The organism is Arthrobacter sp. TS-15 (assembly GCF_006964045.1).
Lineage (GTDB): Bacteria > Actinomycetota > Actinomycetes > Actinomycetales > Micrococcaceae > Arthrobacter.
Genome location: NZ_SDXQ01000012.1, coordinates 1 through 56,401, shown reverse-complemented (window position 1 = coordinate 56,401; position 56,401 = coordinate 1). Strand labels below are relative to the sequence as shown.

Genomic DNA, 56,401 nt, shown 5'->3' with positions numbered 1-56,401 from the left:
GTTCGCCAAGTTCAGCAACTTCCGGTCGGCTCAGGAAGAGCAGGTCGGCAGCGATCTTGCCGAAGGAATCGATGACGGCAGCGAGGCCGTCGCCCAGGGCCGTGATGGCCAGGCGGTTGGTGTGCCAAGGGGCCGGAACAGGTGCGAGGCCCAGTTCGGCAGCCAAGGAATCCGCAAGGGTGAACGGCGTAGAGGCCGAGCCAGCGGTGAGCTTCGTGCCGGAGGCCAACGTCCCACCGGCCCCGCCGAACTGAACCGGCAATTCCAGGGATTCAAAGCGGGCAGCGGCAGCCGCTACGCCCTGGAACCACTGCGCAGCCTTGAGCCCGAGCGTATACGGAAGCGCGTGTTGCGTCAGGCTCCTGCCCACGCACAGCGTGTCCGCATGCTGCTCCGCCAAGGTGGCGAGCGCCGTCGTCGTGCCCTTGACGTCAGCCAGCAACGCTGAAATGGTGCGGCTGGCCAGCAGCATGAGGGCTGAGTCCAGGACGTCCTGGCTGGTCAGCGAGGTGTGGACGGCTTTGCCGGCACCGATCCCGCCCGAGTCCAACTCCCGGACGCGGGCGCGCAAGTCTCCTAGCAAGGGAATGACCGGGTTGCCGCCACCCTGGGCGCGTTCGGCAATTGAGGCAGCGTCGTAATGCTCGATCGAGGCGGCTTCGGCCACCACAGCGGCGGATCCGGCGGGGACCAGCCCCGCATCCTCGAGGACGGAAGCCCAAGAGGCTTCGACGTCGAGGATTGCCGCCATCACGGCACGGTCGCCCGTCAGCGCCGTCACAGCGGGCGACGCCGAAACGGGGCTCAGGAGGCCGAAGTCGCCGTCGGTCATCGGGTTGCCTGATCCTCGGAAGCCAGATCCAGCGATCCGTCCTGCTGGAAATCCAGGAACACGGTCTCGTCGCCGCCCTGCAGGCGGATGTCCCAGGTGAGGCCACCGTCGGGATCGCGGCGTGCGATCAGGGTCTTGCGGCGTTCGGGATCCAGGGAGCTCAGCAAAGGATCGTTGGCCAGCGCTTCCTCGTTTTCCGGCAGGTACACACGGGTGAAGAGGCGGTTCATGAGGCCGCGGGCAAACACAGCCACGGAGATGAACGCTGCAGCGCCGGGAGCCGTGGGGCCGGGGTTGACCGTGGTGAACGTGTACACGCCCGAGTTGCCCACGGAGCCGCGGCCCCAGCCGGTGAACGTGTAGCCGTCGCGGACCAGGGAGCCGGTGCGCTGGACGATCTTGCCCTCGGAGTCCGGCTGCCAGATTTCCAGGATGGCGTCCGGAATGGCATTGCCCGCGCCGTCATACACGGTGCCCTGGAGGCGGATGCTGCCGGGGCTGCCCGGCGCCAGGAGTTCGTTGTCCTTGTTGAAGGGGAGGGCGTAGCCGTAGAAAGGGCCTACGGTCTGACCCGGTGTGGGTGCCAGCTTGCTCATGCGCTTTACTCCTCGTCCCCGGCGTCGCCGTATGCTTCGTTTTCGGTCCAGGTCCGCTTGGAACCTGTCAGGATGATGTCCCATTTGTAGCCGAGGGCCCATTCCGGACTGGTCAGCTCGTGGTCGTACTGTGCCACCAGGCGGTCGCGGGCATCCTGGTCCACGATCGACTGGTAGATGGGGTCCAGCGGGAAGAGCTGGTCGCCCGGGAAGTACATCTGGGTGACGATTCGCTGGGTGAACTCCGAGCCGAACATGGAGAAGTGGATGTGGGCCGGGCGCCAGGCGTTCAGGTGGTTCTTCCACGGGTACGCGCCGGGCTTGATGGTGGTGAAGCTGTACGAGCCGTCGTCGCCGGTGATGCAACGCCCGACGCCGGTGAAGTTCGGGTCCAGCGGTGCGGGGTGCTGGTCGCGCTTGTGGATGTAGCGGCCGGAGGCGTTGGCCTGCCAGATCTCCACGAGCTGACCGGCAACCGGCCTGCCGTCGCCATCAAGGACGCGGCCGGCCACGATGATGCGTTCGCCCTGGGGCTCGCCGTTGTGCTGGATGGTCAGGTCCGATTCCAAGGCGTGGACATCCTGGTGTCCGAACGCGGGCGAGTAGAGCTCGATTGTCTCCGGGTCCGCGTGGTGCAGGCTCTTGGTGGGGTGGCGGAGGATACTGCTGCGGTAAGGAGCGTAGTCCAGGCGCGGCATGGTTTCCGGGCCTTTGCCATTCTTCAGGGCCTCGGCGTAGCGGTCCCCGATGCCCTTGATCTCAGCACTGAGATCGGCCTGGGTTTCCACTTTCTTGGAATCGTGCGCAGCGTGTGGCTCAGCGGCGGGCACGAGCTCCTCGGATTCGAGCGCTGGTGCTGTCTGTTCTTGCGGCACGGCCGGCTCCTTTCGGTTGATGGATTCTCTTTGGTTTCGGGTCTAAGCCCGGTGGAGCGAGTCGTATTGGACGGCGTGGCGCACCGGGGCGTTGGGCGCCCCGTAGCCGTCGTAGTTGCCGCGGCGCTCCACCATTTCGAAGAACACACTGCCCACAGTGGCCGTGTAGAAGTGGAGGAACTCGCCGTTGGCGTCCCGGTCATAGAGGAGGTTGAGCTCCTTGAGGGTGGCCAGGAATCCGGGTTCAAGATCGAACCGGGCGTCCAGGTCCTCGTAGTAGTTGGCCGGAATCTGGAGGAACTCAAGGCCACGATCGCGGGCGGACCGGGCCGTAGCCACGAGGTCTTCCACGGCGAACGCGATGTGTTCCTGGTACGTTTTGCGGGCTTTTTCTTGTGCCTGCTGGGCCGGAGCCAGGTTGAGCACCAGCCTGACGGCGCCGTTGCTGGTCTGCATCACCTGCGAGCGCACCAGTCCGCTGGGGCTGGGGACCTCCGCGAAGGGTTGCGGTTCCAAGGCGAGGGCGCTGGTGTAGAAGAGGACGGCTTCGTCGAAGTGCTGCCACGGCTGGGCGAGGTTGACGTGGTCAATGACGGCGTTCTGTGCGCTGGAGGCGTGTTCCAGACCCTCGCCGAACTCGTGCGTCCACGCCGCCGTCCCGTCCGGGCTGCCCTGGCACAGGAAGATCTCGGTGGAGTCAGGGGCAGAAATGCCTTGGAAGACTTCCTCGTCGGCCTGGACCTTGCGGGCCACCACGGGCGCCTTGAGCTGCTGGGCGCGAGCGGAGGCAATCACTGGAGAGTCGACGTCGAACCCCAACGCGGCGATAGCCGGTTCGGTGTGCGAGGCCGCTTGCTCGTTGATGATGACGCGCGCCTGGCCCATGGTCCAGAGCTGGACATCCTTGGTGCGGTGGCGGCCTTCGAACCCGAAGCCGAGCTGGCCCAGGAGCTTCTCAAGCTGAGCGGTGTCGTCAGCCTTGACCTCGGCAAAGTTGAAGCCGGCGGGTTCGCTCACCTTGGGCAGCGTGGCCAGTTCCATGGGATAACGACGGCGGGACGCGGCTTTGTCTTCCGGTGCATCTGCCACGGAGGTGCTTGCGAGCCACTTGGCGCTCTGTTCCTCCAGCCAGATGAGGGAGCGCATGGCATCCACGGCGGTGCGCTCGGTGTCCGACTGGCGGAAGACATCATTGAAGACCTCGAGGGAGACCGGGCCCGTGTATCCGGCACGGACAACGTGGCCCATGAACTTGGCAAGCTCGAACTGGCCCTCACCCGGGAAAACCCGGTAATGGCGGCTCCAGGACAGCACGTCCATGGAGAGCTTGGGGGCGTCGGCAACCTGAACGAAGAAGATTTTCTCCGCGTTGATCTGCTCGATCGGCGCGGTGTCCCAGTCACGGGAAAGAATGTGGAAGGAGTCAAGGCAGGTGCCGAGGTTGGGGTGGTCCACCATCTCAACCAGGCGGTAGGCGTGCTCGTAGTCGTTGACGTATTTGCCCCACGCCAGGGCTTCGTAGGCAACCTTGACGCCGTGCGCCCCGGCCAACTCTGCCAATTCCGCGAGCTGCTCGGCTCTGAGATCGTCGTCGTCAATGGTTGCCGTGGCCACGTTGGAGCAGACCAGGATGGTGTCCATGCCCAAACGTGACATGAGCTTGAACTTGGCCTCGGCCCGCTTGAGGTTGGCCTTCAGCAGGTCCGGAGTGACGCCGTCGAAATCCCGGAACGGCTGGTAGAGATCCAGGCCCAAGCCGAGGTCGGCGGCCATTGTCCGGACCTCTTCCGGGCTGTGGGGGGACGTGACGAGGTCCTGTTCGAAGATCTCGATGCCATCGAAGCCCGCAATCGCGCAGGCCTGCATCTTCTCCTTCAGCGTGCCGGACAGGCAAACCGTGGCGATTCCGGTGCGCATCAGTTGGCCGCCTTTGCCAAGAGCGCCTCTTCTTCGGCGGCGATCAGCTCCAGGAAGTGCGCCCGCATGCGATCGCGGTCCGCCTCGCGTCCAGTGATGAGCTGGAAGGCGTCGGCTGCCTGACCGACTGCCATGCGACCGCCGTCGAGGACGTCGCATCCCTTGGCCCGCGCCTCGCGGACCAGTTGCGTTTCGATGGGGCGGTAGACGATGTCCGCCACCCAATGCCGCGGCTCCACCAGGCCCATGTCCAAGGGGAGCCCGGGGTGGGCCGCCATGCCGATGGGAGTGCAGTGCACCAAGCCGTCAGCGAGGGGCATGATCTCGGGCAGCTCGTTGATGCTCCGCGGCGTAACGGTGGCTTCAGGGAAAAGCCCCCCGAGCTCGGCGGCACGTTCCGCGGCGCGGGCGGGATCCATGTCCACCAGGTCCAGGGTGCCGACGCCGGCTTTGAGGAGTGCGTAGGCGACGGCGGAACCGGCACCGCCTGCACCTAACTGAACTACGCGGTCTAGTCGCGCCTCGGGGAGGCCGTCCGCGAGCGCCGAGCCGAAGCCGGAGAAGTCAGTGTTGTGGCCAATCAGCCGGCCGTCCTGAATCAGGACGGTATTGACGGCACCCAGGCGCGCGGCGTCGTCGGAAATTTCATCAAGGTGCCCCAGCACCAACTGCTTGCACGGATGCGTGATGTTCAGTCCGTTGAAGCCCATGCGCTGCGCCGCCGTCAGGAGATCCCCGACGGCGGTGGCCGGCAACTGCAGTTCCAGCAAGTCGATGGGGCGGTACAGCAAGCGAAGGCCCTGCACATCGGCTTCGCGTTCGTGCATGGGCGGCGTGAGTGAGGGCATGACGCCTTCGCCTACGAGGCCCACCAGAACGGACTCGGCTCGGTTGCTCATCCTAAAGCTCCTTTGACTTCAGCACCGCCGAGCTTTTGGCGCTTTCTGGGGCGCTTCCAGCCGGGGTGTTATTTAGATTACTACAAGTGTTCATATTCCGCACGCTTGTTCTTATCGCGAACATTTCCACAGTGCGCACCCAACCAAGTAGCAGTTAAGCGCGCTTAGAGCCGTCTAAACGCGCACTATTGCGACCTGGTTGGGTGAGGGTCACCGCTGGGGCAGGCGGGCCGCGAGTTCAGCCGCGGCCTCCTGCAGGGTAGGGACGTGGGCAATCAATTCCTCCATGCTCATGCGGAACACCGGGACGGCCGTGGCGAGGGAGGCGAACGCATGGCCCTGTGAGTTGAGAACCGGAACAGCGACGGCGCGCATGCCAATCTCGTTTTCTTCATCCATCACCGCGTAACCCTGGCGTCGCACCTGCTCGATCTCCTCGCGGAACTTGTCGCGGTCGGTAATGGTGTGCTCGGTGAGCGGATCCAGGGGGAGCTCCTCCAGCAGCCTCTTCCGCTCGATCTCATCCTCAAACGCCACGATCGCCTTACCCACGGAGGTAGTGTGCAAGGCGCCCAGGTGACCGGGGTCGCTGGTGACCCGAAAGGTCTTGGGTCCGTCCACCTTGTTTACAGTGAGGTGATGATTGCCGTCGCGCACGGACAAGATGGTGGCCTCATGCGTAATTTCAGTGACACGCTGAAGGACGGGCAGCGCCGTTGCCGCGAAGCCGTGGTGATTGGAAACGCGCTGGCCGAGCTGGAAGACGCGTAGTCCCAAGTGGTACCGACGCCCATCGGGCTCGTAGTCAACAAATCCATCGCGGGTCAGTGAACCCAGCAGTCTGTACGTGGTGCTGAACGGGAGATTCGCACTCCTTGCCAGATCCGCCGCACTCGCCCCGCGCGGTTCATTTCCCAATAGAACCAACAGGCTCAAGGCCTTGCCGACCATGTCGGTCTTTGTGTCCTCTTTCACACTCATGTTTTGATGCTCTCACATAGTGAGAGCTATTTCTAGATGGTGGTGACATCTCTTGACAAGTGACCCCACTCACAGCCACTATTGCTGTATTGCACAAGTAGCTCTCACCATGTGGTTACTAATGCAGGGATCGACCGGCCGCACCATGCTTGGGTCTCCCCACAGAAGCCAGATCCGCGACATCGTCGTCACAGAAGGAACACCCCATGAGCCAAACAATGCCGTCAGCGACGCCAGGCACTGAAACCACTTCCGGAACCCCCAAGAAAGCCGCGCTTGCCAGCTTCCTGGGCAGCGCCGTCGAGTATTACGACTTCTTCATCTTCGGCTCTGCCGCGGCCCTGATCTTCCCCCACGTCTTCTTTCCCTCCGCCGACGCGAACGCGGCCATCATGTCCTTCGCAACTTTCGGCTTCGCCTACGTTGCCCGCCCCGTGGGTGCGGTGATTCTGGGTCACTTCGGTGACCGCATTGGCAGGCAGAAGGTCCTGATGTTCACGCTGGTCCTCATGGGGGCAGCCACATTTGTTATCGGCTGCCTCCCCGACTTCAAGACCATTGGCTGGTGGGCTCCGGCCCTGCTGGTCCTCGCCCGGCTCTGCCAGGGCCTCTCCGCTGCAGGCGAGCAGGCCGGCGCTTCCTCCATGACCCTTGAGCACGCCCCGGACAACCGCCGCTCCTTCTTCACCTCCTGGACCCTCACCGGTACACAGGGTGGCCAAATCCTTGCAGCCCTCGTCTTCATCCCCGTGGTGGCCCTGCCGGATGACATCAAGTACGGCATCGGTTGGCGCATCCCGTTCTGGCTCAGCGCTGTGGTAGTACTGGTGGCCTTCTTCATCCGCCGCACCCTGCACGAACCGCCCGCATTCGCCGAAGCCAAGAAGAACAACCAGATCTCCAAGCTCCCCGTTGCCGACCTCCTCAGGCTGCACTGGCGCGATGTTCTCCGCGTGGTCTGCTGCGCCTTCATCGCCGCCGTCAGCACTGTCTTTGGTACGCTCGCCATCAAATACGCCCAGGACGTTGCCGGCGTCAACAGCACCATCACGCTCTGGCTGGTGGTCGCGGCAAACGTTGTTGCCCTGGGAACCCAGCCACTGTTCGGCATGCTCTCGGACAAGATCGGCCGCAAACCCGTATTCATCTACGGAGCTTTGTCCAGCGCCATCATGACGCCGGTGTTCCTGCTGACCCTGGAGGGCGGCAATGTGCCGCTGATGTTCCTGGTCTCCGTTGTCTACTTCTCCTTCGGATACGCCGCAGCCAACGCAGTATGGCCGTCCTTCTACGGTGAAATGTTCAGCACCAAGGTCCGCTTCTCCGGCTTGGCCATCGGTACGCAGCTCGGCTTCCTAATGGCAGGCTTCGCTCCCGCAATCGTCACCGCCCTGGGTGGCACCAAGCCCGGCGGTTGGGTCCAGATCTCCATCTTTACCGCGGTCATCTGCGTCATCGCAGCTGTCTCGGCCATGACAGCCCGCGAATCAGCCAAGACGCCCACTGCGGAACTTGGCATCCACAAGCCACACCAGCACGTCTAACCCCGACGCTCCTGCCCGGTTACTCGGCCTGGAGCAACGGAAATGCCCGGCACGTCCTGTGACGTGCCGGGCATTTTGCTGCTCGCGGGCCGGGTCTGGCACTGGGCGGGAGCGCAACTGGGCAGGAGCGCACAACGGGAGGGGCGCAACTGGGCAGGAGCGAGGCGCTAATCCCCTACCGCGGGTCCACCACCACCTTCTGGAAGGCCCCCTGGCCGGTGCCGACGTAAAGGAACAATGTTCCATCACCGGCGATTCCAACAACTGAAGGATTCCCCAATCCCGTAAAGCCATTCCCCAAAGCGGCGAAGGTAGAGAACATGTTCCAGCCTGCCCCCAGGGAAGCCCGTGTCAGGAAGCCCCCGTTGCCGTTGCCCGGGTAGAGCCACAGTGAGCCATCGCTTCCGCGGGCCATGATGTCTTCCCGGCCATCGCCGTTGAAGTCACCGCCCTGCATGACTGAATCGAAAATGTTCCAGCCGGTTCCGATCTGCCGCCATGACTGGAAACCACCGGCTCCGTTGCCCGGGTAGAGCCAAAGATTTCCGTCGGCGGCCCGCGCCACGAGATCGGCTTTGCCGTCGCCCGAAAAGTCGCCCGGTGCCAGCATCTGCGTGAAGCCTTGCCACCCTGTGCCAATCTGTTTGCGGGCCAGGAACTGGCCGCGCCCATCCGTCGGATACAGCCACAACACACCGTCAGAGGTCCGCGCCACAAGGTCCGGGTGGCCATCGCCGTCGAAATCTCCCGCACTGAGAACGGAGGTGAACGCGGCCCACCCAGAACCCACTTGGACCCTTGGCAGGAATCCGCCGGAACCGTTGCCGGGGTAGAGCCACAACACACCATTGGTGCCGCGGGCAAGGATGTCCGCGACACCATCGCCGTCGAAATCTCCTGCCTCCCACACCTGGCTGAACTGGTTCCACCCGGCCCCAATGGCCAGCCGATCGGCAAATCCCGAACCGCTGCCCGGGTAGAGGCGCATGGTTCCTGACGAGGTCGCGGTCAGCACGTCCGACTTCGCATCACCCGTGAAGTCCTGCCCACTCACGATGTCGCCCACCGAATTCCAACCACCCCCGAGGTTGATGCGGGGCACGAAGCCACCCCAGCCGTTTCCGGGGTACAGGTAGAGAGTGCCGTCGCTTGTCCGCGCCAGCAGTCCGGCACCGGCACCGCTAAAGGAGTCGTCGGAAGTGATGCTGGTGAAGCCGTTCCAGCCGGAGCCGATCTGCGACCATGCCCGGAATCCACCTTGGCCGTCGCTTGGGTAGAGCCACAGACTGCCATCGGGCTTGGTGGCCATGAGATCGGGGCGGGCATCGCCGTCGAAATCCCCCACGCCAATGAGGTTTGAGAAGCCCTGCCAACCTGATCCGATCTGCCGCTTGGCCAGGAAACCGCCGCGACCATCGCCCGGATACAGCCACAAGGCACCGTCGCTGGTGCGTGCCAAAATGTCCCCGCGGCCGTCGCCGTCAAAGTCCGAGATACCGGTGATGGCATCAAAGATGTTCCATCCCGAGCCAATCTCACGGGGATTGTTGAGCCTGTTACCGGGCAGTCCTGTGTACAGCATCAGGGAGCCGTCCGCCTCACGGGAGAGGACGTCGGCGAGCTTATCGCCGTCGAAGTCGCCGGCCGAGAACCGAATCTTCGCCGTGAGCTTGGGGTCGGCAAAAATAGTGACCGACGCCGTTGTGGTGGACACCGAATTGATGGTCACCTGAGTGCCGGTATAGGTGGTGAAAGTGCTGCCGGCCTGCCATGCGTGGTTGGTGGCGTACCAAGGTTCCGGGAATGGCTTGGTGGACGGCATGAGGATCAGGGACGAAGCGACCGTGGCTCCGCCGCGTTGGACGATCTTGACGCCCCTGTTTCCTGCTGGCTTGCCGGAGTCGTCCAGGTAGCTGTCATATCCGGCGGCCTGCCGCAGCTCAAGGTAGTAGACCTCTTTGCTGATGGGATCCGTGAACTTGATGGCACGCTGGGCATCCGTTCCACCCCATGGTTTGAGCGTGTAGGTCTTAGCGCCGGTGGCAATCCCCACGTCCCGGATTTCGTCGCCACGACCCAGCCCCGCGTAGTCCCAGAGCGAGCTGCTCACCACGGGCGATTCGAATTGGGCGGCACCCATGATGTCCGTCGTGTCACCGTACTCCCGGATGTAGCACGAAGGATCCGTGAACCGACCGTAACCGTCAACGCCGACGTCGGACGCACCACTGCCGCACTGCAACGCGTCCGCATGCATCAGGCCGATGACATGCCCGAACTCATGGCTCATCACGTTGTTCGTGAACCCGCTGATTTGCGGCAGGAGGACCCGGCCGCTGTAGCTTCCGCTGCTGTATCCGGCGCCCAGGGCGTTTCCGGACAAAGTGGACGTGGGAATGAAAATCACCAGTGCCGTGTACGGGCTGGCCGACCAACCCAGCTCGCTGGTGATGGTGGACATGATGGTGCTGTAGCTATCGGTGGACTTCGCCTTGGACTGGTGACCGGCAACCTTGGTATTCACCGTCATGGACAGTTTGTTGGCCGTCATGGCTTTCCAGTAATTGCTGGACGCAGTGACAGCTTGCTCGGCACTGGTCATGGAGACCGTGTTGCCGTTGTCCGCCAATTTGGCCGTGACCAGCCGTACCCGGATGTCGCCGCTGGGCCCGGCAGCCGCCGCGCCGGAGTCTGGACCTGCGCCCGAGTCAGGGCCGGTATTGAACGGCGTGGCACGCTCGGGGGGATTCTCGAACTCATGCTCCGAGTGCGGCGTACCCTCCACGAACTGGACGTTCGGATTGTCCGGCCCGGGCAACGGCACCGCCGTCGCGGGGGTCTGTACGAAGAACAGGCCGGTAGCAAACACCACCAAGCCTGTAGATAACGCGATTGATCGCCGTAGCGCACCCATTCGATCTCCCTGAGCCGGAGCCTGTGGTTCCTGTGAGTCTCAGCAACCGAGATCAGGCTACAACCGGGTAGTCACCGAGCCCGGCAGGCGGGGCTGTTCACCTGGAAACCCAACCATCCCGGAATGCTAACGGGACCCTAACCGGGCCGAAATACCGTGGCAACATTGCCGCGCCACACTGGAAGAGCCGGCAAGTGCAGGCACAAGCTCCAGCCCAGGAGGCCACCATGTTGAAGGAAGTCACAACACACACAACACGTATACGCGCGATCAGCCAGCTCCATCGGGGAGACGAGATCGAAGCCCGCCTGTCCGTGGGACCCGCCTATGATGACGTGGTTATCCGCCGCGGACGCGTCCAGGAAACTGCGCCGGGCATCGGCGTGGTGTGGATCATGGACCACGCCTCAGGAATGCGGAAAGCCATCAACACCGACGAATGCAGTGTTTGGCGTGTCGCCTGATCCGGCTCGACCCCAAACCCCTCTCAGCCGCCAGCCACGGATTGGATGATCACAACCTCCTGGCCGGCCGCAACTTCAGTATCAAGACCTTTCACACGCCGGATCTCGTCACCGTTAACGTAAATATTCACGAAACGGCGGAGAGCCCCGGTTTCATCACGCAAACGCCTGGCCAGCACCGGATAATCTCCGGTCACCGAGTCCAGCAACTGTCCAACGGTCACAGCCCCGTCGGCGGACGCAGTCAGATAGGACTGTCCGCCGACGAGTGGCTGCAGGACACCAGGCAACACGACCGTATAGTCAGCCATGATGGGCCTAACCAGGCACCGGGGCTTGGTTTTCGGTACCAGGATCCCGCGTCTGCGCTGCTGCCTCCACGAATTGTTCAGTTTCCGCCACCAACGTGGCTTCCGCGGCTGCCAGCGGGATTTCTGCCCCTGCCGGGTTTCCCACCACGACGGCGGCTCGCACGCACAGCACGTCCGGCAAGTGCGATGCCACTTCGGTAAACGTCTCACCCTCGTCCGCGCTGGCATACACGGCGCCTCCGCGGGTTCCGAAGTACACGCCGGTGGGTTCGGCGGTGTCCACGGACGCTGCGTCCCTCAGCACGGCGTTGTATTCGTGGTCCGGGAGACCGGTATGCAGCTCTTTCCACGTCCGGCCGGCGTCGTCTGTGCGATGGACGCTGAGCTTGCTGTCCGGCGGGATGCGTTCGCCATCAGCTTTCAACGGAACCACCCACGCCGTGCCCTCGCGCCGAGGATGAGTCAGCATCACGAACCCGAAGTCCGCCGGAAGTCCGTCCGCGATTGAGTCCCAGTTCTCGCCTCCATCGTCCGTGCGATACACGCCGTGATGGTTCTGCGCGTACAAACGGTCCTCGACGGCGGCATCCGCCGCGATCTTGTGAACGCACTGGCCGAACTCCGGGTTGGGATCGGGCATGAAGTAGGCCGAGATTCCCTTGTTGCGCGGCTCCCAGGAGGCGCCGCCGTCGAGCGATCTGTAAACGCCGCCCGTACTCATGGCGATGTGAACCTTCTCCCCGGAAGGATCAACCACTATGGAGTGCGCCGCCGCCCCGCCGTAGCCGGCACCCCACTCACTACGGTGGGGGTGGTCCCAGAGTCCGCGGTTCAGCTCGAAGTGCTCGCCGCCGTCGGTTGACTTCCAAACGGAAATCGGCTCGCACCCGGCCCAGACAACTCCCGGGCGTGATGCGGCGTCGGGGTATATCTGCCAGATGCGCTCCAATGCGGCGTCGGTGCCCTCCGGGAACTTGATGGCGCCGTGCTCGGGCTCGGTCCATGTAGCGCCGAGGTTGTCCGAGTGGGCAACGGTGGGACCCCAATGCTCGGACCGCACACCCACCATGATTCGTGTTTTGCCGTCCCGTGTATCTATCCCGATGCTGGGTATTTCACTCATCAGGAAGTGCGGGCCGGAGAGGGACCATACTTTGCGGTCCGGGCTGCTTGCGAGCCACAGGCCTTTCTTGGTTCCGATCGCGATGACGTAACTCTCTGCGGTAGCCATGAACCCCATCGAACCATCAGGGCGTGCGGGTAGCAACGGTTTTTTGGGCGTATGTGGATAGTCCGAACTTCGGGCAAGAGGGACCCTTACGGTTAAGGTGCACCCAAACCCCTGATCGTGACGCGAAAATCAGAAAAACTTTTTCGCCGCTTGTGGCGACCGTTGGATGCTGAAGCAGGAAAACGTGCTTGACTGTGGTTTTGCGGCCAATCGGCCGCCACAACTTACTGGGGGATCAGATGTTTTGCGAGGTCAAAGAGCCATGAGGTCAACAAACAGGATGTTCGCGGTGGTTGGCCGGTAGCAGGACCGAGCCATGATTACAGCCTCTTTGCATGAAGGAGCGATAGTCCTGGACCCGTTCTCCGTAAGGATGGTCCTGGGGATAGTCACGTTGACCCTGATAGTGCTGTCCGCCGCCTCCTCCCGGCGAATCCGGTCCACCTCCACCACGTGGTGGCGGGTTGCCCTCCTTCTCTTCTTCGCCGGAAATTTCGCTTTCCTGCTGAACGGAACCTCCTTTCTGGCTTGGGCCAATCCGCCGGGCAAAGCGCTGATCGTGGCCGGTGCGTTCAGCATTTGGGCCGGCGCTCGAGCTCTTCGCGAGCGAAAAGTCAGCGCGTGGCAGATATCGCCGGCACCGCTGATCACCTTCCTTGCATCAGCGATGGACGGTGTCGAATCCAGCCTGTGGTCCGGAGGCTTGATGTATCTGGGAATGACGGCAGCAGGCCTTGGCATGGCCGCAGGAGAGTTGTGGTTGGCGAAGTCCGCCCAGTCCCGGATGACGAAGTTTCTGGCCCTCATCGCCGGACTTACGTCCCTGTACTACTTGGGCCGGGGCGTCACGTTTGTACTGGAAGGGCCGGACGGGAGTTCCTTCCGGACACTTTTCGGCTATGCACCGGCGGCGTTGATGCACCTGATTCTGCTGGTCTCGCTGTCTTTCACCATCAACTCGCTCGGCAACAGCCACCTGATCAAGAGGCTCCGGGAACGTGCCGAACGGGACCATCTGACCGGGCTGCTTAACAGGGGCGCCTTCCTGGGCCTGGCCGAAAAGGAACTGGCAGGCCCGGCTGCCCACCAGAACGCTGCACTGATCCTGGCGGACCTGGACTATTTCAAGGCCGTCAATGATGAACACGGACATGCCGCAGGAGATGCTGCTTTGCGTGCCTTTGCCGAGGCCTGCACCGCGTCAGTAAGGTCAACGGATCTTGTGGGGCGATACGGCGGTGAGGAGTTCATTCTTCTCTTGCCGGGCGCGACGCAACAACGGGCAGAGGCCATCGCCTCGGAAATCAGCCGGCGCCTGTCCGCCATGGCAGATCCGGCTGGTTTGCCCTACCCCACGGTCAGCTATGGGGTGACATCCACAGGTGCCAAAGCCGCAGACCTGAATTTCATGATCAGTGTGGCAGACGCGGCGTTATACAGCGCCAAAGCCCAGGGCCGCGACCAGGTGGTGGGTGCGGAATCGGTGGAGCCGCTACCCACGATTCAGCAAAGGCCGTAGCACACGGACATACGAGGACATGGTGTCAGGCCTTACCCGCAACCTGTGTGACGTTATGCCTAGGCTGTGGGTGGTAGCTACACCCGTGAATGACGGACAACGATGACGGAGAACAACGATGACTGAAGCAAATACCGCTGCACGTGCACTACAGCTCAAGTCCCTGCATGAGGCACCGGAAATCCTGAGCGTGGTCAATGTGTGGGATGCCATCAGTGCCCGCACTGTGGCAGACCTGCCTGAAACCAAGGCCATCGCAACCGCCGGGCATTCCATTGCTGCGGCCTTTGGCTATGCCGACGGAACCATGCCGTTGGACGTCGCGCTGGAAGGGGTCAAGCGAATTGTCGACGCCGTGGATCACCCGGTCACTGCTGACCTGGACGATGGCTACGAGAACCCTGCCGAGACCATTCGCAGGGCTATCGCGATCGGCGTGGTTGGCGCGAATGTAGAAGACCGTCTGCGGCCCTTCGACGAGGCCGTGGCCCGTGTTCAGGCGATCATTTCGGCCGCCGAGGACGAAGGCATTGCGTTCCAGCTGAACGCCCGCACTGATGCCATTGCCCGTGGCGGCGACCGGCCCATTAAGGACAGCATCGAGGACGCCATCGTCAGGGGACGGGCGTTCCTCGACGCCGGCGCGTCGCTGGTTTTCGTGCCCGGAGCCATGACTCGTGAGGTCATCGAGCCGCTGGTTGAGGGCCTCGGGCACGGGAAGCTCTCCGTCATCGGTGCACCTGGCGCCCTTCCGGCAACTGAGCTTCAGGCGCTTGGTGTGGCCCGCGTGTCCTATGGGCCGTTCACCCAGCGGGTGGCCCTGCGTGCCCTCCGGGATCTTGCCTCTGATCTTTACGGCTCGGGCGTGGTCCCTACTGACACCCCGGCGCTGAACTAGTTGATCCTGCCGGTCCCGTCAGCGAAGGCGGGACCGGTCAGCTGCCCGATCGGGTATCGAACGCAGCCGCCGATTCCCGGAGCAGGCGGGCCACTGTGTCCACCGGCAGGCTCGCTGCCTTTCGCCGGTCGAAACGGCGCAGTGCGATGTGCCGGGTCCCTAAACCTGGAACATCCAGGATGTCCACGTGATCGTGGACCACGCCCGTCAGAGCCAGGGTAGGCACAATGGCCACCCCCTCACCGGCCGCTACAAGTGCCAGCGCGGTGAGTGTGTCGTGGTACTGGTGAACAGTGTCAATCCGGCTGCCCGTTGAGTGGCGGAGGCGTCCGAGCACTGCTGTGTTTGCTGCCGACGGTTCCACTCCCAGCCACGGCAAGGGCAGGCGACTGAGGTCTATGTTGTCCGTGCCAAGCAGGCTTCCTGCCGGCACCACGAGCTTCCAGGGCTCGTCCAGCAGGGGATCTTCGACCATCCCGGCGGCCATCGGACGCTGCTCTGCCGCCGTCGAATCCTGTTCAATCACTACGGCGTCGAGCTGCCGTTGACGTAGCAGCCGCATCAGCGCGGGGAAACTGTCTTCAACAATCTGGATCTGTAGCTGGGGGTACTGGTTGCGCCATTCCGGAAGTCGCGGGATCACCACTGTGCGCATGAAGCTGGTGAAGCCGCCCACGCGCACCACTCCCGCAATGTTGACTTCGCTTTGCATGCGGGCGCGGGCAACGTTGAGGGCCCGTTCTATCTCTTCCCCTGCCTCCGCCATGGCCAGTCCCGCGGGGGTGAGCACTGAACCTTTGGGGGTCCGCAGGAGTAAGGCCTGACCCGCCTCGTGTTCGAGTTTGCTGAGCTGCTGCGACACTGCGGACGGTGTGATCCGCAGTTCATCGGCGGCAGCAAGAACGCCTCCGGTGCGGGCAACTGCGAGAAGTACCAGCAGCCTGCGGGGGTCCATTTCCATGTTAAGCACTCCTAAACATGGGATTCAGAATAATGCAATTGAACTAAAGGGGTAAGTCCCTCAATATTGACTCACAAGCACGATTCAGTCACGCAGCATCGACCCCCGAATCAAGCCCCCATCCCGGACCTTACGCCGCCTGCCGGCTCTATCCGGATGCCCAAATCTGAAAGGACTCCCATGGAACTGCTGTTCGAAATTGCCGGTTGGGCCGGCGCTGTGGCAATGCTCGGCGGCTACATGGCGGTCTCCATGGGATGGCTGCAGGCGGGCAGCACTTTCCAAACCGTAAATCTCTTTGGTTCCTGCGCCTTCATCATCAACGGCACACTTCACGGAGCTTGGCCCTCAGTGGTGACCAACGTGGCGTGGTTCCTGATTTCAGCTATTGCACTGCTGCGCATGAAGGCCCAGCACCGGGCCTCGGGTGTCACCGCTGACGCTCAGGAAAGTCACCCACTTGCCCCGGACACTGCCGCTCAGGTCATTGTCACGGCTGCTCGCCCGGCAGCCAGCTGCGCCTAGCGGGTTCACCAGGAGTAGCGGGTTCACCAGGGCCAGTTAGTCCACAAACTCCGACTGTGTCTCGATGAAGTCCCAATCCGCAGTGGTCAGGACACCACTGACCTTGTCCGGATGGGGCCCTCCGGCTTCTGCAATGTGCTGCAGCACCTGGAGCGGAAGTTCATCGGCCCGCAGGTTTTCGCGCAGCCACTCTTTACTGTCCAGGTGCAGATCGAGCCACCACATGAAGATTTCCATCACGGACCGCCTTTCTTCGGATTAACCGTAGGCCGGGGCGGGTGTCTCTACAAGGGCTCAATGCTGACGTCTTTATCGCAGCCGGATCCGCCAAACACGCTGTTCAAGCACACGCCGCAGAGCAACAATAGGGGTATGGCTGCGGAAGGATTCAGCGGACGGATTCCCTTAGTTGTGGGCGTACTGCCGGACCAGCATGTGGAAGTACTACAAACTGCCAGGACCTTGGCCGAGCAACTGGGCGTGCCGCTGGTTTGCGCTTATGTGGATGAGGCCAGCTACCTCGTGGAGTGGGATCCTTCGCGTGAGACTCACCGGATGTCCCTTCACCCCGAAAAGGATGACGAGGACGTGGCGGTTATCCGGGATGATCTGGGTAAGGCCATCGCGGAAGCCATGGACGGCGGCACGGCAGATTGGACGTTGCGCTTGCTTGCCGGCGATCCTGCCCGGGCGCTGGGACGCCTGGCCTCTGACATAGATGCCTCAATGATCATTGTTGGCTCTCCTGAGCCTGGCTTGGGACACCGTATTTCCGAGGCTTTGAATGGCTCGGTGGCTGCTTGGCTGAGCCATCACCAGCGGCGTCCGGTGCTGATTGTGCCCCAAAAGAGGAGGCACGAAGCTGCTCATAAAAACTAAAGCGAAAGTACTTATTCGAGGTGGTGGCAAAGGCGTCGCGCGGCACGTAGAGTAATTAGTGCAGGACGGCGAAAGCCCCTGCTCAAAGACCGCTCCGGAGTGCGTATCCCCCAATAACGCACTCCGGAGCTCTTTTGTTTAAGCGGCGCCATCTTTAGGCGGCGCCGCGTACCGCCACTACCCACTTTGAATCCGAAACCCCCGCGACACGCCCGTAGCGACGGCGAGTCGCCGGCGAGAAGCCACCAAAAAGGGTCAGGAAGACACGCGACGGGTGACCACCGACGCCGGGACGGCCGGGACGCGCTGCCGCTTGGCATATACCCGGGCCCGTTGGCTGGACAACGCCAGGAGCACCAGGATGTCAGTGGCCACACCGAAAAGTCCGGCTTCGAGGGTGATGTTGGTGCTTCCGGTGAAGTAGTCAACGGCTTGGACCACCACGGAGACAGAACTGAGGCCCATCGCGATCACCCTTGCCCCGTTGCTGCCAAGGAAAATCCGCCAGGCAAGGAAAACTTCCCCCAGCCCGAAGATCAGCACCACCAAGGCAACAAAGGTGACAACCGTCGTCGTGGTTTGCGGGTCAAGGGGGTCGCCGTCGGTGGTGATGTCCGAGAACACATCGGAAGAGGTCACCAGTGTCAGCGCCAGGACAAAGGCCGCGATGGACCTGGCCACCACCAACGCGGCACCCACCATGGTGGGCGCCGGCCGTCTGTCGCGGCTGTCCGTGGGGCGGGATGGTTGGTGGGCCGGGACCTGCACGCGTCGCGCGTCCACGATGGGAAGGTCGCCGTCGGTGGAAATCGAATCCCCGCCTCCGTTCCTGGAGTGGTAGCCGGTGGAGAAGTCCTCAATCACCTGCACCGTGACGCGTGGATCAGCGGCGGTAACGCTGGTAATGATGTGGTCCCGCTCAACGTCGGTGTTCTGCTCGATCTTGTGCGTAATTTGCAGGGTGAAGAGTGAGAACCCGACGCTGCGGTCGTAGGTGCCGGCGGCCAGCCAGTCCACTTTGTGCCCGCCGGGCAGCAGCCAGCCTTCGGGGCATCGCCAGAAACGGACGTGGTGGCGTTTGCCTGGGTTGTTGTCCACTTCCTGCTGATAGGCGAAGTCCTGCTGCCGGTCGAAGAGGTAGAGCGGGCTGACCGGGGCTTCGGAGTAACTCCGGCGGAAGATGGTGGAGCTGATGATGCGGCGGCTGCTTTTGAGCGTCACTTCGTCCGCTTGAGTCCAGCCGGCCGCGCGCATGACGGCATGGAGTTGCGGCTCGTCGCCCAGCAACGCGACGTTTACGGGATCTCCCAGTAATCCGTCGCTGGTCCGGGCGCGGCCGATGAAGTAGCCGGGAACGTAGATGGTGGTGAGGATGCGGTGCAGGCGAGGGAGGAGGAGATACGCGAGGAACGCCCAAAAGAAGAAGTAGAACCACACCTGGCCCCACCCCAAATGGAAGCTCTCCCCCACCAGCAGGAACGCCAACCACACCGCAGCGGCGCCACCAAGGATGAAGAAGGCGTGATCCAGCCGGGAATCGGTCACATCCTTGGCCGCTGCCTTGTACATATAGCTCCCCCTTGTGGCCCCTTAAGCTTCGGGCTTCGAATGCAGCTTGTACAGGCTTACGTGAGCAACTTCGGCACGTGGAGTTGTCCGTTGCTGATGAGCCATTGCAGGGACTCGCGAATGGCCTGCTCGGGCTCGTATCCGGGCGCGTACCCGATGAGGGAGGCGGCTTTGTGGATACTCATGCAGTGGTTGCGGGAAAGGTGGGCCCAGCTGGAATCGGCAAATTCGGGAGTGGTGATTCGTCGGAATTCTTCCCAGCTCACGGTCTCCATGTGCGGATCCTGCCCGAACCAGGACGCGGCGATGCGCACGTAGCCACGAACCGTCAGGGCTGTGGGAGCAACAATGGTGAAGTCTTCCCCGGCTGCAGCGTCGCGGTTGAGGATGGCTTTCTCAAAGGCCTGCGCCACGTCGTCGGCGTGCACGTGATGCATCAGCTCGGTACCGCTTCCGGGGACCTTGAGTGTCTGCCCGGAAGCAATCACGGGCCACACGCCTGGATCCAGGTTGCCCAGTGGCCCGATCGGGAACCAGCCGGGTCCCACGATGTGGCCGGGGTGGATGGATGTTGTGGCCAGACCCCCTGAAGCGGTCTCCTCTTTGAGCATTCGGGCGATGTCGCGTTTCCGGATTCCGTAATCGTCAGTTGGTTCTGCGGCCGAGGGTTCGCCAGCCGAATCCGATCCTTCGGTGATGGGCAATTTCAAGCTGACACCGTGGCGCCAGATCGACCCGCAGTGCAGCAGATGCGCTGTCTCGCCGCGCAGCCGGTTCACCAGCGCAGTGGCTGACTCCAGCGTGAAGCAAATGAGGTCAACCACGACGTCGGCACCCAGTCCCGCTATCCGGTCACCAAAGACGCCCTCAAGTTCCTCGTGCTCGCGGTCCGCTGTAACCTGGCGGACCTGCTGCCATTCGGGGACGTCGGCATAGGGTGGTCGGCTTCCGCGGCTGATGTTGATGACCTCGTACCCGGCGCGCACAAGCCTGGGCACCAGGAAGGACCCGATATGGCCGCTGCCGCCGATCACGACGATTTTCATGGGTGCTCCGATCTCCACGAGTCACGCTACTGGCTTGCGGGGGTAACCGATAGGCCCGCGCGCCCAAGGTCAACTCGGCACATAATAACGAGACTTACTTGTTCCTTGGTTAGACAAACGGCAGGCTCCCGCGACTAGCATGAATAGTCCGGGCAAGCCCGGGTACGTGACCTCTTGAACGACCCCCTCGGAAGGTCGGCGTTGACGCGGCGACCACGTAAAGGAGACAACTGTGCGGGAGCCTGCCGTCAGCGAGAGCGTGTCAGAAATCAGCGAAACTCCGGAAGAAAATGCGGAGGAGACGCCACAGGAAACGCCCGATGAAACCGCAAGCGAACCGGCGGAAATCACGTTTGACGAGCAGTTCTACCCTGCCCGTCCCAAAGCGCTGCGCCCCATTGCCCGGCGTCGGCAGTTCTTTGCCGCCCGGCCCTCCTTGGAATTCGACGGCTTGAACTCCACGTACGTGGATTGGCTCCGGAACCAGTCCATGCTGGGTGACGCCAACACCATGGCCCGGCAGTTGTCCGGGCAGGCCAGCATGTGGCAGAACTCGTATGCCAGGCCCAACCCACGCGCAGCTGTTGAGCGTGCACCTGTGTGGTTCACCGCCTATCCCCTGTCTTTCATTACTAAGGACGGCCAGTCCTTCCTTTCGGCCCTGGGTGACCCAGCGCTTTGGGACGCGTTCAGCCAGATCGGCATCAGGGGCCTGCACACGGGACCGGTGAAGCTGGCCGGCGGCATCCGCGGATGGTCGCAAACACCCAGCGTGGACGGCCACTTCGACCGGATCAGCATGGCGATCGATCCCGCCTTCGGCACGGAGGAAGAGTTCCGGCAGATGTGCGAGGTAGCCAACCAGCACGGCGGCACCGTCATTGACGACATCGTCCCGGGGCACACCGGCAAGGGAGCGGACTTCCGCCTCGCCGAAATGAACTTCCGGGATTACCCCGGCATCTATCACATGGTGGACATCCCGGAGGAGGACTGGCACTTGCTGCCGGACGTCCCCGAGGGCGAAGATTCGGTGAACATCAGCCCCGCGGCTGAGGAAGCGCTGCAAAAGGCCGGGTACATCATCGGGCGACTGCAGCGGGTTATCTTCTACGAACCCGGGGTCAAGGAAACCAACTGGAGCGCCACCAAGCCCATCATCGACACCACGGGCAAGAAACGCCGCTGGGTTTATCTCCACTACTTCAAGGCCGGTCAGCCTTCCATTAACTGGCTGGACCCCACCTTCGCGGGCATGCGCCTGGTGGTTGGCGACGCCCTGCACTCCTTGCTGGACCTCGGGACCGGAGCGCTCCGGCTGGATGCCAACGGTTTCCTGGGTGTGGAGAAGAGCGCCGAGGAAGAACCGGGCTGGTCCGAGGGTCACCCGTTGTCCGAGGCAGCCAACCAGTTGATTGGTTCCATGATCCGCAAGGTGGGCGGGTTCTCCTTCCAAGAGCTCAACCTCACTATCGATGACATCAAGTCGCAGTCCGAGTCCGGCCCGGACCTGTCTTACGACTTCATCACCAGGCCCGCCTACCACTACGCCCTGGTCATCGGAGATACCGAGTTCCTGCGCCTCACCTTGCGGCTGTCCATGGAGATCGGCGTGGACCAGGCATCGCTGGTTCACGCCCTCCAGAACCACGATGAACTGACCTATGAGTTGCTCCACTTCGCTGCCGGGCACAGGGATGAAGTCTTTGAACTTGCCGGCGAGGAGCTCACCGGTGCCGAGGTGGCCGAGAAGGTCCAGACCACCATGCGTGAACGGCTCACGGGTGAGAACGGGCCCTACAACGCGGTCTTCACCACCAACGGCATCGCCTGCACCACCGTCAGCTTCATCATGGCCGCCCTCGGGATCAAGGACCCGGATGCCATCACCAAGGAGCAGGAAGCGCAGGTCCTGGATGCCCACGTGCTCTTGTCCATGTACAACGCGTTGCAGCCGGGTGTGTTCGCGCTCTCCGGTTGGGACCTCACGGGAATCACAGCGCTGGACCGCGAAACCGTCAAGGAACTCACCTCGCAGGGTGACACCCGGTGGATCAACCGTGGCGCGCACGACCTCATGGGGACCAGCCCGGACGCCAAGACCTCCCTTGCCGGTATGGCGCGTGCCCGGAGCCTGTACGGTTCCCTCCCTGAGCAGCTGAAGGACCCGAACTCCTATGCGCGGCGCCTCCAGCAGATCCTTACGGTGCGGGAAGAGTCGGGGATCGCCACCAGCACGCTCCTTGATGTGCCCGACGTTTCCAACCGCGGCTTGCTGGTGTTGGTCAATCAGCTCGCGGACGGGGCATTGCAGGTGACGGTGCTGAACTTCTCTGACCAGGACATCGCCGGCAGCATCCAGTCCCCGCACCTTGTTCCGGGAGCTACAGTCCATGATTTGTTCTCCGGTGAAGAAGAAGTGGCCCAGGTGGATGATCTGTGCAGCTTCTTCCTCGAGTTGCCCGCCTTCCAGGGCACGGCACTGCTGCTGAAGGACCCGGTAGTAGAGGATGAGGCTACCGAATAGAACGCACGACGTCGGCACTTACGGTGAGTGCCGACGTCGCGGTTTGGTGCTATCCGCCTACGTTGGGAACCTTTCCGGGGTAAGCACGTACCTCTTCCATATAGACGAGCGGGCGGCCGTCGGCGCACTCTCCCACGTCCTTGGAATTCACCTCCAGCCCCCCAAAGGAGATGACGTCGCCCGTGCTGAAGACTGTTCCGTCGGGCAACACCAACCCGGTGTCCGTGACCTTCGTGCCAGTCGGAAAGAGGAAGCCGTTGCCGATGCAACCTTTATTGTCCGCCTCAAGTTTCAGTATCCGGAGAACATCGGGGCGCATGTAAATACCCTCGGAAATCACACCGTCAATTTCGGTCGTGGAAACGGCCAACTTACCTGAGCCCCCCGTGACGATGTCGGCTTCCACCGTAGGGGTCGGGGAGCCCGTAATTTCGGGGAGCGGCAGCGCACTGGAGGAGCCTGTTTCCGGCGCGGGATCCAGCTGGGTAGCGGCTGGCGCCGTTTGTTCCGTGGGCGGGGCCGTCATTGCGGACGTCACCACTACCCCGGCAACAATGGCTGCAGCCGCCGCCAATCCGAATCCTGCTGCCAACCGTACCCGGCGTCCGGGATGCTGTTGATGGAAATCTGCAACCGACCCACCCACGGTGATGTGCTCGGCATCAGTGTCCATGACAGCCAGGCTCTTCTCGCGGCTGCGGGCCAACTCTTCTTCGGTAACCGCGGAAGCCGGATCAGCTGCGGTCAGGCGATCCATGGTGGATTTTTCCTTGCTACTCATCGCTGCACATCCTCTGTGGCTTGATCCGCCCGAATCAGATTGCTGAGTTGCTTCCGTGCTCTGTGCAGCCGCATTCTGACGGCCGTGGCGGAAATGTCGAGCAGGTCTGACACCTCGGCGGAGGTGAATCCGTCCCAGTACGTCAGGAGGAGAACCTCGCGTTCCTCCGGCTTGAGCCGATCCAGTGCGTCGGCCACCATTCCGTCGTCGGAGCCCAGCTCGCGCGTTCGCTGACGTTCCAGTTGTTGTGTGAGTTTGATGGAGCGAACGGCCGAACGGTGATGGTTGCGGAGGACATTCCGGGCGATCCCGAACACCACTAACTCAGACAATTCCTGGCCCTGACGGCATTTTTCCCACACGATGCGGAAGACGTCGGCGGTAAGGTCTTCGGCTGCGGGCGTCCCCTCCGTTCGACGCCGGAAGTACCGGTACACCTTGTCGTGGCACGCTGCATGCGTCGCCAGAAAATGCTTCTGCCCGGCAGACTCCACGCGATCCCCCTGCTCCGTTTGCACCCTCATATCCAGTTAATGTCCGGCAGTCAGGAAAATGTAACCCAACTTTCAGGAACGACACGGAAAGCCCGACGTCGGCACTCGCGGTGAGTGCCGACGTCGGGCTTGAGGGTTGAACGCTGCGGGTTAGTCGCCCACGGCGTCGCGGCCGCGACGAAGGATGAGCGGATCGGCGTCGTAGACAACCGAGGTGTCCTTGTCCGCGTAGTCGAACTGATTGAGGAAGTAACGCATGGCGTTAATGCGGGCGCGTTTCTTGTCGTTGGATTTGATGGTGATCCACGGCGCGTGATCGGAGTCCGTGTATAGGAATGTACGCTCCTTGGCGTCCGTGTACTCGTCCCATCGATCCAGCGATGCCAGGTCCATGGGAGAGAGCTTCCAACGGCGGACGGGGTCGATCTGGCGGATGGCGAAGCGGGTTCGCTGCTCCTGCCGGGTCACGGAGAACCAGAACTTGGTGACGTGGATGCCGGCGTCCACCAGCATCTTTTCGAACACCGGGGCCTGGCCCATGAAGGTGTCGTATTCGTCGTCGGTGCAGAAGCCCATGACCCGTTCCACGTTGGCGCGGTTGTACCAGGAGCGGTCGAACATGACGATCTCGCCTGCGGTGGGAAGGTGTTGGATGTAGCGCTGGAAGTACCACTGGCCTTGCTCGCGGTCGGAGGGCTTGGCGAGCGCCACGGTGCGGGCGGACCGTGGATCCAAGTGCTCGGTGAAGCGCTTGATGGTGCCGCCCTTGCCGGCGGCGTCACGGCCCTCGAATACGATGACGTGCTTGAGCCCAAGGTCCTGGCCCCAGTACTGGAACTTCAACAGCTCGATCTGCAGGCGGTACTTCTCGATCTCGTACTCATCGCGGGTCATTCGCTGCGGGTAGGGGTAGTCCTCGTTCCACGTCTCTACCGCTGATCCACCGGGATCGATGAGGTCCGGGTCTTCACCTTGGCCTCCGCTGATGGTGTAGCCCAGTTCCACCAAGTGATCGATGGTTTCCCGCAGGTTGTCCCTGACCCACCAATCGTCCAGCGATGTGGATGGTGGGGTTGCCTCCGTCATGCGGTCCTCCTGGTCTGTAAGCCTGCCCGGCCTGCGGGTTGAGCGGCAGCGTAGCAAGGCTTGGTGACGGGAACATGAACAGGCTATGCAGCGGTCAGCCGTGGTTGCGGCGGGCCTCCACCTGCGTGAAGAGCAGCCAGCTTAGCCAGACGCCCAGAAGGATCGCCGCGCCGGGCAGCAAGTCCAACGGTGCGATTTCGCGCCCGGCGGGGAGAATACCGAACCCGAGCCCTACAGCGCCCGCCACAACCACCAAGCTGATGGCATCCGAAGCCACGTCAACTGACCGGCGCCGTATCAGTTTCACCGCCAGCCCTCCGGCCATGATCACCACGATTGCCACACCCATTCCCAACGGGTAGGCGCTGAAGCCCGGCACGAAGTCCTGGGATGCGGCCCACACCATGAAGGTCAGCAGACCTGCGAAAAGTGCAAGTGAAGTGATGAGCGAGGCAGCGGTGGTCATCACCGTCATCCGCCGGTCCTTGTCATGGCGTTTCCGGGGAATGTAGTCCCAAGCGCCACGGGTCAGCTTGGAACTAATCCACCCCGCGATCACCACCAGGACCAGCGGGACCAGGATGGGCGTGACGTAGTTGTTGCTGACCGCCCAAAAGAAGGCCAGAAGTGCCGTGTAGACCTGCGGGGTGGCAACAATTCCCAGCCACCAGCCCGTCAGATATTCATTGCGGGCTTCGGGGAGGTCCAGGGGATGGACAAGGTACTGGGTTTTTGGGTCCGGTAGTTGGACCTTTTCTTCGATTGGATTCATGACGCCCTCCACGGGACCTGCTCGATGTACGGCGGGCGAAGACCCGCTCTGGCGATTTCGTAAACCTTCTGGCGCGCCACACCGAGCTCACCGGCTACGGTTACCGCGCTGTATTCGTCCAGGAGTTCGGCGACTGCTGCCGATCTGACTCCGGACGCCCTGGAGTTCAAATGCGCTGCGAAAATGCTGACTTCGGCTGCGAGGAGAGCGACGGCGAGAGGGCCGCCGAACGGCTCTGCCCAGCCCGGTTTGCCCTCGGCTGCAGCCGAATAGAGGGCATCCCCACCATCAGCGATGACCGCGCTGACTTGTTCCGGGGTAATGCCGCGTTCTGCGAATCGTCTGGCCGCCGCCTCCCTGGAGCCATCACCAGGGGGTCGGTGAGTAAGGATCTTGTGCCATGGTGAATCCCGCGCAACGGGTGTGTCACCCCGGGGTTGACTACTCATGCATCCCATGGTGCGCCGCACCAGGTCGAAGTGTCAACCCTAGGGTGACAAAACTAATCTGTCGGGGCTGCCCGGAGGGCGGCTGTCCGGACGTCAATCCAGTAGCGACGGAAAGCGGTCCCGTCATCATCCATCCGCACATCCTCGAGCAGCCCACCGCAACGCTCGATCGTCTTGGCCTAGGCCGCGTTGTTGTCATCGCACGTTAGGAGAACGCGATCCAACTCCCCCCGCGCAGCCACAAGGCTGCACATCTCACGCAGAGCCCAGGAAGCCGCTCCCCGTCCACGATCGGACGGCCGGACTCCGTAGCCAATGTGCCCACCGGAGTTCAGGAGGGCCGGGGTCAGGTGATGACGGAATGCGATGGCACCCACATACCGCGAGCCCTCCGTGATCCAGCGATAGGTGCATGGAACCATGCCGTCCTTCTCCGGGGTGTTTTCAGCGTCCAGCAGCCTGGCAACCCATTCCTCGAATCCTTCGGGGGTGGTGACGTCGTCAGCCATGAAGACGGCGGCACCGTCCTGATGGGCCCCGGCCCACTCTTGGTGGGACTCGAGGAACGAGTGGTAAAAGGACGTATCAGGGGCAACCAGGGTGAACATGGACCGACCCTATCGCGGGCGCCCTTTCCCTGGTTGTCATATCGGGCCGCTAGGCCGACGGGTTCGCTCGCGGCAGCTTCCTGCCCCGCACAGCTGCGTGCGTCTTCTGGAGTGCAGCAATTGATGCGTCATAGGAGTGCTGGGCGACCCCCACGAAGAGGCAATCAACGATCATCATCTGCGCAACCCGGCTACCCATGGCCCCCGGGCGGAAAGGAGTCTCGCGGGCAGCCGTGCTCAGCACAACGTCGGCCGCCCTGCCCAGTGGCGAATCAGCATGGTTGGTGATGGCTATGGTGACGGCCCCCGCTGCTTTGCCCGCCTTCAAGAAATCAATGGTGTCCAGCGTGGCTCCCGAGTGCGAGATGGCTACAGCAACACCGTCGGCATCCAGAAGGGCCGCGGAAGCCAAAGCGGCATGCGGATCTCCCCAGCTGAAGGAGGTGAGCCCTATTCGGTGCAATTTCTGCTGCATGTCCTGGCCCACCAAACCGCCTGCCCCCACGCCGAAGATGTCTACCTTTCGGGAACCGGACACTGCATTCACCGCCTTGGCCAGCTGGTCCACGTCCAACACTTGCGCGGTATCGGCGATGGACATTGTTTCGTTGAACGCAATTTTGGAGACGATGTCCTGCAAAGAGTCTGCGGTGTTGATGTCCTCATAGACCTCCGCAGGCACGCCGTGGGCCACACTCTCGCGAGCAGTTTCACGGGCAAGGTCCAAGCGAAGATCGGAGTAGCCGCCGTAGCCCACCTTTTTGTAGAAACGCACCACGGACGTAGTGGACGTCCCGCATTCCTCGGCCAGATCCCCGATGGACATGGTGGCCGCCCGCGATGGGTCCGAGAGGACCAGCTCGGCCACGGCCCGTTCCGAGGGGCGCAACGCCGGCAGGACAGAACGTATTCGCACCAAAACGGTGCGGGACAACTGCGCGTTCCCCGGCGCTTCCACCATGGTTTCCTTTCTAGTCCTTTGAGCCCAACCCAAGGCCACCAGTGCCTTGTCATTAAGTTACACAAGCATCACTCGGAAGGTAAGTCATTGACGCGGTGCGGGCAAGCGAATACGGTCGGTGTAAGGAAAATCACAAAACTTGTCATGCTACTCGCTCCCCTCGAAAGGCTCTTTCATGGCACTGGATCGTAGAAAACTGCTTCATGCATCGGGGCTGGCGGCAGCTGCCGCCGTCGTCGCACCTTTTGCTCCTGGTGCGGCCGCCAACAACCCCAACGCACAGAACCGGCCGGGAAAACCGGGAGTACTTGTCAACGGTGCCGATGTAGCCGCCGCCGATAACTGGAGCATTTTCGCGGGGCGCAAGGTAGGCATCATCACCAATCCCACCGGCGTCTTGGCAAACTTCCGCTCGATCGTGGATGACATGGCGGCCAAAGGCGTGGACGTCAGGGCAGTTTTCGGGCCCGAGCATGGCTTCCGGGGGACCGCGCAGGACGGCGCCAGCGAAGGAACATCCGTGGACCCGCGGACCGGCATCACGGTCTACGACTCCTACGGCGCCAACGTTGCCGCTTATGTGGGCTTCTTCAAAGCCTCCGGCGTGGACACCATATGCTTCGACATTCAAGACGTCGGCGCCCGCTTTTACACCTACATCTGGACCATGTGGGGTGCCATGCAGGCGGCGTCCCAAACCGGAGCCACGTTTGTTGTCCTGGACCGCCCCAACCCCATCGGCGGCCAGGCCCGCGGACCGGTGCTTCAGAAGGGCTTCGAGTCCGGCGTTGGCCAGCTGGGCATTGCGCTCCAGCATGGGATGACCGTGGGCGAGCTCGCCAAATACTTTAACGCGGTTCATCTTCCCGCCGCGGGCCTCACCCCCATCCAAGACCTTCAGGTGGTGGAGGTCCAGGGATGGCGGCGCGACATGACCGGGCCGGACAACCGGGCAGCGTGGATCCTGCCAAGCCCCAACATGCCCACACCAGAAACCGCCACCCTGTACCCCGGCACTGCACTGTTCGAGGCCACCAACATGTCAGAGGGGCGCGGCACAACCCGGCCCTTCGAACTCATCGGCGCGCCCTACGTGGACTACCGCTGGGCCGAGGCACTGAACAGCAAGGGTCTTGCGGGCGTCACGTTCCGTGAGGCGTATTTCCAGCCAACACTTTCCAAAAACCAAGGCGTCATCTGTGGGGGCGTGCAGGTTCACATCACCGATCCCACCCGCGTCGAAGCCCTGGAAGTGGGCACCCATATGTTGGTCGAAGCCAAGCGCCTGTACCCCGGCTTTGGGTGGCGAGGCGACGGCGGACGCTGGATGGGCTTGCTGAGCGGCTCGGCCCGCTTTGCCCAACAGCTCGACGCCGGTGCTGACGCCAGGACCATCATGGACAGCTGGCGGTCCGAACTGGACCAGTTCGTGCGCGACACCCGCGGGTACCTCCTCTACAACGGCAAGCGCTAATGGCACACGCAAACCTCAACCACAACAAGGACGATGGGATTGGGATTCACATGCAAAGAAAACGAACTTCACTCATGACGGCGGCCGCCACTGCGCTGTTGATGACGGGTGCGGGGGTGTTGACCGGCGTGGGCACGGCGGTCGCAGCCCCGCCCACCACCACTGGAAGTACGACGACGGCCTCCGCCTCGCCGGACATCGAGGCGATGATTGCCGGCATGACGCTGGACGAAAAGATCGGCCAGATGACCTGGACTCACGTTTACGGATCGTCGGCGGACGACACCTCCATGGCGGCGAAGAACCAAGAGAGGTACGGCGTCAATACGCCGGCCGAGGTAGTGGCTAAGTACAACTTGGGCGGCGTCCTCTACTTCGCGTGGTCCGGCAACACCAACAACCCCCAGCAGGTTGCGGGTCTCTCCAATGGCTTGCAGCAAACGGCCTTGCGGGAGGACGGGACCGGCATTCCACTAGCCGTCACCATCGATCAGGAAGGTGGCCTGGTTGCCCGCATCGGACCGCCCGCTACTGTGCTGCCGGGCAACATGGCCCTCGGCGCCACCGCGGATGCGAATCTTGCCAAGGCACAAGGAGAAATCCTTGGCTCCGAAATGCGTGCCATGGGTATCAACGTCGACTTTGCACCGGTCCTGGACTTGAACTCCAACCCGGACAACCCTGTCATCGGAATCCGCTCCATGGGCGAGGACCCGGCGCTGGTCAGTGCCCTCGGTGTTGCCCAGATCGACGGCATTCAAGCGCACAACGTAGGCGCAGCGGCCAAGCACTTCCCCGGCCACGGCGACACCTCGGTGGATTCCCACTACGGACTGCCTACCGTCACTTACGATCGCGCAACACTCAATGAGCACCTGAAGCCCTTCAAGGCCGCAATTGACGGTGGCGTGGACATGGTCATGACGGCCCACATCATTGTTGAGGCCATCGACGCGGAAATGCCTGGCACCCTGTCCCACAAGGTACTCACCGGTTTGCTTCGCGATGAGATGGGCTTCAAGGGTTTGGTGACAACAGATGCCCTGGATATGGCCGCAATGGCCGCCGAGTGGCCCCAGGAAGAAATCGCCGTCAAGGCCATCCAGGCCGGTTCTGACATCCTCCTCAACTCACCGGATGTGGACGCGTCGTTCGCTGGGGTTCGCGCCGCCGTCGAGTCCGGTGAAATCACCGAGACCCGCCTGGACGAGTCCGTCCGACGGATCCTCGAATGGAAGGTCAAGCGTGGGGTCTTCGAGCAGCCTATGGCAGACCCCGCCGCGGTGGACACCGTCGTGGGGAGCGCGGAGAACCTGGCCACGGCCAAGCTGATCTCGGACCGCGCCGTCACCTTGGTGCGCAATGAGAACGGGGTGTTACCGCTCGCTTCGGGCAGCTCGGTGCTCATGGTGGGTGCCGGTTCGGCGTGGCCCGAGCTCGCGGGACCGATGCTCAAGGATCAGGGATTCACGGTCACTGAAGACTACGAGGATGGGGGCTCGCCCTCCGCGGCCTACCGCGCTCGTGCGGTGGCTGCCGCTGGCAACGTCGATGCCGTGGTCTTCGCTTCCTACAACGCAACCGGCAATGCTGCACAGAAACAGATGGTTGCAGAACTCGCGGCCACCGGCACACCGGTGATCGTTGTGGCAACCCGCAATCCCTATGACATCAACGTCTTCCCCGGCGCCGACGCCGTGCTCAACAGTTATGGAGTCAAGGAGGTCAACTTCCACGGTGCTGTCCGCGCCATCTCTGGTGCCGTCAACCCCAGCGGCAAGCTGCCGGTCAACGTTCCCAAGGCCGACGCCAGCGGTGTCCTCCTGCCGTTGGGCTTCGGGCTGAGTTACCAAACTGCGACGCCGGCCCCTGTCACCTTCACGGACCGCCCGGGTCACGGGCAGGACGGCTACACCATCCCCTCTGTCCCGGGTGTGGCGTACCTGATTGACGGCAAGGAAGTGGCAGCCGGAAGTTACAGGAAGCCTTCCGGCACTGTGACCGTCACAGCGGAACGGCGGCCCGGGTACGTCTTTACCGACGGTTCTGTCACCCAGTGGACGCACACCTTCACCACTGGGCTCCCCAAGCCCTAGGAAGTTACACCACAGTCGAGTTCATCAGTGCGACCGTGATGAGCAGGGCAATCCCGAACATCGGCAGGCAAAGAATGATGTTGGTCCGGCGGTTGTCCCTCATCACGGCCACGAACTCCCGAAGGAAGGCGCTGGGCACAAAGTATCTGGCCGTGGGAGCACCCACAACCTCGGCGTTGATCTTCTGGCGCCGGGACAGGAGCGCGGCGCGGAGCACGTGGTAATTGTTGGTGCATACCAGCACCGGCCCCTGAATGCCCTTATCTGCCAGCAGGGCAACGGAGTACCGCAGGTTTTCGCGGGTGGTGGTGGCCTGGTTCTCTTCCAACACATCCGCGGCCACCGCACCCTTTGCCACCAAGTACTCCTTCATGGCGGCGGACTCGGGCCGGGGTTCGTCCGGCCCTTGGCCTCCGGAAGGCACCAAGACCGGCCTGGCCGGGGTGCCGCCGTCGTAAATTTCCAAAGCCTTGTTCAAGCGGGCGGCGAGCAACGGCGGGACCTTGCCATTGATCAAGCCGGAACCGAGGACGATCACGGCCGCCGGGTTGGGGCTGAAACGCATCCGCGAATACACCAACGCGTACCCCAGGAACACCACGAAGGCGCAGCCCAGGTAGGCGCAGAGGAAGAAGGCGAGGGCGGCGACGCCGGCCAATACCGGCTGCCCGCTCAGTACGAAAAGAAACGCAACCACCGGCGCGAGGAATACCGCAAGCCCCACCGCGATAGGCAGGAAACTGGTGATCCCCGGGCCTTCCCTACGGACCATCGTGGCACCATTCGCGATCAGGAAGCCCGCGAACACAAAGATGCTCACCACCGGGACCACCAGGACCACAAGGTTCAGCCACTCGAACCACGGGTTCAGGTCAATGAGGAACTCCAGCACAGCCTGAAGGAGGAACCACGCCGCCACCAGCAGGAACACGCCGTTGCGAAGCCGCCGCCGATCCGACTGGAAAGAGGCGAGGAAGAGCCCCGAGAAGAGGAGCCCAAGGACCAGGTTCAGCATGATCCAAGCCTATGCGGTACCAGTCAGGCCGATTCGCGAATGACCAGCTCGGTGGGGATGGTGACAGCAGCCGGACGCTTGCCGCTGATGACGTCCAGCAGCAGCCGCACCATTTCCTCGCTGATCCGATCAAACGGCTGCCTGACCGTGGTGAGCGGCGGCGTCGCCTCCTGCGAGAGCTTAATGTCATCAAAGCCGACGACGGCGACGTCACCTGGAGTTGTCAGGCCCGCCTCCCGCAAAGCGTCCAAGGCACCAAGCGCCATGAGGTCGTTCGCAGCGAAAACAGCATCGATGTTCTTGGTGCGGCCGAGAAGTTCGCGCATCGCTTTGGCGCCGCTGTCGCGGCTGTAGTCACCCTGGGCGATGAGCTCCTCATCGATATCCGCACCTTGATCGTCCCGGTACGCTTCGAGTCGCCGCGTTCCGCCGGAGGTGTCCGCAGGGCCGGCGATGGTGGCAATCCGCTGCCGACCGCCGTCGCGCAAGTACCGCAAAACGTCGCGGGCGCCCTCGTAATCGTCGGCAGCGACGTAACCCATCTTCTTTTCGAAGCCCAAGGGGGCGCCACAAGCGATCGCCGGGACACCCGCGGCAATGATGTCCGCGATGATGCCCTTCCGGCTTCCATGGGAGGAAATGAGAAGGACACCATCAACATGGCCCGCAGTAAGGAAATCGGTGGCACGCCGTTGTTCATCATCGGTGCCGGCCATGATCAGGACCAGCGGAATGTCATGCACAGCCAGGGCGTCCGCTGCGCCGCGCATGAGGACAGCGAAGTTGGGGTCCTCGAAGAGACGTTCCTGGGTCTCAGTGAGCAGGAAAGCCACGGAATTGGCACGATTGGTGGCGAGATTCCTTGCATGAGGGTTGACTCGGTAGCCCGTCTTCTTGATCGCGGCGTTGACGGCTGCCAAGGCTGACGGACTGACCCAATGGCCACCGTTAAGAACCCGGGAAACGGTACCTCGCGATACGCCGGCTTCTGCGGCCACATCGTCGATTTTGGGCCGGGGCCTGGGGGCGGATTGCGTCATGACCCAAAGCCTACCTACCGCTAGGCCTTCACGGCGCCAGCGGCAAGATCCACCTTCCAATAGCGCTGCAGGAGAAGGAACATGATCACCAACGGCACGATGGACAGCAGCGCGCCGGCGAGCACCAGCGTGTACAGGGCGGGCGCTGAAGCGCCTTGGTTCAGCAGACCGTTAAGTCCCACAGTGATCGGGAACAATTGGTCGTCGCCGAGCATGATGTACGGCAGCATGAAGTTGTTCCAAATGGCCACGAACTGGAACAGGAAAATGGTCACCAGGCCCGGGAGCATCATGGGTGCAGCAATGCGGTTGAAGATATACATTTCCTTGGCGCCCTCGGTTCGGGCGGCCTCAATGACATCACCGGGAACGGAGGCCGCGGCGTAGATCCGCGCCAGGTAAATGCCGTACGGGCTGATGATCTGCGGCAAGAGCACCGACCAGTAGGTGTTGGTGAGGCCCGCCTGGGCCAGCATCAGATATTGCGGAATGGCGAGGATAACGCCGGGAACCAGCACCCCCATCAGCAGGACCTTGAAAACACCCGACTTGCCCGGGAAATCGAACTTCGCCAGCACGTAGCCGGAAAGAGCTGAAACCCAGGTGGACACTATCGCGCCGACGCCCGCGTATAGGGCCGTGTTGAGCATCCAGCGCCAAAACAGGCCGTCGCGGTATTCGGTGAGCTCCACAATGTTGTCCCAAAGGTGCGTACTGGGGGCCAAGGTGAAGGTGGAGAACAGCTCAGTGCCGTCCTTGCTCGCGGCAGCCACAACCCAAATCACGGGAAACAGGCAATAGAGCGCGCCGAGGATCAGGATTCCGGTGGAGAGGTAGCTGGGCTTTTCCTTGATGAAGTCCGGTTTGGTGGCCTTGCTTCGCTTGGGGTTGGCGCGGCGGTTTGTGGGAGGCGTGGCGAGGGCAGTCACGGTCAGTTCTCCTGTCCGAAGGCCCGCTTCTGCACGATGCGCAGGAACAGGAACGAAATGATGAAGGTTGCCAAGGCGATCACGATGCTGGTGGCAGCAGCAGAGAAGACGTCATTGCGGGTGAAAGCATCCCGGTACACCAGCATGAGCGGAGACCAGCTAGTGGAAAGGCTGTTAGCCAGGGGGCGCAGCGTTGTGGGTTCGGCGAAGACCTGCAGCGTGGCGATCATCGAGAACAACGCTGTCATCACCAGTGAAGGGGCGATGATGGGGATCTTGATCCTGATGGCCGTCTGGATCTCGGAGCAGCCATCCAGCTTTGCGGCCTCGTAGATTTCGCTGGGCACGGCCTTCAGCGAGGTGTACATGACGATCATGTTGAAGCCGACACCACCCCACAGGGCGATGTTGCAGATGGCGAACGTGACCAGGTTGGGATCCAGGAGCGACGGCAATTCCATGCCGAACTGCCTGGCCAGGAAGTGGAACGGACTGACGCCGGGAAGGTACAGGAAGCCCCACAACAGCGAGCTGATCACCGCAGGTACCGCGTACGGCAGGAAGATGGCCGTTCGGGAGAAACTGCCGGCCCTTGTCCGCCGCGAATCCAGCAGGAGCGCAAAGAGCAGGGCAAAGCCAAGCATCAGTGGGATGAGAATGAGCCCATAGGTGAGGACGCGCAGGACGCTGCCCAGGAACTCCGGGTCTGATAGCGCGCTGACGTAGTTGTCCAAACCGGCGAACGCCGTGCTTTGTGAACCTTTGCCCAGGCCCAGCCCGCTGACCTTCTTCTTCTGGAAGCTCAGCACCAGGGTGTAAATGATGGGCGCTGCCATGAAGACGAGGAACAGGATGATGCCCGGGGCGAGCATTGCGTAAGGGATGAGCACCCGGGATTTGAAGTTCTGCGACTTCCTCGGGGTTCCGGCTGCAGTATCGGCCGCCGGACCGGGCCTGGTTACGGTCATTGCCACGGGTGCACTTCCTTGTGGTGGATCGAGGTGTGGTGGTTCGAGGTGGGATCAGCGTGTGGGAGGGCGTCTGGCGTTTCGCTTGCGGACGCCCTCCCGCGCTGGAGCGGTTGCTGACAACCGTTGCTTGGAGCGGTTACTTGACCGTGAAGCCGGTCTTCTTCAGGTCATCCACGGTGACCTGCTGCATGGTGCTGACTGCGTCCAGGAAGGCACTCTTCTGCTTGGACTGTGCAGCTTTGGCGAACTGGTCGTTGTAGGCGTTGTACGCCACGTTGACGTTAGGGCCGTAAGTGAACGAGCCCACGTTCTGCGCAGCCTCGCCAACAATTTTGTAGAAATCGGGCTGGTTGGAGAAGAACGCAGGAGCCTCAGTTAGTGATGATTCCGCGCCTGCGGTGTCAGCGGGGTAGATGCCCGCTTCCTTGACCAAGGCTTTGATTGCCTCCGGGTCGGTGTTCAGCCACGTGGCGAACTTGGCCGCGGCGTCGAGGTTCTTGGACTGCGAGGTCACAGCAGTGGAAGATCCACCCCAGTTGCCGGTGGACGGCTTGGAAGCGTCCCACTGCGGCATGGGTGCCACCTTCCACGTGCCGGCTGTGGATCCTGCGTTACCCTCCAGAACACCCGGGCCCCATGCCGCGCTGAGCCAGCCTACCTGCTTGCCGGTGTTAAGTGCCGTGTTCCACTCGGGGGTGTACATGGGCTTGTTGTCGATGATGCCCTCTTCCACGAGGCCGCCCCAGTATTCAGCCACCTTTTCTGTGGGTTCTTCGGCGATCTTCACGTTCCAGGCGTCACCATCAACACCCCACCAGGAGGCTCCGGCCTGCTGGGCCATGCCGGTAAACCATCCGGCGTCGTTGGAGGAGAACGTTCCCAGGTAGGCCTCGGGGTCAGCTGCATGAACGGTCTTTGCTGCGGCCGCGTACTCGTCCCACGTTTTAGGAACAGCGATGCCCAGCTTCTCGAAGATGTCCGCGCGGTAGTAGAAGACCATGGGGCCGGTGTCCTGCGGCACGGAGTACAGTGCATCGCCGCCCAGCGTCACATCGTTCCAGACGCCATCGGGGAAGTGGCTCTTGGTGTCGTTTGCCACGGTGCCCGAAAGGTCCGCGAGCGCATCGGCTGCTACCAGGGTGGGGATCTTCTGGTATTCGGCCTGGATCAGGTCCGGGGCGCCGCTGCCGGCCTTGACTGCGGTGAGCAGCTTGGTGACGGCCGGGTCTCCGCCGTCCTGCTTGTTCACGGTGACGTGGATGGTGGGGTTTTTCTCATTCCAGAGTTCCACCACCTTGTCCAGGTTGGGGGCCCAAGCCCAGTAGGTCAGTTCCACTTTCTGGTTGGGATCGCTGGTGGCCGCGCTTTGGCTGCCTGCCGTGGATCCTCCTGAACAACCTGCGGCGAGCATTGTGGCCGCTGCGAGCATGGCTACGGCGCCTGCACGAAATGACTTGCGCATTTCGTCCTCCTTGTCGAAAAGCTGAATGGTGCTGGGTGGATTCGTCGCTCATCCGAGCGGAACTTCGGTGTGTGACTGTGAGCGGTTCCAGTTAGTCACAGCTCTGTGATCCATGTCAACACTAAACTTCCTCTAGTCAGTGCCTGTAGTGCTGTGATAATACTGGGAGCGCACACAGTTCTAAGGAGACCATTCGATGACAGACGTCCTGCAGGCCCCCGCCGCCCAACGCGCACCCGCGCCTTGGGTACAGCGACCGGCCGGCCTTTGCTACGGCGGGGACTACAACCCCGAGCAATGGCCCCGTGAGGTCTGGGTGGAAGACATCGCGCTGATGCAGGAGGCCGGGATCAACCTGGTGAGCATCGGCATCTTCTCCTGGGTGTTGCTGGAACCCCGCGAAGGTGAATACGACTTCGAATGGCTGGACGACTTGATGGACCTGCTCGCGCAGGCAGGCATAGGCGTTGACCTTGGAACACCTACGGCGGCACCGCCTGCCTGGTTCTGGAAGAAGTACCCGCATGCGCGCCCCGTGACCCGTGAGGGCGTCACCTTGGGCAACGGATCGCGTGGCATGGCCAGCCCCAGCTCCCCGGAATACCGCCGTGCGGCCACCAACATCACCGAGCAACTGGCACGCCGCTACGCAGCCCACCCCGCGCTGGTTCTTTGGCACGTCCACAATGAATACGGCGCACCGGTCAGTGAGTCCTACGACGAGCAGTCCGTCCTGGCGTTCCGCGACTGGCTCCGCAACCGTTATGGCACTTTGGACGCTCTAAACCAGGCTTGGGGCACCCTTTTCTGGGGGCAGAAGTACGGCGAGTGGGATGAGATTGACGCACCCAGGCTTTCGGCCAGCGTCAGTAACCAGGCACAGCGGCTCGACTTCCGTCGGTTCACCTCGGACGCCATGCTGCAGTGCTTCATTGCCGAGCGCGATGTCATCAAGAAGTACACGCCTGATCTCCCTGTGACCACCAACTTCATGGCCACCAACTGCCTTTCAGCCGACTATTGGGCCTGGGCCAAGGAGGTGGACATCGTTGCGAACGACCACTACTTGGTTGCGCAGCGCGCAGACAACCACGTTCTACTCGCCATGGATGCCGACCTCACCCGTTCCTTGGCAGGCAACCGTCCCTGGATGCTGATGGAACACTCCACCGGAGCCGTGAACTGGCAGGGCCGGAATATTGCCAAGCGGCCCGGGGAATTGGCCCGCAACAGCGTGTCCCACCTGGCACGCGGGGCAGACGCCATCATGTTCTTCCAGTTCCGGGCCTCCCGCTATGGCGCTGAAAAGTTCCACTCCGCCATGCTCCCGCATGCCGGTACCGGCACCCGGATCTGGCGGGAGGTCCTTGACCTGGGCGACGACCTCAGGAAACTCGCCCCCGTGAAGGGCTCCACCGTGGATTCGCGGGTGGCCATCCTCTGGGACGTGGAATCCTTCTGGGCTCAGGATTTGGAATGGCGCCCCAGCAGCGACCTTGATCACCGCGAGCGGATCGAGTCGTTTTACACCGTCCTGTGGAACCGCGGCATCAGCGTGGACTTTGCCCACCCCGAAGCGGACCTCTCCGGCTATGACCTGGTTCTCGCCCCGGCGCTTTACCTGGTGGGTGACGAGGCGGCTGCGAACATCAGCCGCTACGTCCGCGACGGCGGACACCTGATGGTGTCCTATTTCTCCGGAATCGTGAACGCCAACGACACCGTCCCGGCCGGCGCCTCCCCGGGTGGGCTCCGTGATGTTCTCGGCCTGGAGATTCACGAATTCCTGCCTCTGCGTGAGCACGAGATCGTCACGCTGGGCAGCGGCGCCACCGGAACGGTGTGGTCCGAAGAAATCCACGCCAGCACCGCCAGCGTACTCAGCCGTTACACCAGCGGCCCGGCGGCTTCCGGCCCCGCCATCACGCGCAACACGTTCGGCAGCGGCACCGCCTGGTACATCTCCACAAAGCTCGACGGCGGCCACCTCGCTGACGTCGTACTGGACGCCGTGAATGCTGCAGGAATTGAGCCCGGAGTTCAACCGCCCGCCGGATTGGAGGTAGCTTCGCGCCATTCAGAAGAAGGCACCTTCACCTTCCTCATCAACCACACCGACGCCGACGCCGAGTACACGGCGAGCGGACTAAACCTGCTCTCCGGAGAGGATGTCAGCGGAACCGCACACGTTCCGGCCGGCACCATCTGCGTGGTCCACACCCCAGCGGAAGGGCACTGACCCCGCTGACACCGAGCCGTCGGCCCGGACCGATTACGGTCCGGGCCGGCGTTCCACCCCCGCGGGCTGCCACCCGCCGTCGAGCTGGTCCTCACCCTGAGGGCCCGTGGTAGATTCGATAGGCGAAAACGCGCAAAAAGGGGTTGATCATGAGCGACGCAAGGACATCCCGGGCGCGGTATTTGAATGCCGTTGCTACCTCGCTGCTGCTGGTCACCGTCACTGGCGGGCTCGCTGCGTGCCGCGACGAAAAGAAGCCCACGCCCCCTTATCCGGCAGTCGAATGGCAAGGAACTGCGCCCAACGCGGCCATAGAAGCCGATCCCTGGGTCATGGCAGCCCGCAAGTCACTCGAGGCTCAGGCCGTCGCACAGAATTTTACTGATTTCACGTTGCCCCAACTGGTGGAGACCACAGGCCTGGATCTCCGAATTCGCCTTTCCAGGCACCCCTTGAACGATGTTGAGCAGAAACGACGCCCGGACATCCGCCCAGGGCCCGATCCCTTCCTCCCCATGGAGGTCAAACCGGGCCCGACTGCCGGCACTGCCGAGGTCCGCGGTTGCGTGGTGCGTTGGGCGTCCGAAACAGGCGACGTGCCGGATGAACTGAATGCCACCGGCGTGATATTCCGAATGGAACACCTCGAGGCAGGGCAACTGCGGATCAGCAGCGTGGTGACACTTCCCCAACAGGACTGCAGTGCAGCGAAGCCACCCGTGGCCCTGTTCGCACCTGCTCCGGAGCCGTCCGACATCACCGACGCCCAGGATATTGTCCGGGCCGCACGAGCTGACATCGACCCTCCGGCGATGCCCTGAGTACGTAGGCCCTGGCTGCAACGAGGTCGTCCTAACCATGCCGGTTCCCCACTAAGCTGGTTCAATGAGCTCGGGCCCGTGTTCTGCTACACGCCGACGCAGTTCGCCCGCGATCGACCCACTTCCTTGGGAGCGGGACGATCGCAGCCTCAGAATCTCGCCCGCTGCCCGGGGGGCTCCGCGTAGAGTCTTAGAATGAATCCCCTGGAGCAGCCTGTACTCGTTACGCCCCCTTACAGGCTCCGCCCATTTACGGCAGCCGATGTTCCTGTGATCCAGGAAGCCTCGAGCGATCCACTCATTCCTGCCATCACGACAGTTCCCGCCAGCGGTTCACGCCAGTCAGCTCTGGCCTTCATCGAAAGACAGCACCAACGCTTAGTTGATGGCACCGGGTACTCCTTCGCTATTGCTGATGCCTCCTCTGACCAGGCGGTTGGCCAAATCGGGCTGTGGCTGAAGAACCTCAGCCAAGGCCGGGCGAGCATTGGCTATTGGGTGGCGCCAAGTCATCGGGGGAATGGAGCTGCTTCCTCTGCTTTAGGTGCCCTCGCCGCCTGGGGTCTTGCGCAACCCGGGATTCATCGATTGGAACTCTACGTCGAGCCTTGGAATGAGGGCTCCTGGCGCGCAGCCGAGCGCAGCGGGTTCGTACGGGAAGGGACGATGAGGAGCTGGCTGGAGATTGGCGGCCAGCGCAAGGACATGTACATGTACTCGCGCCTTCCCGCTCGCTAGAAATCACGCTACGGGACACTGTCGGGCCGGAAGTGTCAGCGACGTGTTGAGGCCGCTTATCGTGGGCTGGTACTTGGATTGGTCCTCCACAGAGAAGGAGAACTGTGTCTGTCATCGACACTTGGAAGAAGGTCCGAACGACCACCGCCTACAAAGGCTTCGTGACGATCAACCGTGAAACCTATGAAGAACCAAATGGAGCGGTGACCGACTGGGATGTCATTGCCAGTCGCGACTCTGCGGCGACCCTTGCCTTCACTCCTGCAGCAAGTCACGTCGTCCTTTTCGAACAGTTCCGTGTGGGGCCCGAGAAAGCACTACTGGAACTCCCCGGCGGATACCTCAACGCCGACGAGCAACCCGCGGATGCAGCTCTTCGAGAGCTACGAGAAGAAACCGGCTACCACTCAGAATCAACCTTCTACGCTGGCTCAGAGTGGTGGGCTGCGAACTCGTCACGACGCAAACATCTTGTAATAGCCGCCAACGCATCGGAAAGATTTGACGCGGCCTGGGACGAGTCTGAATCCGGAGAGGTCCGCCTTCTTCCCATCTCGGAACTCATGGATTTTCTGGTCAGCGGTGAACTCACCGACGCAGGTCTGGCCTGCCGCGGCCTGGCAGCTCTCGCCCGCAGCAATCCCGATAACGAACTGCTCACAGATCTACGTGACTGCATCCGCAAACTCCTACTGACCCACTAGCGACTGCCGTGGCAAAGTTGTGGTCAGCTTCGGCCCATAGGAGCCGAGCCTCACGGCGGTCCGATGAAGCATCCCGCCGGACGGAAGGAGGCCTGTGCACGGCACTTTGATCATTCGTGCAGAGGACTTCTAAAACTGACAACCAGCAGTCGGCCTTCGCGTAATATTTCCGTCCCAGATGTTGTTCCAAATCATCTGCCGTGGACAGCAGTCACAAAGACAACTTCCGGGACAGTTACCTCTGTGGCTCAGGAATCCATACCGAGGTATCGGTAGACGGTGGCGCGGCTGGCTCCGATGATCTTTCCGATATCCGTCGGATTGAAACCGCGAGCTTTTAGTTCATGTACCCTCTTGACCTTCTCGTGGTCTGTCGTGATTTCCCGGCGTCCTGCTTTGCGTCCGTTAGCAGCTGCAGCCGCCATGCCAGCCTTGGTGCGCTCGGAAAGCCGGTCTCGTCGCGGCTCGGCGGGGGAGTAGCTGCTATTTTCGGGCAATACCCCCAGGGGGTACTTGACTCAATACCCCCTGCGGGTATAGTTTCAAGGCATGAGCACGCCAGACCTGAGCATGAGCCACCCCAATGCACCCATCATCGAGGTGGACCTGGAGCACGCCGCTCCCCACGGGTACACCAGCAATAAGGACGCCTACCTCAAACGCCTGAAACGGATTGAGGGCCAGGTCCGCGGGATTGCGCGCATGGTGGAGGATGACAAATACTGCATCGACATCCTGACCCAGATAGCCGCCGCCACCAAGGCCCTTCACGCCGTCAGCCTGGGACTCGTTGAGGAGCACATCGGCCACTGCGTCGTGGGGGCCGCCTCCGAGCCCAACCCCGAAACCCGCGCCGAACAGATCGACGCCAAAGTGAAGGAGGCCACCGATGCCATCGGGCGCCTGCTGCGGTAATTCAGCCACTAAGCACCACACTATTCAACTCATCACCAAGGAGACCCCCATGAGCCAGAGCATTTACACCAACGTCAACGTTTCCGGCATGACGTGCGGTCACTGTGTCTCCAGCGTGAGCGAAGAACTCGAGTCACTCAACGGTGTCGAAAACGTTGCAGTGGACCTAAATCCCGGCGGCCTGTCAACCGTGACCATCACATCAACCAAGGAGCTTTCGCCGTCCGAAATCGGCGAGGCCGTGGCAGAAGCCGGCTACCTGGTGGTAGCCAACGAAGCTTAGGAGTCCTCTTGAGTAGCCAGGAGACTTTCAACCAACCCGCACAAAGGGTCATCGAACTGGACATCGAGGGCATGACCTGCGCCTCGTGCGTCAATCGAGTGGAACGAAAACTGGGCAAACTCGAGGGTGTGGAGGCCAGCGTCAACCTGCCCCTCGAATCAGCCCACGTCACAGTCCCGGCAACCGTGACAGACCAGCAAATCGTGGACACCGTCAACGCGACGGGTTACAAAGCCACCATCCGCCACACCCCAGCTCCAAACACCCGAGAAATCCCCGGACACACTCCCCCTCATCACACCCACGAACACGGCGATGATGTGCTTGAGCCTGCCGGACCTGAACGCGACCATGGCGGCGACGCCGGAGGGATGCGGCAGCATGCGTTTAAGGGAGGCACGACCGAGCATGCAGAGCATGGCGCCAGCGGCGCCGCGCACGTGGATCACGAGAACCACATGGCTCACGGCCCCGCCGCCTCCACGCTCCGCCCACGCTTGATCGCCGCTGCCATTCTGACCGTGCCGGTCTTCGCGATCTCCATGATTCCCGCCCTCCAGTTCGCCAACTGGGGATGGGTTGCCGCGGTACTCGCCTTGCCTGTGGTGAGCTGGGCGGCCTGGCCTTTCCACCGTGCAGCGGCCGTCAATGCCCGGCATCTCGCTTCCACCATGGATACCCTCGTCTCCATCGGTGTGATTGCCGCGTACCTTTACTCGGCGTGGCAACTGTTCGCCGATCCCCGTATGACGGAACACCCCGGCATGGAAAGCATGTCCGGCGGAGGCCTCTACTTTGAGGTGGCTGCCGTAGTCACAACTTTCCTGCTTCTGGGCCGCTACCTTGAAGCGAACGCCAAGGCCAAGGCCGGTAACGCGCTCAAAGCGCTGCTGAACCTTGGCGCCAAGGACGCAACCATCCTTGTGGACGGCGTTGAGGAGAAGATCCCGGCGGATCAACTCCTTGTGGGGGACGTCATCGTCGTCCGCCCTGGTGAGAAGATCGCCACCGACGGCGTCGTCACGGACGGCGCGTCCGCCGTCGACGCCTCACTGGTTACCGGGGAATCGGTGCCGGTGGAGGTTGGGCCGGGCAGCCTGGTGACGGGCGCTACCATCAACACTTCCGGTCGGCTCTTGGTCCGCGCCACCCGCGTGGGATCGGACACGACCCTCGCTCAGATGGGCCGGCTGGTCAGCCAAGCGCAGACGGGAAAGGCACCCATTGCACGGCTCGCTGACAGGATCAGCTCTGTCTTCGTTCCAATTGTGCTGATCATCGCCCTGATCACGTTCCTTGTATGGCTGTTCTTCTCGGGCGACCTCAACGCAGCATTCACCGCAGCCGTTGCGGTTCTGGTGATCGCGTGCCCCTGTGCCCTGGGCCTGGCAACTCCGGTGGGGCTGCTGACGGGGACGGGACGCGGAGCTCAACTGGGCATCCTCATCAAGGGCCCACAGGTTCTTGAGGACACCCGCCACGTGGACACCATCTTGCTGGACAAGACGGGTACTGTCACCAGCGGGAAGCTCGCCGTGGACCACACGGTTGGCCTGAACGGCTACGCCCCGGCAACCGTTCTGACCCTGGCTGGGGCTGTCGAATCGGCCTCCGAGCATCCGATCGCGCACGCCATTGCGGCCGCCGCCGAGGATGCGATGCCCGACGCCGGGACCCTCCCTGGTGTCGAAGGCTTCAGTTCCGCTCCGGGCGGCGGTGTAAGGGGCACCGTCTCACTTGACGGAGTCTCCAAGACCGTAGTTGTCGGACGTTCCGGCTGGTTGGAGGAGAACGGCATTCCGCTCGATTCAAGCCAACGCGAGGCCCTGGCGGCGGAGGAAAACGGTGGCGCCACAGCCATCTGGGTAGCTGTGAACGGTGAGGCTGCAGGGATCGTGAGCCTGAGCGACACCATCAAACCCGGCTCTGCAGCAGCAATCCGGAAGTTGAAGGACCTTGGAATCCGTCCCATCCTGCTGACCGGCGACAATGCCGCTGTGGCCGCCCAAGTGGCTGCCGCCGTCGGAATTTCACCGGAAGATGTCTTCGCCGGCGTACTTCCGGAGGGCAAAGTTGAGGCGGTTCGGAAGCTGCAGGCTTCCGGGGCCACTGTTGCCATGGCCGGTGACGGCGTGAACGATGCCGCAGCCCTGGCCCAATCGGACCTTGGTATCGCAATGGGATCGGGGACCGATGTTGCCATCGAAGCCTCGGACTTGACGGTCATGGGCAGTGATCTTGGTCAGCTGGTGCAGGCGATTGAACTATCCCGCAAGACCCTGTCCACCATCAAGACCAACTTGTTCTGGGCGTTCTTCTACAACGCGATTGGCATCCCGGTGGCAGCGCTTGGATTCCTGAATCCGATGATCGCCGGCGCGGCAATGGCGGCCAGCTCTGTGCTGGTGGTTGCCAACTCGCTGAGGCTGCGCTCGTTCGGGAAGTAGACCCAACCAACTGGGCAGTTGTGGGTGTTCAGGAACGTCTGGTCACCCACCACTGCCTTGCGGCTCGAGCTGCGGCTAGGCAGCCCCAAACCGGACGGCGGCCCGGGCCTTCGCCTTGGCGGCTTCCTCGTCGCGATTCTTCGCCGGCGCATGGCTCACCAGGGAGTCAAGGAGATGCTGCGTAATATGCGCGATCTCGTGGACGGCCTCCGCGAAGGCTTCCTCGTTGGCCTTGGAGGGCTTGGTGGATCCGCTGATTTTGCGCACGTATTGCAGGGCAGCGGCCTCCACTTCGGCGCTCGTGGCGTGCGGTTCGAAGTTATGCAGGGTCCTGATATTGCGGCACATAACCCCATGCTAACTATGGGCAGTGCTACATGGGGAGGGGTGCCCATCGACGGTTTTTGCATTCCCGGGATAGGTTTTAGTTATTGGATCTTCCGGATGAGCCGGAGGCCGCTGGGGATGCCGAAGAGCTCGGGTCCGAAAAATGAAGGAGAATCTCATGGCTATTTGGGGTGCAGATGTTGATCAGCTTCGTCAGCTCGGTAACAAGCTGAAGGCTGGTGCTGAGAACATCGAGCAGCAGCGTTCACAGCTCAAGGGCGCACTTGACGGCACCGACTGGAAGGGCCCGGACGCTGACAAGTTCCGCGGCGAGTGGGACAGCCAGCACGCTTCCAACCTGAAGAAGGTTGCCGACGCACTTCGCGAAGCCGGCGATCGCGCTCAGAAGAACGCTGAGCAGCAGCAGCAGGCCTCCAACTAAGACAGTTGGGAAGAATGCCCGGACGCACAGCGTCCGGGCATTCTCTTGTTAAAGCCTATTTCCCGGTGACGTTCACGGAGGGGACCGGTTCAACATCGTTCGGATGATCCAGGACCCGGGCAACTTCCTGAGCTGCCCGCCGATCTCCACGCAGCTCATCGACGCGTACCAGAACCACACCACCCACAATGAGGAGCCCTCCCAGCAGCTGGATCGTCCCCGGGAGTTCGCCCAAAAGCAGCCAGGCCCAGATCACGGCAAAAAGCACCTCGGTCAGGGACACGAACGAGGCCACCTTGGACCCCAGGCTGCGGGCAGCCATGATGCCGGTAACGTACGCGAGTACCGTGGCCAGAATGATGAGCCCCACGGCGGAAACCCACCAGGGGGTGGTCCACGGCCCCAGCGTTGTGTCGGCGGTGCTGAACGTCATGGGCAGCAATCCCACCAGGCCTACGAGCCACATCACCAGCGCTCCCACGAGGAGGCCCCCGGAAGCGAGCACCAGTGGCGGGAGGGTGTCGTTCTCTTTCGCGGTGATGAAGAAGTAAATGACCAGGCACACGGCTGCGGCCATGCCCCACAGAACGCCAACCACGTCCACCTTCACGGCACCTGTCAGGTCAAGCACCAGAACCAGGCCGCCCAGGGACAACAGAGCGCCGGCAGCGGTGAGCGCGCGGGGCCGGCGTCGGCTGGCAATCCAGAGCCACAGCACAATCATCACCGGAGCCAGGTACTCAAGCAGCAGGGCTACGCCTACGGAGAGGCGGGCAACGGCGTTGAAGTAGAAGAGCTGGCAACCTGCTACGCCGATGAGACCGAACAGCAGGATGGTCAGCCAGTTGTCCTTGAGTTGGTGCCAACGGCCACGTAGAACCACGACGGCGGGAATCACCAGGATGAGCGCGGCACCGGTGAGGCGCACGGCAACTGCGGCGCCGGGTGACCAGCCGGTTTCCAGCATTGATTTGGCAAACGAGCCGGACGTGCCGAAAACAGCCGAGGAAAAGAGTGCGATGCCGAGTCCTGATGCCAGAAAACTCTTTGCATCAGCCTTCGTCGTTGGAGCTGACACAGCAGCCTCCTGTCAGGAGTAAAGTGGGCTTATGGTCATGACAGTACTCCCGAAACATGTAAGGAGTCAAAGTGCTTTTTGCGCCTGACACCGAGGTAGCCCTCCGTAGCGTCGTCAATCTCATCAACACCGCCGCCAACGGAGAGGAAGCGCTGGTCACCGTGCAGGACCTCAACGCCTTCCTGGACGCCGAAGAGTTCACAGGCTCGCGGGTCCATACGCCGGCGGAGTTGGATAGCATCAAGCACTTGCGTCGCGAACTGGCAGCCCTGTGGAGCGCCGATGAGGACACGGCGGCAAAGTCCGTCAACAAGCTGCTCGCCGACGCAAAAGCACTCCCCCAGCTCGTCAAACATGACCACTGGGACTGGCACCTCCACGCCACAACCCCGGAAGCGCCGCTGGCAGATCGCATGGGCACCGAAGCTGCCATGGCCATCATCGACGTCGTCCGAAGCAAGGAAATGGATCGCATGCGCGTATGCGCTGCGGAGGACTGCGATGCCGTCGTCCTGGATCTCAGCCGCAACCGCTCCAAGCTCTACTGCGACACCGGCAACTGCGCCAACCGCGCCCACGTCGCGGCATACCGGGCAAGAAAAGCCGCCGAGGGCGTGTGATGCCGGCATAACTGCGGCCGCGCGTCTATACGGTCATCCACCTGATGGTCGCACCCGGCTTTTCATGGGAGTGGGCGCCACTTCCCAGCCGCAGCGCTGGACGTGACAGTCCGGCTATTGACCCCGCTATTGCGCGGCAATGGTACTTTCGCATCCCTTTTTTCAAATGTGACCAGGGTCACATTCATTTCCGCATCATTATTTTCCGTCATGCCGTACTTACTCCTCAGTAAGAAATAAAGGGGCGGCCCTCCAGAGGGTTGATTGGCCATGGCATTAGGAAAAGGGACTCCATGCGGCAGAAGTTTGAGCACAAACGTGCCCACGATCAAGACGGGCGGGGTGAAGGCAAGGGCCGGACTCTGCTCGCGCTCATTGCGAGCGTTCTTCTCGTAGTAGTAGGAATGTCAGCTTATGGAGTAGTCAACGCTCCCACGCCCGTGAGCGCACTGCCCGGCTCCCCCGGAGTCACCCAGCCTGGCACCTTGGTCTACAGCGAAGACTTCTCCAACATCAGCGCTGCCACTGCTCCCATCCCATTGACTTCATACACGGGCGGCGCGGCTGCACAGAACGAGCAGTACACGGCAGATGCAGCCTGGCTTCCCGGTTACGGCGCCTGCAACGGCTGGATCGTACGGCAGAGCACTCCCCTGCCCGTCAATGGCGGCAATATCACCAATAACGATCAATGCGGCCGCAACAACGCCATCAATTTTCTGCGCGACATGGCCTATGTCATGGGCAAATACCAGGGTATGACCGACGCTCAGGCCGCTCAAAACCAGATCCTCAGCGAGTACACCAACACTTCCAACGGAGTCCAACCGGCGGGGCTTCAGCTCCAAACCACCAAGAACACGATTCCCACCATCGCTGGCCATTACTACGCGATTTCGGGCATCTTCGGGGAAACCAACTGCTTCTCCAACCACGCCCGCCAGGAATTCTCCATCCTCATTAATGGCGTAGCAACGGTGGTCGGTTCAAACCTGGACCCCTGCGCTGATCCCAGCCGGCAAGTCTTCAATTACGGCAATACCGACTACAGCGTGGCAAAGCTCCAGTCGGGAGCCATCCAGGTCCCGCTGACCGGCACCACCCCTACGCTGGGTATCCGGGTAAGGAATTTGCAGGCCACCGGCACCGGCAACGACGTCGGATTCGACCTTCCCCAGCTGGTTGACGTTACGCCACAGCTGGATAAGGCATTCAGCCCCACCAGCATCTTCCAGGGTCAGAACACCACCTTGACCTACACCGTCACCAACACCAGCGACCTGATGGCCAAGAATGGCTGGCACTTCGTTGACACCCTGCCCACTGGCCTTACTGCGGTCGGCCCACTCGGTGGCACATGCGTCCGTACAGCGGGCACTGTCTCAGGCCGTACGGTGGACGTCACCGGGAACCTCGCGCAGGGCAGTGCCTCGTGCACCATCACGGTAACCGTCACCAGCAACACCCCCGGTATTTACAACAACTCAGGGTGCTTGGCCAACGACGGCACGGCCATTCCCAACTGCACCAACAACTTCCCCACCATCACGGGGCTTTACTCTCCCGGAACGGCGCCTTTGACCGTCCGTCCGGTGGTGGACCTGTCCATCACCAAGAGTGCCAACATTGCCGCTTACGTCCCGGGCCAGCCGATCACGTACACAGTTGTGGTCCACAACAACGGACCCAGCGATGCTGTCAACGCCGTATTCACCGACCCCCTGCCCTCATCCATCACAGGTGCAACCTGGACCTGTGCGGTTACGGTTGCGGGAACCTCAAATCTGCCCCCGGCCGGACCCACCGCCTGTAACGCTCCCACCGGCACCGGCAGCATTTCCGGCACCGTAAGAATCAACGTGGGCGGAACCCTGACGTACACCATCAAGGGCACGGTGGCACCGGGCACCACCGGAATCATTACCAACACGGCCAAAGTCACGCCTCCAGCCCAAACAGCTGTTCCCAACATGCCAGGCGGTGGGCCCGTTCCGGTTCCCGGATCAACCACCATGGTTCCCACCGTCGATCCTGCCTGCCCGCCCTTGCCCGGGGTTGGATGCTCCGCAACGGTAAATACGCCCGTGGAGCCCCAATGGACCATCGCCAAGTCGGCCTCAGTGGGCACCCAGCCGTCAAACGGCCAATGGGTGAAACCCGGCGACACCATCACGTACACCGTTACCGCCACCAGCAACCGCGGCCAGATCAATAACGTCGTCCTCACGGACAACCTCGCAGACGTCCTGGATCAGGCCACGTTCGTCCCCGGATCCGCAGTCCTCACCATCGGCTCCGCAGCGCCGGTCGCCGTCGCGAATCCCGTGGCACCGTCCACCACGCTGACTACCCAGCAGTTCACTCTTCCGGCCGGACAAACCGCAGTGCTCAGCTACAAAGTCACCGTCAAGGCGGACGCTTGGAGTGCTCAACTGGTCAACGTCGCCACTGGCGCCGGCAGCGTCACACCCGTCCGCTGCGCAACCAGCACCACACCGCTGGCACCGGAATGCTCTACCACCCACCTGACACCGGCCAAGATCCTCATCGAAAAACTCGGCGAATCGTCCGACGACGAATGGGTTCCCATGGCGGGATCCACTTGGGCCATCCACAATGACGCAGCCGGAGCGCCAGGCGCGGTCAACACCAGCTTCACCGTGGCTCCCGTTCCGTCCCAGACCGGACAGTTCCAACTCGAGGGAATTCAGCCGGGCGTGTACTGGCTCGAAGAGACAACAGCTCCGGATGGCTTCAACCTGCTGGCCGAAGCCGTGCAATTCACCGTTGCCGCCAACGGTGCCGTGACCATCGGCCAAGGAAGCGGCGGCGGAGTCGTGACAACGAGCGACGCCGATGGAAACGGTATCTTCCTGGTCACCGTCCGCGACGTCCCTGCGCTGAAGATGCCTGAATCCGGCGGCATCGGCTGGTGGCCGTTTGCAGCCGCTGGAACGTCATTGCTTCTCATTGCCATGGTCCTCGCGTCAGGCAATGCACGACGCACCCGAAACCACCCATAAAACGTCATTCCCCGCCTGCAGCAAAAGCGGCAGGTCCAACCCCAGAAAAATGTTCGCTCCCGAGCATCGCATCATCACCCATGAAAGAGGAAAAAGTGAGTAATCAAAGCTCCCGGCGCCTTTGGAAGGCCGCCGCCACCACCATTGCCGGTGCGGTACTGGCAATGTCCTTCTCCGCCGCCCCGGCCTCGGCAGCCCCGCTGGTGGACGCGGACCAGATCGGTTCCATCACGGTCCACAAGTTCGAACGCCCGGACACCCCCACCGGACTGCCCAACAATGGCACGGCCGTGGACACCACGGGACTGACCCCCCTGGCCGGCATCGAATTCACCATTCAGCAGGTCAACACCCTCGATCTGGCCACGAATGCCGGTTGGGACGCTGCCCACAACCTGAGCAGTGTCTTCTCCCCCGCCAACCCCGAAGGTTCCATCACAGGCGCCGGGTTCACCTTGGGAACGGGCCAGGCCCAGGTCACCGACGCCGCCGGCACCGCCGCCTTCGGCAACCTCCCCGTTGGCCTGTACTTGGTGACGGAAACCAACTACCCGGCCGGCGTGACCCCGTCAGCTCCGTTCCTGGTTTCAGTGCCGTTGACTGACCCGGATAACAAGGACAACTGGCTCTACAACGTCCATGTGTACCCCAAGAACTCCATCACGGGTGCAGAGAAGACCGTCACGGATGCTCCCGACGTCAAGCTCGGCGATCAGATCGACTTCACCATCACCGGTGACATCCCGAACGAAGCAGTCATTGACGGCTACAAGATCGTGGACGCGCTGGACGACAAACTGACGTACCTCGATGCCACCGCCACACTTGTTGACGGCACGGTTATCACCGAAGGCACTCACTACACGGTTGAATTCGACGCTGCCACCAACACGGTCTCCATCATTTTCACCCCTGCAGGCCTCGCAGTGCTGGCTGCCAACAACGACACCAAGGTGCAGGTTGGTGTTAACACCGCCGTCAACACCATTGGCGAAATTGAGAACGACGCCATGGTTTACCCGAACCTGGGCAGCTTCACCACCGTTCCCGGACAGCCCGGCGGCCCCATTGTCACTCCCCCGGTTGTCACCAAGTGGGGCGAGATGACGCTCCTGAAGACCAACGAGAACGGCGCTGCCCTTGCCGGCGCTTCCTTCTCGGTCTACACCAACCAGGCTGATGCCCTGGCCGGAACCAACGCTATTGTCATCAACGGTCAGAGCACCTTCACCGTTGCTGCCGATGGCACCCTCACCATCTCCGGCCTGCGCTACTCCGACTGGGCGAACGGCGCTGCAGTACTGCCCGGCTCCGCCGATTACCGCACGTACTACCTGGTGGAAACCACCGCTCCGGAAGGCTACGAGCTGCTCGCAGAGCCGATCTCCTTCCTGATCAACTCGGCCAGCACCACGGTGGGTGTTGACCTGGAGGTCAAGAACATCCCCTCCAACGGTGGCTTCGAATTGCCGCTCACCGGTGGTGTGGGAACCGGCCTGTTGTACGCAGCAGGCGCACTCCTGGTAACCGGCGCCGGACTCCTGTTGGTCCGTTCACGCCGCAGCACCAACAGCTAGTCACCGCCAACCTGCAAGGGTTCGCAACCTGAACACCAAAGCGGGGAAGATCGCCGAACACGCGCTCTTCCCCGCTTTGCTCCCCCAGAGCACAAATCCCCCAGGACTCTCATGTCAAAGCACCAAGACTCCAAGCTGCGGCCCCAGCGAAACATCCGCGCCGGATGGAGCGTCCAACGCATCATCATCGTCGTCGTCGCCATCCTGGGCGTTGGAGTGATGCTGTACCCCACCGCCGCCGCATGGTTCTCCGACCGGGTTCATGCCACAGAGATCAGTGGCTATGTGGACACCGTGGAGAATCTCTCTCCGTCGGCCCAAAAAACACTTCTGGACGAGGCCCGGCAGTTCAACAAGGAGCTGCCATCCGGGCCGCTTCGCGACCCGTACTCGTTGAACAACCGAGGCGAGAAAACCGTTGTCGGGGCCGGCTCGGACGCTTACAAAAAAATACTCGACGTCGGACCCGGCGGAATGATGGGACGCATCAGCATCCCCTCCATCCACTCGGACCTGCCCATCTTTCACGGCACCGATGATGAAACGCTGTCCAAAGGTGCCGGGCATCTTTTCGGTTCCGGCCTGCCGGTTGGCGGAACGGGGACCCACAGCGTGCTGACTGCCCACTCAGGCTTCGTTAACGCGACGCTCTTCGATGACCTGGACCAAGTACGCCAAGGCGATGTCTTCTCCGTAACGGTGCTTGGCGAATCGTTCTATTACAAGGTCGATCAGATCAAGACCGTACTGCCGGAGGAAACGGACGATCTCCGCAAAGTCCAGGACAAGGATTACGTCACTCTGGTGACATGCACGCCCACAGGGGTCAACAGCCACAGACTCCTGGTGCGTGGCGAGCGGGTTGACGCCCCAGCCGCCGGATCCGCCCACGCACTTCCCAGTCAAGCTATGGACCCGGGATTCCCTTGGTGGGCACTGGCACTCGTCGGCACAGCGGTGCTCATAGTGGTGGTCACCCAGCCCCGTAAGGCGCGGCCCACCCGTGGTGAGGAAGCGGCGGAAGGTTAGCGGCCGGCGTCGGGCGTTTCAGGCCCGTCGCCCGGAGCAGCCGGGCCGCCGTGGCCGGGACGCTTGGAGCTGAGGTTGACGCCGGAACCCTTGCCGAGGTGGTCGGCGTTCTCTTTGTGGCTCATGGAGAGCATGGCTGCCACGACGAGGCTCACGATGAACGCGATGCCTGCGCCTGTGAAGGCGAGGTCGAACCGCGGGGCCTTTGCGCTGCCGCCGGACGCGAAGATCAGCACGGCAACGAAGGCCAGCACTGCAAAGAATGCGGAGAACATGAGGGGTCCCTTGACCGAGGTCCGCATCTTGCGCGGTTCTCCCTGCGTCTGGTCTGCCACGGTCATTCCTCCAATGATGGCGGTTAGTCCCCGCCGGTCAGCAAAAGTTCTACAACGAGTAGAACGTCCAGCTACTAGTTTACGGCCTCGGGCGAAGCGCCGGGAGCAGCAGCCCGGGCCGATCCGCCCGCAGCGGTCTTGGCTTCGTGCCGCAGCGTCAGCCCGGAGAGAATCCACAACACACCGGAAATGATGGCCCCGCCGCCAGCTACGCCCAACAGCGCATGGGCGCCCAGTGACGTGAAGAACGGCAGCAGCACCGCAGTGCCCACGGCAATGACACCGGACACAACCCAGTCGCGCGCCAACGCATCCCGCTTCCGGAGGCCATGGACGAACTCCAGGAGTCCCAGCACCAGCAGCGCCAGCATGGCCGACAGCGCCACGCCCGCGTCAGACTGTGTGACCAAAGCGCCAACACCTCCCAGCGCAACTACCAACGGAACGGCAACCGGCAAAGCGCGGGACATCCACACTGCCGCTGCGGTCGCCAACAAATACAGCCCCACGGCCCAGGCCAGGACGTGCACCGATGGAGCAGCCCAGAAGATGGTCACTGCGCCGAACACCAGGGCAACCGTCGCACGGATGAGCACGGGTTTCCAGAGTCCGGCCTCGGTGGCAGATGGAGTCTGGGCAGGAGTCGCAGGGAGAGTCACCCGTCCAGTTTAGTGCGAACCCAGCACCATCCACCGATCGGTCCGCGCGCGCAGCCCCAAAGTCACGCCGCGGGCCAGCATGTAGCCCAGCGCAAACGCGGCCCACAACCAAAGGAGCCCCGCCTCGCCGTCGGGCTTTATCTGGTGAATCGCCACCAGCAACGGCAAATAGACCACCAGATTTACGACGCCGGCAATCGCCAAATAGCGCGCGTCGCCAGCACCGATGAGCACTCCGTCAAGGACGAAGACGTAACCTGCAAGCGGTTGTCCCACCGCTAGGACCCACAGGGCGACGGTGAGGGCGGAGCGAACGCCGGCGTCGGACGTGAAGAGGTATCCGGCCCACGGAGCCGCAAGGGCCAGGAGTGCGCCGGTGATCACACCGAACCCGAGGCCCCAGCGGATCATGGTGCGGGTGAGTTCACGGACGCGTTGGGCGTTCCGGGCGCCCAGTTCCTTGCCGATCAGGGCCTGTGCGGCGATCGCCAGGGCATCCAAGGCGAAGGCGAGGAAGGAGAAAATGGTCATGGCCAACTGGTGTGCCGCCAGGTTCACTGCGCCCTGGGCCGTCACCACCAGGACAGTTGCGAGGATGGCCAGGCGGAGACTCAGCGTACGCAGCATGAGCCACGAACCCACCTTGGTCATGGCCCGGACGCCATGCCAGTTGGGCCTAAGGGTCACCCCGTGTTGCCGCGCGTTCCGGCTGACCATCACCAAGTACACGGCGGCCATGGCCCATTGTGCGATGCTCGTGCCGATCGCGGAGCCAGCCACGGACATATTCAGTCCGTACACGAAGAACACGTTGAGGACGATGTTCACCGCGAAGCCTGCGGTAGCCACCACCAGCGGTGTCCGGGTGTCCTGCAATCCACGGAGCACGCCGGTACCGGCGAAGATGAGGAGCATCGCGGCCAGGCCAGGCATGGACCATCGCAGATAATCGACGGCGAACTGGCGAACCTCTCCAGTGGCTCCCATGGAGCCAACCAGCGGCTCGGCCGCAATAAAACCAACCACGGCGAGCGCCAGCCCCAGCAGCAGTGCCAGCCACACGCCGTCGCGCCCTGCTGCCAATGCCTTCCCCAATTTGCCGTCGCCGATCGCCCGGGCCACCGCCGGCGTCGTTGAATACGCCAGGAAGACCATGAGCCCTACGGCGGTGTGCAGGATGGTGGATGCGAGGCCGACACCTGCCAGCTGGTCGACGCCCAGGTGCCCCACTATGGCGGAGTCAGCCAGCAGGAACAGCGGCTCGGCAATGAGCGCACCGAAGGCGGGGACGGCCAGGCGCAGGATCTCGCGGGCGTTGGAGCGGGTGGGAGCGGTTGTGGTTTGAGGCACTAAACAAGCCTAGTCCGCCGCTGGCCGGGTACATTTGGGCCGTGTCACATGAGCATCCCGTCACCGTTTCCGTAGCCCGCACTATCCTCCCGGGCTATACCCGGCAAGCCAATGCCTGGGCCCACGCCGGGCAGGAGCTGGCCCGTGAATGGCCCGGATATCTGGGGTCGGGCTGGGTGCGCAATGGGGTGGATTCCACGGAGTGGCACATGCTTTACCGTTTCGCCGATGCCGATTCGTTGCAGGGGTGGGAGGACTCCGAGGAACGCCGCTGGTGGATCGACAGCGCCAGGGACATGATGGAGACCACCCGCGTGGAGCGGCACACGGGGATTGAGGGCTGGTTCTCTCGTCCCGGCGACGTCTCCGTGGTTGTGCCCGAAACTGTGGTTCCTCCGCGTTGGAAGCAGGCCATCAGCATCTTTCTGCCGTTTTTCCCGCTCAGCCTGTTGGCCAATTTCCTGCTGCACCCCTTGACGCAGGATTGGCCGCTGGTGTTCGCGGTGCTCCTTAACATCGTGATCCTCACGCCGCTGATGACGTACATCTTCCTACCGATCACCACCCGGCTGCTGCAGCCGTGGCTTCAGGCGAAACCGCGCCAGAGGCGGGGGCTCACGCCGGGCAGCTGAGGCTTTGGTCATAAAAAGCCTCAATTAGTTGACACTTCAACCTTTTTTCGGAAGGGTTGACGGTATGAACAAGACCAGCTTGACCACCACAGCCCTGACCATCCTGCGCGTCATTGCAGGATTTCTCTTCGCCGCGCACGGTTGGCAGAAGTTCAACGAATTCACCATCGCCGGCACACAGGCATCGTTCGCCCAGATGGGCGTGCCAGGCGCTTCCGCAGTAGCCCCAGTCGTGGCAACCCTTGAGTTGGTGGGCGGCATCGCGCTGATCATTGGCTTCCTGACCCGCGTGTTCGCCGCGCTCCTGGCCGTCAACATGCTCGGAGCACTGTTCCTGGTGCACGCCCCGGCCGGCGTCTTTGTTGGTAACGGCGGATACGAACTGGTTCTGCTCTTTGCGGGCGCTGCCTCGGCCCTCGCTCTGGCAGGTGCCGGCAGGATCTCCGCCGACGCCGCCCTGTTCGGCCGCTCCGGCTCCAAGCTCCGCGTCCTGGCCTAGTCACCCCACCACCCGACACCCCACCCCCCGACGCTCTCTCACATAATGAACTGCTCC

54 protein-coding genes (1 of these 54 cut by a window edge) are annotated in these 56,401 nt (G+C 62.4%); 23 read left to right on the top strand and 31 right to left on the bottom strand.

Going from position 1 to position 56,401, the window contains the following annotated elements:
• The 6 genes from EU811_RS05190 to EU811_RS05165 form a co-directional block, all read right to left on the bottom strand.
• Nucleotides 1–832, bottom strand: the 5' portion of a protein-coding gene (locus EU811_RS05190) for a lyase family protein (protein WP_142937428.1). The gene continues 587 nt to the left of window position 1, outside the view; only the first 832 of its 1,419 coding nucleotides appear in the window; the start codon lies at nt 830–832; the stop codon falls past the left edge of the window.
• Entirely contained in the window at nt 829–1,428 is a 600-nt protein-coding gene (gene pcaG / locus EU811_RS05185; RefSeq protein ID WP_142937427.1) for a protocatechuate 3,4-dioxygenase subunit alpha, read from the bottom strand. Before pcaG ends, EU811_RS05190 begins: the two co-directional genes overlap by 4 nt.
• A 5-nt stretch (nt 1,429–1,433) precedes the next feature.
• Complete coding sequence (gene pcaH, locus EU811_RS05180; RefSeq protein ID WP_142937426.1) at nt 1,434–2,303, bottom strand: protocatechuate 3,4-dioxygenase subunit beta; 870 nt, start codon at nt 2,301–2,303, stop codon at nt 1,434–1,436.
• Nucleotides 2,304–2,345: 42 nt separating this feature from the next.
• The gene (locus EU811_RS05175; RefSeq protein ID WP_142937425.1) at nt 2,346–4,220 is read right to left on the bottom strand and encodes a bifunctional sugar phosphate isomerase/epimerase/4-hydroxyphenylpyruvate dioxygenase family protein; all 1,875 of its coding nucleotides are present in this window, start codon (nt 4,218–4,220) and stop codon (nt 2,346–2,348) included.
• Nucleotides 4,220–5,119 (bottom strand): shikimate dehydrogenase, encoded by a 900-nt coding sequence (locus tag EU811_RS05170; protein ID WP_142937424.1) that lies wholly within the window; start codon nt 5,117–5,119, stop codon nt 4,220–4,222. The genes EU811_RS05175 and EU811_RS05170 overlap by 1 nt, the downstream gene beginning before the upstream one ends.
• A 210-nt stretch (nt 5,120–5,329) precedes the next feature.
• A complete protein-coding gene (locus EU811_RS05165) occupies nt 5,330–6,100 on the bottom strand; it encodes an IclR family transcriptional regulator (RefSeq protein ID WP_142937423.1) in 771 nt (256 codons plus the stop codon).
• A 206-nt stretch (nt 6,101–6,306) separates the two neighbouring features.
• Here EU811_RS05165 and EU811_RS05160 point away from each other — a divergent pair, with 206 nt between their 5' ends.
• Nucleotides 6,307–7,644, top strand: coding sequence for an MFS transporter (locus EU811_RS05160; RefSeq protein ID WP_142937422.1), 1,338 nt, complete (start codon nt 6,307–6,309; stop codon nt 7,642–7,644).
• Between the two features lie 175 nt (nt 7,645–7,819).
• Here the strand turns inward: EU811_RS05160 and EU811_RS05155 are convergent, their stop codons facing one another.
• The gene (locus tag EU811_RS05155; protein WP_142937421.1) at nt 7,820–10,558 is read right to left on the bottom strand and encodes an FG-GAP repeat domain-containing protein; all 2,739 of its coding nucleotides are present in this window, start codon (nt 10,556–10,558) and stop codon (nt 7,820–7,822) included.
• 227 nt (nt 10,559–10,785) lie between these two features.
• Between EU811_RS05155 and EU811_RS05150 the strand changes: the two genes are divergently transcribed.
• Nucleotides 10,786–11,022 (top strand): hypothetical protein, encoded by a 237-nt coding sequence (locus EU811_RS05150; protein ID WP_024818712.1) that lies wholly within the window; start codon nt 10,786–10,788, stop codon nt 11,020–11,022.
• Nucleotides 11,023–11,045: 23 nt separating this feature from the next.
• Here the strand turns inward: EU811_RS05150 and EU811_RS05145 are convergent, their stop codons facing one another.
• Both EU811_RS05145 and EU811_RS05140 read right to left on the bottom strand, forming a co-directional pair.
• Nucleotides 11,046–11,333, bottom strand: coding sequence for a MoaD/ThiS family protein (locus tag EU811_RS05145; protein ID WP_142937420.1), 288 nt, complete (start codon nt 11,331–11,333; stop codon nt 11,046–11,048).
• A 7-nt stretch (nt 11,334–11,340) separates the two neighbouring features.
• On the bottom strand, nt 11,341–12,573 hold the full coding sequence (locus EU811_RS05140) for a WD40/YVTN/BNR-like repeat-containing protein (RefSeq protein ID WP_223941249.1): 1,233 nt from the start codon (nt 12,571–12,573) through the stop codon (nt 11,341–11,343).
• 307 nt (nt 12,574–12,880) lie between these two features.
• On the opposite strand from EU811_RS05140, the gene EU811_RS05135 reads away from it, so the two are divergent.
• Both EU811_RS05135 and EU811_RS05130 read left to right on the top strand, forming a co-directional pair.
• Nucleotides 12,881–14,083, top strand: coding sequence for a GGDEF domain-containing protein (locus tag EU811_RS05135; RefSeq protein WP_142937419.1), 1,203 nt, complete (start codon nt 12,881–12,883; stop codon nt 14,081–14,083).
• A 118-nt stretch (nt 14,084–14,201) separates the two neighbouring features.
• Nucleotides 14,202–14,981 (top strand): isocitrate lyase/PEP mutase family protein, encoded by a 780-nt coding sequence (locus EU811_RS05130; RefSeq protein ID WP_142937418.1) that lies wholly within the window; start codon nt 14,202–14,204, stop codon nt 14,979–14,981.
• A gap of 37 nt (nt 14,982–15,018) precedes the next feature.
• On the opposite strand, the gene EU811_RS05125 is transcribed toward EU811_RS05130, so the two are convergent.
• The gene (locus tag EU811_RS05125) at nt 15,019–15,942 is read right to left on the bottom strand and encodes a LysR family transcriptional regulator (RefSeq protein ID WP_142937417.1); all 924 of its coding nucleotides are present in this window, start codon (nt 15,940–15,942) and stop codon (nt 15,019–15,021) included.
• A gap of 180 nt (nt 15,943–16,122) precedes the next feature.
• On the opposite strand from EU811_RS05125, the gene EU811_RS05120 reads away from it, so the two are divergent.
• A complete protein-coding gene (locus EU811_RS05120) occupies nt 16,123–16,467 on the top strand; it encodes a CBU_0592 family membrane protein (protein WP_142937416.1) in 345 nt (114 codons plus the stop codon).
• Nucleotides 16,468–16,503: 36 nt separating this feature from the next.
• On the opposite strand, the gene EU811_RS05115 is transcribed toward EU811_RS05120, so the two are convergent.
• Complete coding sequence (locus tag EU811_RS05115) at nt 16,504–16,704, bottom strand: hypothetical protein (RefSeq protein ID WP_142937467.1); 201 nt, start codon at nt 16,702–16,704, stop codon at nt 16,504–16,506.
• Between the two features lie 135 nt (nt 16,705–16,839).
• Between EU811_RS05115 and EU811_RS05110 the strand changes: the two genes are divergently transcribed.
• A complete protein-coding gene (locus EU811_RS05110) occupies nt 16,840–17,346 on the top strand; it encodes a universal stress protein (RefSeq protein ID WP_142937415.1) in 507 nt (168 codons plus the stop codon).
• A gap of 255 nt (nt 17,347–17,601) precedes the next feature.
• On the opposite strand, the gene EU811_RS05105 is transcribed toward EU811_RS05110, so the two are convergent.
• Nucleotides 17,602–18,915: an LssY C-terminal domain-containing protein gene (locus EU811_RS05105; protein ID WP_142937414.1), complete on the bottom strand. Its 1,314-nt coding sequence runs from the start codon at nt 18,913–18,915 to the stop codon at nt 17,602–17,604.
• Between the two features lie 56 nt (nt 18,916–18,971).
• On the bottom strand, nt 18,972–19,961 hold the full coding sequence (locus EU811_RS05100; protein ID WP_142937466.1) for an NAD-dependent epimerase/dehydratase family protein: 990 nt from the start codon (nt 19,959–19,961) through the stop codon (nt 18,972–18,974).
• A gap of 232 nt (nt 19,962–20,193) precedes the next feature.
• Between EU811_RS05100 and treS the strand changes: the two genes are divergently transcribed.
• On the top strand, nt 20,194–22,488 hold the full coding sequence (gene treS / locus EU811_RS05095; protein WP_142937413.1) for a maltose alpha-D-glucosyltransferase: 2,295 nt from the start codon (nt 20,194–20,196) through the stop codon (nt 22,486–22,488).
• A 49-nt stretch (nt 22,489–22,537) separates the two neighbouring features.
• Here the strand turns inward: treS and EU811_RS05090 are convergent, their stop codons facing one another.
• The 7 genes from EU811_RS05090 to EU811_RS05060 all read right to left on the bottom strand — a co-directional run bounded on the left by EU811_RS05090 (nt 22,538) and on the right by EU811_RS05060 (nt 27,639).
• Nucleotides 22,538–23,269 (bottom strand): hypothetical protein, encoded by a 732-nt coding sequence (locus EU811_RS05090; RefSeq protein ID WP_142937412.1) that lies wholly within the window; start codon nt 23,267–23,269, stop codon nt 22,538–22,540.
• Nucleotides 23,266–23,793, bottom strand: a complete 528-nt coding sequence (locus tag EU811_RS05085; RefSeq protein WP_142937411.1) for an RNA polymerase sigma factor — start codon at nt 23,791–23,793, stop codon at nt 23,266–23,268. Before EU811_RS05085 ends, EU811_RS05090 begins: the two co-directional genes overlap by 4 nt.
• 120 nt (nt 23,794–23,913) lie before the next feature.
• Entirely contained in the window at nt 23,914–24,849 is a 936-nt protein-coding gene (ppk2, locus tag EU811_RS05080) for a polyphosphate kinase 2 (protein WP_142937410.1), read from the bottom strand.
• 94 nt (nt 24,850–24,943) lie between these two features.
• Complete coding sequence (locus tag EU811_RS05075) at nt 24,944–25,621, bottom strand: hypothetical protein (RefSeq protein ID WP_142937409.1); 678 nt, start codon at nt 25,619–25,621, stop codon at nt 24,944–24,946.
• Entirely contained in the window at nt 25,618–26,070 is a 453-nt protein-coding gene (locus EU811_RS05070) for a hypothetical protein (RefSeq protein ID WP_142937408.1), read from the bottom strand. Before EU811_RS05070 ends, EU811_RS05075 begins: the two co-directional genes overlap by 4 nt.
• A 179-nt stretch (nt 26,071–26,249) precedes the next feature.
• Nucleotides 26,250–26,678 carry a GNAT family N-acetyltransferase gene (locus EU811_RS05065; protein ID WP_238703301.1) on the bottom strand — a complete coding sequence of 143 codons (429 nt, stop codon included), beginning with the start codon at nt 26,676–26,678 and terminating at the stop codon, nt 26,250–26,252.
• Nucleotides 26,679–26,727: 49 nt separating this feature from the next.
• Nucleotides 26,728–27,639, bottom strand: coding sequence for a MurR/RpiR family transcriptional regulator (locus tag EU811_RS05060; RefSeq protein ID WP_142937407.1), 912 nt, complete (start codon nt 27,637–27,639; stop codon nt 26,728–26,730).
• Nucleotides 27,640–27,814: 175 nt separating this feature from the next.
• Between EU811_RS05060 and EU811_RS05055 the strand changes: the two genes are divergently transcribed.
• Nucleotides 27,815–29,113 carry an exo-beta-N-acetylmuramidase NamZ family protein gene (locus tag EU811_RS05055; RefSeq protein WP_142937406.1) on the top strand — a complete coding sequence of 433 codons (1,299 nt, stop codon included), beginning with the start codon at nt 27,815–27,817 and terminating at the stop codon, nt 29,111–29,113.
• Between the two features lie 74 nt (nt 29,114–29,187).
• Nucleotides 29,188–31,209 carry a glycoside hydrolase family 3 protein gene (locus EU811_RS05050; protein ID WP_238703300.1) on the top strand — a complete coding sequence of 674 codons (2,022 nt, stop codon included), beginning with the start codon at nt 29,188–29,190 and terminating at the stop codon, nt 31,207–31,209.
• Nucleotides 31,210–31,213: 4 nt separating this feature from the next.
• On the opposite strand, the gene EU811_RS05045 is transcribed toward EU811_RS05050, so the two are convergent.
• The 5 genes from EU811_RS05045 to EU811_RS05025 form a co-directional block, all read right to left on the bottom strand.
• On the bottom strand, nt 31,214–32,224 hold the full coding sequence (locus tag EU811_RS05045; protein WP_142937404.1) for a YdcF family protein: 1,011 nt from the start codon (nt 32,222–32,224) through the stop codon (nt 31,214–31,216).
• A 23-nt stretch (nt 32,225–32,247) separates the two neighbouring features.
• Nucleotides 32,248–33,264, bottom strand: coding sequence for a LacI family DNA-binding transcriptional regulator (locus EU811_RS05040; protein WP_142937403.1), 1,017 nt, complete (start codon nt 33,262–33,264; stop codon nt 32,248–32,250).
• A 20-nt stretch (nt 33,265–33,284) separates the two neighbouring features.
• Nucleotides 33,285–34,193 (bottom strand): carbohydrate ABC transporter permease, encoded by a 909-nt coding sequence (locus EU811_RS05035; protein ID WP_142937402.1) that lies wholly within the window; start codon nt 34,191–34,193, stop codon nt 33,285–33,287.
• A gap of 2 nt (nt 34,194–34,195) precedes the next feature.
• On the bottom strand, nt 34,196–35,161 hold the full coding sequence (locus EU811_RS05030) for a carbohydrate ABC transporter permease (RefSeq protein ID WP_142937465.1): 966 nt from the start codon (nt 35,159–35,161) through the stop codon (nt 34,196–34,198).
• Nucleotides 35,162–35,300: 139 nt separating this feature from the next.
• Nucleotides 35,301–36,626, bottom strand: a complete 1,326-nt coding sequence (locus tag EU811_RS05025) for an ABC transporter substrate-binding protein (RefSeq protein ID WP_142937401.1) — start codon at nt 36,624–36,626, stop codon at nt 35,301–35,303.
• Nucleotides 36,627–36,822: 196 nt separating this feature from the next.
• Between EU811_RS05025 and EU811_RS05020 the strand changes: the two genes are divergently transcribed.
• From EU811_RS05020 to EU811_RS05005, 4 genes are all read left to right on the top strand, one after another.
• Nucleotides 36,823–38,865, top strand: coding sequence for a beta-galactosidase (locus tag EU811_RS05020; protein ID WP_142937400.1), 2,043 nt, complete (start codon nt 36,823–36,825; stop codon nt 38,863–38,865).
• A 149-nt stretch (nt 38,866–39,014) separates the two neighbouring features.
• On the top strand, nt 39,015–39,686 hold the full coding sequence (locus tag EU811_RS05015) for a hypothetical protein (RefSeq protein ID WP_142937399.1): 672 nt from the start codon (nt 39,015–39,017) through the stop codon (nt 39,684–39,686).
• A 195-nt stretch (nt 39,687–39,881) separates the two neighbouring features.
• Nucleotides 39,882–40,424, top strand: coding sequence for a GNAT family N-acetyltransferase (locus EU811_RS05010; RefSeq protein WP_142937398.1), 543 nt, complete (start codon nt 39,882–39,884; stop codon nt 40,422–40,424).
• Nucleotides 40,425–40,528: 104 nt separating this feature from the next.
• On the top strand, nt 40,529–41,128 hold the full coding sequence (locus EU811_RS05005; protein ID WP_160147624.1) for an NUDIX hydrolase: 600 nt from the start codon (nt 40,529–40,531) through the stop codon (nt 41,126–41,128).
• Nucleotides 41,129–41,376: 248 nt separating this feature from the next.
• Here the strand turns inward: EU811_RS05005 and EU811_RS05000 are convergent, their stop codons facing one another.
• Nucleotides 41,377–41,625, bottom strand: a complete 249-nt coding sequence (locus EU811_RS05000) for a hypothetical protein (RefSeq protein ID WP_238703299.1) — start codon at nt 41,623–41,625, stop codon at nt 41,377–41,379.
• A gap of 52 nt (nt 41,626–41,677) precedes the next feature.
• On the opposite strand from EU811_RS05000, the gene EU811_RS04995 reads away from it, so the two are divergent.
• From EU811_RS04995 to EU811_RS04985, 3 genes are read left to right on the top strand one after another with little or no spacing between them, the layout of a single operon-like run.
• Nucleotides 41,678–42,043, top strand: coding sequence for a metal-sensitive transcriptional regulator (locus EU811_RS04995; protein WP_142937396.1), 366 nt, complete (start codon nt 41,678–41,680; stop codon nt 42,041–42,043).
• Nucleotides 42,044–42,092: 49 nt separating this feature from the next.
• Nucleotides 42,093–42,326: a heavy-metal-associated domain-containing protein gene (locus EU811_RS04990; protein WP_165450154.1), complete on the top strand. Its 234-nt coding sequence runs from the start codon at nt 42,093–42,095 to the stop codon at nt 42,324–42,326.
• Between the two features lie 8 nt (nt 42,327–42,334).
• Nucleotides 42,335–44,773, top strand: a complete 2,439-nt coding sequence (locus tag EU811_RS04985) for a heavy metal translocating P-type ATPase (RefSeq protein WP_142937394.1) — start codon at nt 42,335–42,337, stop codon at nt 44,771–44,773.
• A 75-nt stretch (nt 44,774–44,848) separates the two neighbouring features.
• On the opposite strand, the gene EU811_RS04980 is transcribed toward EU811_RS04985, so the two are convergent.
• On the bottom strand, nt 44,849–45,121 hold the full coding sequence (locus tag EU811_RS04980; protein ID WP_024818746.1) for a DUF2277 domain-containing protein: 273 nt from the start codon (nt 45,119–45,121) through the stop codon (nt 44,849–44,851).
• A gap of 157 nt (nt 45,122–45,278) precedes the next feature.
• Here EU811_RS04980 and EU811_RS04975 point away from each other — a divergent pair, with 157 nt between their 5' ends.
• Nucleotides 45,279–45,542 (top strand): WXG100 family type VII secretion target, encoded by a 264-nt coding sequence (locus tag EU811_RS04975; RefSeq protein ID WP_011776688.1) that lies wholly within the window; start codon nt 45,279–45,281, stop codon nt 45,540–45,542.
• Nucleotides 45,543–45,597: 55 nt separating this feature from the next.
• Here the strand turns inward: EU811_RS04975 and EU811_RS04970 are convergent, their stop codons facing one another.
• Nucleotides 45,598–46,620, bottom strand: a complete 1,023-nt coding sequence (locus EU811_RS04970; protein ID WP_142937393.1) for an EamA family transporter — start codon at nt 46,618–46,620, stop codon at nt 45,598–45,600.
• Between the two features lie 71 nt (nt 46,621–46,691).
• Between EU811_RS04970 and EU811_RS04965 the strand changes: the two genes are divergently transcribed.
• The 4 genes from EU811_RS04965 (at nt 46,692) to EU811_RS04950 (ending at nt 52,869) form a co-directional block, all read left to right on the top strand.
• A complete protein-coding gene (locus EU811_RS04965; protein WP_142937392.1) occupies nt 46,692–47,240 on the top strand; it encodes a CGNR zinc finger domain-containing protein in 549 nt (182 codons plus the stop codon).
• 293 nt (nt 47,241–47,533) lie between these two features.
• Nucleotides 47,534–50,263, top strand: a complete 2,730-nt coding sequence (locus tag EU811_RS04960) for a DUF7927 domain-containing protein (RefSeq protein WP_142937391.1) — start codon at nt 47,534–47,536, stop codon at nt 50,261–50,263.
• 95 nt (nt 50,264–50,358) lie between these two features.
• Nucleotides 50,359–51,840, top strand: coding sequence for a SpaH/EbpB family LPXTG-anchored major pilin (locus EU811_RS04955; RefSeq protein WP_160147623.1), 1,482 nt, complete (start codon nt 50,359–50,361; stop codon nt 51,838–51,840).
• Nucleotides 51,841–51,951: 111 nt separating this feature from the next.
• Nucleotides 51,952–52,869 carry a class C sortase gene (locus EU811_RS04950; RefSeq protein WP_142937389.1) on the top strand — a complete coding sequence of 306 codons (918 nt, stop codon included), beginning with the start codon at nt 51,952–51,954 and terminating at the stop codon, nt 52,867–52,869.
• On the opposite strand, the gene EU811_RS04945 is transcribed toward EU811_RS04950, so the two are convergent.
• From EU811_RS04945 to EU811_RS04935, 3 genes are all read right to left on the bottom strand, one after another.
• The gene (locus tag EU811_RS04945; RefSeq protein ID WP_142937388.1) at nt 52,866–53,210 is read right to left on the bottom strand and encodes a hypothetical protein; all 345 of its coding nucleotides are present in this window, start codon (nt 53,208–53,210) and stop codon (nt 52,866–52,868) included. The genes EU811_RS04950 and EU811_RS04945 overlap by 4 nt on opposite strands.
• A 68-nt stretch (nt 53,211–53,278) precedes the next feature.
• A complete protein-coding gene (locus EU811_RS04940; protein ID WP_238703298.1) occupies nt 53,279–53,863 on the bottom strand; it encodes a hypothetical protein in 585 nt (194 codons plus the stop codon).
• Between the two features lie 9 nt (nt 53,864–53,872).
• Entirely contained in the window at nt 53,873–55,213 is a 1,341-nt protein-coding gene (locus EU811_RS04935) for an MATE family efflux transporter (RefSeq protein WP_142937387.1), read from the bottom strand.
• 41 nt (nt 55,214–55,254) lie between these two features.
• On the opposite strand from EU811_RS04935, the gene EU811_RS04930 reads away from it, so the two are divergent.
• Together EU811_RS04930 and EU811_RS04925 are read left to right on the top strand one after the other, a co-directional pair.
• Nucleotides 55,255–55,845: an antibiotic biosynthesis monooxygenase gene (locus tag EU811_RS04930; RefSeq protein WP_142937386.1), complete on the top strand. Its 591-nt coding sequence runs from the start codon at nt 55,255–55,257 to the stop codon at nt 55,843–55,845.
• Nucleotides 55,846–55,909: 64 nt separating this feature from the next.
• Nucleotides 55,910–56,344, top strand: coding sequence for a DoxX family protein (locus tag EU811_RS04925; protein ID WP_142937385.1), 435 nt, complete (start codon nt 55,910–55,912; stop codon nt 56,342–56,344).
• Nucleotides 56,345–56,401: the final 57 nt, after the last annotated feature.

What these genes read in the sequence shown, in the direction of transcription:
- EU811_RS05050 (WP_238703300.1), top strand. Translation starts at nt 29,188, where the DNA reads ATGACGGCGGCCGCCACTGCGCTGTTGATGACGGGTGCGGGGGTGTTG.
- EU811_RS05015 (WP_142937399.1), top strand. Translation starts at nt 39,015, where the DNA reads ATGAGCGACGCAAGGACATCCCGGGCGCGGTATTTGAATGCCGTTGCT.
- EU811_RS05130 (WP_142937418.1), top strand. Translation starts at nt 14,202, where the DNA reads ATGACTGAAGCAAATACCGCTGCACGTGCACTACAGCTCAAGTCCCTG.
- pcaG (WP_142937427.1), bottom strand. Translation starts at nt 1,428, where the DNA reads ATGAGCAAGCTGGCACCCACACCGGGTCAGACCGTAGGCCCTTTCTAC.
- EU811_RS05085 (WP_142937411.1), bottom strand. Translation starts at nt 23,793, where the DNA reads ATGAGGGTGCAAACGGAGCAGGGGGATCGCGTGGAGTCTGCCGGGCAG.
- EU811_RS05030 (WP_142937465.1), bottom strand. Translation starts at nt 35,161, where the DNA reads ATGACCGTAACCAGGCCCGGTCCGGCGGCCGATACTGCAGCCGGAACC.
- EU811_RS05135 (WP_142937419.1), top strand. Translation starts at nt 12,881, where the DNA reads ATGATTACAGCCTCTTTGCATGAAGGAGCGATAGTCCTGGACCCGTTC.
- EU811_RS04975 (WP_011776688.1), top strand. Translation starts at nt 45,279, where the DNA reads ATGGCTATTTGGGGTGCAGATGTTGATCAGCTTCGTCAGCTCGGTAAC.
- EU811_RS05055 (WP_142937406.1), top strand. Translation starts at nt 27,815, where the DNA reads ATGGCACTGGATCGTAGAAAACTGCTTCATGCATCGGGGCTGGCGGCA.
- EU811_RS05100 (WP_142937466.1), bottom strand. Translation starts at nt 19,961, where the DNA reads ATGAAAATCGTCGTGATCGGCGGCAGCGGCCATATCGGGTCCTTCCTG.
- EU811_RS05115 (WP_142937467.1), bottom strand. Translation starts at nt 16,704, where the DNA reads ATGGAAATCTTCATGTGGTGGCTCGATCTGCACCTGGACAGTAAAGAG.
- EU811_RS05125 (WP_142937417.1), bottom strand. Translation starts at nt 15,942, where the DNA reads ATGGAAATGGACCCCCGCAGGCTGCTGGTACTTCTCGCAGTTGCCCGC.
- EU811_RS05010 (WP_142937398.1), top strand. Translation starts at nt 39,882, where the DNA reads ATGAATCCCCTGGAGCAGCCTGTACTCGTTACGCCCCCTTACAGGCTC.
- EU811_RS05175 (WP_142937425.1), bottom strand. Translation starts at nt 4,220, where the DNA reads ATGCGCACCGGAATCGCCACGGTTTGCCTGTCCGGCACGCTGAAGGAG.
- EU811_RS05160 (WP_142937422.1), top strand. Translation starts at nt 6,307, where the DNA reads ATGAGCCAAACAATGCCGTCAGCGACGCCAGGCACTGAAACCACTTCC.
- EU811_RS05060 (WP_142937407.1), bottom strand. Translation starts at nt 27,639, where the DNA reads ATGGTGGAAGCGCCGGGGAACGCGCAGTTGTCCCGCACCGTTTTGGTG.
- EU811_RS05065 (WP_238703301.1), bottom strand. Translation starts at nt 26,678, where the DNA reads ATGTTCACCCTGGTTGCCCCTGATACGTCCTTTTACCACTCGTTCCTC.
- EU811_RS04950 (WP_142937389.1), top strand. Translation starts at nt 51,952, where the DNA reads ATGTCAAAGCACCAAGACTCCAAGCTGCGGCCCCAGCGAAACATCCGC.
- EU811_RS05090 (WP_142937412.1), bottom strand. Translation starts at nt 23,269, where the DNA reads ATGAGTAGCAAGGAAAAATCCACCATGGATCGCCTGACCGCAGCTGAT.
- EU811_RS05025 (WP_142937401.1), bottom strand. Translation starts at nt 36,626, where the DNA reads ATGCGCAAGTCATTTCGTGCAGGCGCCGTAGCCATGCTCGCAGCGGCC.
- EU811_RS05110 (WP_142937415.1), top strand. Translation starts at nt 16,840, where the DNA reads ATGGCTGCGGAAGGATTCAGCGGACGGATTCCCTTAGTTGTGGGCGTA.
- EU811_RS05145 (WP_142937420.1), bottom strand. Translation starts at nt 11,333, where the DNA reads ATGGCTGACTATACGGTCGTGTTGCCTGGTGTCCTGCAGCCACTCGTC.
- EU811_RS05020 (WP_142937400.1), top strand. Translation starts at nt 36,823, where the DNA reads ATGACAGACGTCCTGCAGGCCCCCGCCGCCCAACGCGCACCCGCGCCT.
- EU811_RS04945 (WP_142937388.1), bottom strand. Translation starts at nt 53,210, where the DNA reads ATGACCGTGGCAGACCAGACGCAGGGAGAACCGCGCAAGATGCGGACC.
- EU811_RS04960 (WP_142937391.1), top strand. Translation starts at nt 47,534, where the DNA reads ATGCGGCAGAAGTTTGAGCACAAACGTGCCCACGATCAAGACGGGCGG.
- EU811_RS05070 (WP_142937408.1), bottom strand. Translation starts at nt 26,070, where the DNA reads ATGAGTAGTCAACCCCGGGGTGACACACCCGTTGCGCGGGATTCACCA.
- EU811_RS04980 (WP_024818746.1), bottom strand. Translation starts at nt 45,121, where the DNA reads ATGTGCCGCAATATCAGGACCCTGCATAACTTCGAACCGCACGCCACG.
- EU811_RS05045 (WP_142937404.1), bottom strand. Translation starts at nt 32,224, where the DNA reads ATGCTGAACCTGGTCCTTGGGCTCCTCTTCTCGGGGCTCTTCCTCGCC.
- EU811_RS05165 (WP_142937423.1), bottom strand. Translation starts at nt 6,100, where the DNA reads ATGAGTGTGAAAGAGGACACAAAGACCGACATGGTCGGCAAGGCCTTG.
- EU811_RS05105 (WP_142937414.1), bottom strand. Translation starts at nt 18,915, where the DNA reads ATGTACAAGGCAGCGGCCAAGGATGTGACCGATTCCCGGCTGGATCAC.
- ppk2 (WP_142937410.1), bottom strand. Translation starts at nt 24,849, where the DNA reads ATGACGGAGGCAACCCCACCATCCACATCGCTGGACGATTGGTGGGTC.
- EU811_RS05150 (WP_024818712.1), top strand. Translation starts at nt 10,786, where the DNA reads ATGTTGAAGGAAGTCACAACACACACAACACGTATACGCGCGATCAGC.
- EU811_RS05140 (WP_223941249.1), bottom strand. Translation starts at nt 12,573, where the DNA reads ATGGGGTTCATGGCTACCGCAGAGAGTTACGTCATCGCGATCGGAACC.
- EU811_RS05170 (WP_142937424.1), bottom strand. Translation starts at nt 5,119, where the DNA reads ATGAGCAACCGAGCCGAGTCCGTTCTGGTGGGCCTCGTAGGCGAAGGC.
- EU811_RS05155 (WP_142937421.1), bottom strand. Translation starts at nt 10,558, where the DNA reads ATGGGTGCGCTACGGCGATCAATCGCGTTATCTACAGGCTTGGTGGTG.
- EU811_RS05040 (WP_142937403.1), bottom strand. Translation starts at nt 33,264, where the DNA reads ATGACGCAATCCGCCCCCAGGCCCCGGCCCAAAATCGACGATGTGGCC.
- EU811_RS05120 (WP_142937416.1), top strand. Translation starts at nt 16,123, where the DNA reads ATGGAACTGCTGTTCGAAATTGCCGGTTGGGCCGGCGCTGTGGCAATG.
- EU811_RS04995 (WP_142937396.1), top strand. Translation starts at nt 41,678, where the DNA reads ATGAGCACGCCAGACCTGAGCATGAGCCACCCCAATGCACCCATCATC.
- EU811_RS05075 (WP_142937409.1), bottom strand. Translation starts at nt 25,621, where the DNA reads ATGAATCCAATCGAAGAAAAGGTCCAACTACCGGACCCAAAAACCCAG.
- EU811_RS04990 (WP_165450154.1), top strand. Translation starts at nt 42,093, where the DNA reads ATGAGCCAGAGCATTTACACCAACGTCAACGTTTCCGGCATGACGTGC.
- EU811_RS04925 (WP_142937385.1), top strand. Translation starts at nt 55,910, where the DNA reads ATGAACAAGACCAGCTTGACCACCACAGCCCTGACCATCCTGCGCGTC.